Origin of the sequence: Leptolyngbya sp. Cla-17 (genome assembly GCF_016807185.1) — a bacterium.
Taxonomy (GTDB): domain Bacteria; phylum Cyanobacteriota; class Cyanobacteriia; order Leptolyngbyales; family Leptolyngbyaceae; genus ULC077BIN1.
The window spans coordinates 52029-109509 of record NZ_JAEVYN010000007.1; the positions used below are offsets into that span (position 1 = coordinate 52029).

Genomic DNA, 57481 nt, shown 5'->3' on the forward strand with positions numbered 1-57481 from the left:
GCTGGCGCATTGGAGCACTGTGATTGTTATGTTCTGTTGTGGTCTCCCCAAGCGGCGTTGAGCGAAATCATAACCGAAGAAGTACGCCAAGTGAGAGAACGAGCCAATGCGACCAATCGCCCAGGAATTATACCGATTCAGATTGGGCAAGTGGCATCAGTTAACTCTGATTTGAGTGACTATCTAGCAGGGTTGCAGTCGTGGGAATGGCGATCGTCTACTGATGCACCAGCAATTGTTGAAGCCGTTCAAAATCAACTGATCGCTCCTCAGCAAGACAATCGATTGGCTGAGAAAGATTCATCGGTGCTTCCAGCCTTGATACCGCCTGACAGTCCCTCTACAGAACCAGAGCTTCCAGTCGGTCAAGTGCCGCTTGAGTCTACTTTTTATATTGAGCGTCCACCGATCGAAGCTCAGTGTTATCAGGAAATCGCGCATCCAGGTGCACTGATTCGGATCAAAGCACCCAGGCAGATGGGAAAAACATCGTTGATGGCACGTATTCTTGATCAGGCACGCAAGCAGGGCTATCGCACGGTGCATCTAAGCTTTCAACTCGCTCCCAGTGATGTGTTAGGCAATGTCGATAAATTAATGCGCTGGTTTTGTCTTTGCGTGAGCCGAAGTTTGCGCTTACCCAATCAGTTAGCTGAGTATTGGGACGATATTTTTGATGGCAACTACAACAGCACCAGTTATTTTGAGCAGTATTTGCTGGCAGCAAGCAACAGTCCGTTAGTGATTGGTTTAGATGAGGTTGATCGCGTGTTTGCCTATCCAGAAATTGCCAATGATTTTTTGGGATTATTGCGAGCCTGGTATGAGAAGGCAAGATACGGCGATAGCGATAGCGATACCTGGAAAAAGCTTCGACTCATCGTGATTCATTCCACCGAGGTCTACATCCCGATGAATTTGAATCAATCGCCCTTTAATGTGGGACTCTCGATCGAGTTACCTGAACTCACCCTGGAGCAGGTGCAGGACTTAACTCAGCGCTATCGGCTAGATTGGACACTCAATCAAATAGAGAAACTGATGCGTTTAGTCGGCGGTCATCCTTACTTGTTGCGAGTGGCGATGTATCACGTTGCTCATCAAACAATCGCCTTTGAACAGGTACTTGAACAAGCCGCAACCGAAGCAGGCGTTTACAGCGATCATCTTCGTCGTCATTTGTGGAACCTGGAACAACATCCAGAATTAGCTAACGCCTTTAGCGATGTGGTGACCGCAAAGACTCCGGTTTCATTAAGGACAATCTTGGCATTTAAACTACATAGTTTGGGACTGGTAACGCTCGCAAGCAATCATGTCACCCCACGGTGTGAGCTGTACAGACAGTATTTTTGTGAACATCCGGCAATGGATGAGATTGAATTAACGTGATCGACAACCCATGAATCAACGTTTAACTTACAACTATCAAGTTGGGGGCAGCCTACCTCCGAACGCTTTATCGTATGTCGAGCGACAGGCAGATCAAGCTTTATACGAAAAGCTAAAAGCGGGTGATACCAAATTAAATTGGAGCCATTACAGATCAGATAAACTGAGCGATGTAGAGGTGAGAGTCTAACAATGGCTGGAGTAAGCGCAATCGCAATTAAAGAAAGTCTCGAGGAGCTAGGCACCCGTTTGCGAGCGGTTGAACAGCCGATACTCAAAGAGCGATTGCAAGTGTTGTACTGGCTCAAACAAGCGCACGCACCGAGTGTCAGTCAGATTGCGATTGCAATTGGCAGGCATCGGGGCACGGTGCAAAAATGGTTAGCCCTGTACCGAGCGCAAGGATTAGAAGCATTGCTGGTGGTTAAACCCACTCCAGGAGGAGGCAACCGGGTGATTCCAATGTGGGCGGAGGTTGCCTTAGCCAAGCGATTGCAGGAACCGAGCAATGGGTTTAGCAGCTATGGGAAGGTGCAGCAGTGGCTGTTAGAGAGTTTAGGGGTAGAAGCCGAGTATCATGCGGTCTACCAGATGACGCGCTATCGACTCAAAGCGAAACTCAAGGTCGCCCGTCCTCAAAACATCAAGCAGAACCGAGTCCAGCGAGAGGCATTTAAGCAAACCTCGCAGACGACCTCGACTTATTGAGTCAGTACTATCGGCAGGTGCGCCAGGATGAGCGACCGATTCGTTACTTCGCACAAGATGAGAGTCGCTTTGGACTTCACACGCTCATCGGACGATTAATTACGGCAGTTGGGGTTAAACCCATCGGGGCGTGGCAATGGATATTCAAAGCATTCTGGCTATACGGTGCTGTGGAACCTACCACAGGAGAGTCCTTTTTCTTGCAATTCTCCCATGTCGATACCGCATGCTACCAATGGTTCTTAGATGAGTTCTCCAAGGCTTACCCCGATAGTCTCAACATCCTGCAAGTGGATAACGGACGGTTCCACAAAGGCAAAGACCTTATTGTGCCAGAGAACATTATCTTGGTGTTTCAACCGCCTTACTGCCCAGAGTTAAATCCTATCGAGCGTTTATGGGAACATCTCAAGGCGGATCTCAAGTGGGCTGCGTTCAAAACGCTTGACCAACTGCAATCCAGGGTTGATCAACTCTTAGCCCAGCTAACCCCTCAAGTGATTGCTTCCCTTACAGGCTACCCCTTTATCCTCAATGCACTATCTGTCATTGACACCATTTAAATTGGTATGAGTTTTGTTATGTGTTGAACTCTCGGCAGATGGGCAAATCCAGTCTGCGCGTCCGCACCATGCGTCGGTTGCAAGGTGATCACATTGTCTGTGTTGTGATTGATGTGACTGCGATTGGCACTCAGCAGGTCACGCCCGACCGCTGGTATGCCGGGTTGGTAGGCACGATCGTCAACAGTTTGAAGCTGCAAATCAACCTACGATCGTGGTGGCGTGAGCATGAGCATCTTTCGGCTGTAAATCGCTTGAACGTTTTCATTGAGTCAGTGCTGCTGGTCGAAATTCATCAACCGATCGTGATTTTTATTGATGAAATTGATAGCATTCTCAGTCTCATGTTCAAAGATGATTTCTTTGCGTTTATTCGCGCCTGCTACAACAAACGTGCGGATGCCCCAGACTACAATCGCCTGACTTTTGCACTCCTAGGTGTAGCCGCCGCTTCCGATCTAGTGCAAGACAAGAACCGCACACCGTTTAACATTGGGCAGATCATTGACTTAAATGGTTTCCAATTGCATGAAACCCAACCGCTCATTCAGGGATTAGCGACAAAGGTCAGCAATCCTGAAGCCGTGTTGCGTACAGTCTTAGATTGGACGGGGGGGCAGCCCTTTTTGACCCAAAAGCTGTGTGATTTAGTCCTCAACACTGCCACGCCTATACCCGCTAACGCTGTTGACTGGATCGAACAACAAGTTTCTCAAAACGTCATTCAGAATTGGGAAGCACAGGATGAACCAGAGCATCTCAAGACAATCCGCGATCGCCTGTTACGAAATGAACGACGGGTAGCCCAACTTTTGGGACTGTATCAGCAAGTTTTGCAGCTGGACGGAATTGCAGCTGATGGCAGTTTTGGGCAAGTGGAATTGCAGCTATCGGGCTTAGTGGTTAAACAGCAGGGCAAATTAAAAGTTTACAACCGCATTTATGCCTCTGTGTTCGATCTCCGTTGGGTGGAAAAAGCGTTGTCAGATTTACGTCCCTACGCTGAAGCACTGAATGCCTGGATCGCTTCCAATCAAGAAGACGCATCACCGCTGCTGCAAGGGCAGGCACTCCAAAACGCGCAAGCGTGGGCAGCCGGTAAGAGCCTGAGTACTGAAGATTATCAATTTTTGAATGCCAGCCAAGAGCGCCAACAACGCGAGGCACAACGAACCGCGAAGCGGCAGATCAGAGTTGGGTCTGCGTTTTTAAGTCTGTCTTTGGTTGGCACGATGACAGCGGTTATTCTGGCAAGTATGGTGTACAAAGTTGAGCAGATTCAAGCGTTGAATGCAGTCTCTGAGAAGCTACTTGGGTCCAATCAACAATTGGAAACGCAGCAACTAGAGGCACTGATTGCCAGCGTGAAGGCAAGTCAGCAGCTAAAAGACGTTGTTGGTAACCAAAGCGAATTAAAAACCAAAACGGCAAATGTTCTGCAACAGGTAATCTATGCGATTCAGGAATCCAATCGCTTAGAGCGACATCACGACTCCGTTAACAGCGTTAGCTTTAGTCCGGATGGACAGACCATTGCCTCTGCTAGTGACGACAAAACTATCAAACTTTGGAGTCGTGATGGGACTGAGCTAAAAACTTTGAATGGACATCACGACTCCGTTAACAGCGTCAGCTTTAGTCCCGATGGACAGACCATTGCCTCCGCCAGTGACGACAAAACCATCAAACTTTGGAGTCGTGATGGGACTGAGCTAAAAACTTTGAATGGACATCGTGGGACTGTTACCAGTGTGAGCTTTAGTCCGGATGGACAGACTATTGCCTCTGCTAGTGACGACAAAACCATTAAACTCTGGAAGCGCGATGGCATTGAATTGAAAACCTTAACCGGGCATAACGGTGCCGTCACCAGTGTCAGCTTTAGTCCGGATGGGCAGACCATCGCCTCTGCTAGTGAAGATAGCACTGTAAAACTCTGGAACCGAGAGGGTAAAGCACTCAAAACCCTCAAAGGTCATGGAGACAAAGTTTATAGTGTGAGTTTTAGTCCCGATAGTCAGATACTGGCGACGGCAAGTTGGGATTATACAGTCAAACTTTGGAGGCGCGATGGCACGCCACTAAAGACATTGTTGGGACACAATGATCGCGTCATGAGCGTCAGTTTCAGCCCGGATGGACAGACGATCGTCACCGCGAGTAGCGACAAAACGATCAAGCTTTGGCGGCAGGACGGCACCTTACTCAAAACTCTGAAAGGACACAACGACCGCATTACCAGCGTCAGTTTCAGCCCGGATGGACAGACGATCGCGTCAGCTAGCTTTGATCAAACGATCCGCTTTTGGAAAATCGATGGCAGCTTGCCGTTAATTCTGCAAGGGCACACTGGCGATGTTTATAAAGTCAGTTTCAGCCCGAATGGGCAGACAATCGCAACGGCAAGTTACGATCGCACCGTCAAACTGTGGAACCGAGATGGTAGAGCGCTCACAACTTTGAAGGGACATCGCGAGCGCGTGTGGGACATCAGTTTCAGCCCGGATGGTCAAACCATTGCCACTGCCAGTTGGGATAAAACCATCAAACTTTGGCGACGCGACGGTAGGCTGCTTGGCACTTTGACCGGACACAGCGGGTGGGTTATGAGCGTTAGCTTCAGTCCCGATGGTCAAACGATCTCGTCAACAGGCAGCGACCGAAGCATCATCCTCTGGAATGCCAGCAGCAAAAAGATTAAACAAAAGTGGCACACCAACCATCAGGGGAACGTTGCAGATATTCGCTTTAGCCCCGTTAACGTTAGTCTGCCGTTGGGTACTAACCAGACCATCAGCGGAGCCATGCTCGAAGGTGCGATCGCAACTGCCAGCGATGACAAAACTGTCAAACTCTGGAGCCACGATGGTAAAGCAATTGGAGAGCTAAAAGGACATCGTGATGAAGTCAATGGCATTAATTTTAGCCCAGACGGAAAAACCATTGCGACTGCTAGCGATGACAAAACTGTCAAACTTTGGGCGCTGGATGGCACGCTCCTGAGAACCTTAACCGGACACACTGAGCGCATCATATCTGTTAGTTTCAGCCCTGACGGCAACGTGATGGCCACAGCAGGTTTCGATAAAACCATTAAACTTTGGCGGACATCAGATGGTAGCCCACTTCAAACGTTTTCTGGTCATACCGATTGGGTCTGGCATGTCAGCTTTAGCCCCGACGGTAAACTACTTGCATCTGCCAGCCGCGATCAAACAACCAGGCTTTGGCAACTCGATAGCACTAAGCAACAGCTTTCAGAGTTGAAAGCGCTATTACCTTTTAGCTGTCAGTGGCTACACGATTATTTGAAGACAAATCCAAAATTGGAAGAGTACGATCGCCACATCTGCAACAGTTACGGTGATGCTCCATAACTCTCATCGTATTTATACAGAAGGTAATGGGTAAAGGTAATGCCGCAAAAGCAGGCAATTTCAGGAAACACTGGTAGTCTAAAGTTTAGGGAAAACCGAGTACTCAACTTCCTAGCTAAGATTGCTCTGGTTTCCACTGGGTGGAGGACGGAAGCAATATTTATTGAAAACTGTTGACCAGACAACGAAAACTAACCAATATGCGGAGGTTCCAGCTCTGATCTCTGTCCGTGCAGCCATTGATTGGGTGAACGAGCAGGCTAGTGAGGAGTAGGTTCGGTTTTCTCACTCCAGACATCCCTGTGGTGAGTCGGCTTCACTGGAGAAAGGTTTATTATCCCAGCCGAGCTAGCCCAGAGAGGAACACGAAGCGTGAGATCCATTTCCGCCCTACTGAGAGCGTTACAGCACCCAGACGATGAGATGCGGAGGTTCGCCGTGTCTGACCTCTGCGAGCATCACCAGCGAACTGATCCGCGAGTGCTTCAAGCCCTATCTGAGCAGTTATTGCAGGACGAATGTGAGCACGTGCGGGAGGTGGTGGCGGAGTCACTCGGTAAGCTGGGCACGATCGCAGTTCCCCTACTCATCACTACACTCAATGACGCTGACTCCTATGTGCGAGGAAAGGCGGCACAACAACTCGGTGAATTAGGCGATGAACGGGCGATCGCACCGCTAATCCAAACCCTGCAAGATGACCACCAGGACGTACGGTATAAAGCCGTAGATGCCTTGTTGGAATTGCATTCGACGCAGGCGATTGCAGCGGTCATTCAATTTTTGCAGCAACACTATTTGACCAGCGATAGCTTGTATGAGGGTCTCATCCGTAAGCTGCTCCTGCTCCAGCCAGAACCAGTGGTCGATCTTTTGCTGCAAGCGCTAACCACCAACCCCAGTGACCAAGTGCGTCAAGAAGCCGCAAAAATCCTGGCAGAGGTGGGAGATGCGCGAGCCATTCAACCGTTAGTCACGCTGTTTGAACACCGGATGCTCAACGTTAACGAAACAGCCGCTCGAGCCTTGGTGCAATTAGGCCCAATGGCAATTCCGGCTTTGCAAGACGCGCTCGCTGCTGAATCGCCTTGGCGAGTATTGTGGGCCAGTTATACCCTCGTGCAACTGGGTGAATCCGAGGCTTTGGCAACCCTACTAAATTTACTGCATCACTCATTCTGGGGGATTCGCCAGTATGCCATTGCTAATTTGACGAAGCTCGGTGATCGCCGAAGCGTAGAACCCATCATTGCGTGTCTTCAAGACTCCCATGACAAAGTGCAATTGCAGGCAGTCCAGGCATTAGGCGCATTAAAAGACGATCGCGCGATTGAACCCTTGCTGGAATTGGCTCAGTCGTCTCCAGAACCTCTGTGGCGATCAATCATTGGAGTCTTGAGTCAGTTTAATCATCCACGGATCGCCGCACTGATGCTCACAGTGGTGCCACATTCTGAGCCAGTAATTCGGTCTTACGCCATCCTTGCTCTCAAAGCAGGCAAGTCAGAGCAAAGCCTTCCCCTCCTGATCAATGCTCTTGAAGACCCAGATTGGCACGTTCGGGAAGCGGCGACTCAAGGGTTGGGCGATCTCGGTGACTCGGCAGCGGTGCGGCCTCTGATACAGCGATTCAAGCAAATTGCGGAATACGGTCGATTCCAGCAAACTCAGGAGACCAGTGAAAACACGACCGCCGCCTTGCTCAAACTCGGAAAACCTGTGGTTGCGCCCTTGATTGCGGTCTTGAAAGCTTCAACGCATGACCGAATTCGTGCTCGGGCGATCCTGCTATTGGGGCAATTGCAAGATCGAAGAGCCGTACCCGTGTTAGCAAAGCTTTTGCATCCATCCGAAATAGAAACGCATTATTTGCACAAAGCACAGCAAATCGCAGAGCGGGCAACAGCCGCAACAGCACTGGGCATGATCGGCGATGTCAGCGCGATCGATCCCTTAATTGCGGCTTCAAAAGACAGCGAAGAGGAGGTGGTTTTAAGAGTTGCCGAGGCCTTGAGCCAATTTCAGCTTCCCATCGTGGTGGAAACCCTGATTCAAATCTTGCGGAAGTGGAATGGTTGGCACTTCGCCTATTCGGGACAACCAGAAGCGGTCCAAGCGATCGCCCAAACGCTGGCACAAATTGGCGATCAACGGGCGATTGAACCACTGATTAAAGTCCTAGCCTGGGGTTATGAGTATCCCTGTGGTCTGGGCATGCAGGAGGAGGCAGACCGCACCGGCGGAGGCTCACCCAACCTAACAACAGGAGATGTATTGGCAGCCGATCAAGCCATTGCAGCCACCTTAACCCAACTGACAGGCATGACCATTTCAGACTTGTTACTGGGCATGGTGCGAGACGAAGCCCATCCTTTGCGAGAAACAGCCGCGATCGCCTTGGGCAGAGTGGGAGACTTAACCCTGGTTCCAGTGATGGATGCTCTGCAGGACGAAGATGCTTTTGTCCGACGCAGCGCCGCTTGCGCTCTGGGTATGATGTACGACGAGCGGGCGGTTCTCCCTCTTACAGACGCGTTGCAAGAGGCAGAAGATGAGGTGGTTTTACAGGCGAGCGAATCCTTGCGCTGGCTAGCGGTGCACCATCGGCATGTTCTTGAGGCAGTCCCAATCCTGTGTCAACTGTTAACTCATTCAAATTGGCAAATTCGGGCGGCGGCGGCCAGAGCCTTGAGCCAGTCACCTGATGAACAAAGCTTGATACCGCTCGTGACAAGCCTCAGCGATCCTCATCCTACGGTGCGTAAGTCGGTGGTCTTTGCCTTGCGCTACCTAGGCGATGAGCGGGCGATCGCGCCCGTGCAAGCCCAACTGAACGATGAAGACCTGGGAGTACGACTGGAAGCGATCCGTTGTTTAGGTGAAATCGGGGTTTCAGAAAGTGTTGAACCGCTGACCGAACTGTTGACCAATCCAGAGATGAAAGTGCGACTGGGTGCAGTAATAGCACTGCATCAGATCGGTATGGCATCTGCTGTCACCGCTCTCATGACAGCCCTTCAGGATGAAAGCCCCCCTGTGCAGGACATGGCCAGTTGGGCGTTAAAGGAACTTGGCGGACGTGCTGAACTCGATTGATGGCACGGTTCTGGGTCTTTGAGTCCTTGAGGCAAAGACAGCGAAGACACTGTTGGCGAAACATTGCTTAACGCACTGAGAGACCTGAACTGCTGTCGTTCCTTAGCTGAAAGTCATTGGTTTTGTAAGTCGAGTAACGACGGAATAGGTAGTTCAGCTATGAAGAAATAATTCGCCAACAGTGTCTACGCTACCTTTGCCCCTACATGCCAAGGCTTTCGGTAATACTCGAATTCAAAACCGTAACTTTCTGTTCAAATGCGCCCGCTGGTCCATCTGCCGAAACTCTCTCATACCCGATTAGCATAGTCAGAAGTTCTAATGTACTGCAACTGTATCAGAACTCGTCAAACCTGCCCTATTTTGGCACATAGATTAATTGACAAGTTGTTTTACAAAGGTTAAGGGCTGAAACGCTACTTTGCCCTGACAGACCCCAACCGTAAAACAAACGGTGGTTTATTTTACAATTAACGGCTCAAATCAGCGGCAACGAGCAACCTTGGTGATACAACCAACCGCCTTTTTCCGTCCGCTGCATTTGAGTTGTTAGACCATGCCTCACAGATCGCTTTTACATGGGATCACAATGCTTCAATCTTAACGATGCCGCCCTCAATGGTATCAACCTGCAATCGATATCCGTAGAGTAGCGCCATCCCCAGCAGGGGTTCCGTTTCTGATTCTGCGATATAAATTTCGCGGTACTGCCCATCCCAAATCACTGTAGCAGTGTACAAGTCAAAAAGAGTTTCACTGCCATCGCCTAATGTGACAATATCAGAGGCACTCCAAGGTAAATCAAGAGTGGCGATGATTGCAGATGGTAAAGATAGAAATCCACTGAACCCGGTATCAATCACAGTATCAATCACTTGGCGTTGCCCATTTGCGTTACCGACCACAAGGGGAAGCGATCTCTTCTATCACTTGAATGCTCTCTAAATCACTCACCAACAGTCCTCATAAATTCACCTAAACTTTGAACAAAACTTAGCTTGTTGAACCCGAAATCAAGTCAGCGTGTTTGAATGGATTATCCTTGCTTTTCAACCAAGTGTTCTAAGGATGATTTGTCCAATAAATTTCACCACTACTAAAGATACCTGTCCGAATCTTACAACTAGTTTGACAATGTTTACCCCGACTGTTCGTATATTTCACATTATAAGTACGAGTGGTTTTATCCATGTCAAACCACACCATTGAAATAACAATATTGGTTGAGCTGCTACGACGAAGGTAATCACTTATTCTCTGCTTCTCTCTTTTAACTTGAAAATCTCCAATTACTAAAGCACCAATAGCGATAGTAGCAGCAAGAGTAAAACAAAGAAAACAAAAGATGAGATGCCAGTTTTCCTTAATGAATAAGATTAAAGCGTCAATGATTAAGGTTAAGTCTCTCATTCTTGTAACTCGACTTGCATACTTTAGAGAGTTGTAAAATTAGTAAGTAGCCTCTATCTGGATGAGCGAATCGCTTCCTAGCAAAACGCCCGGTTGAACCCTGAACTTACAGCAGAAAAGCTGAAAAAACGTCTCAACGGATAACCAAGCCAGCTAACGACTAAGTTAAGCGGACGCTAACCGCCTTTGAGTCTCTCACAGTATATTCTGCCGTTCTGCTCCAACGACTTGTTAGCCTAAATGCCAATTGCATCCTAAAACTAAACGTTTAACGATTTAGTGTTGAAATACAAGCAGGCTCTTGAAAAATTTCGATGAAATGCACAAAATCTCTGACACTGATCCATTCATAAGAGATTGCAATTCCCTCACTAATGCAGTGTGTCGTGATATGCAATGTTCCGCCCTCACCAGAGTCGTCATAGACTGACCGCCGATAAACTGGAGAATTGGTAGAAGGTGGGTAACCGAAAATATACTTAAACAAATTATTGAAGCAGGTTGGATAATAATTTGGTTCGTCGAGTTGCTCTGAACGAATGTTGAATCCCATCCCATTCTGGTGGATTTTAATACGCTCTGCTCGATTATTAACAAAGTCAATGGACAGTCTCAAATTGTTTGCGTTAAGAAAAAGTGAGCGTATTGCTCCAGGATTATAGGTATATTTCACAAGGCGATCGCCTGCTGCATTTGTAGTTGTTAAACGGGTCCAATACTGACCAAAGTAATCTTCAATGATAGTAGGACTTTCATTGAAGATTACTTGTCTGCTTGCATTTGCTGAAGACTGAATACCCACTCCTATCGAAATGTTTAATCCTAAAACTACTAGACCTTTAATGAATTGGTATTGCCGCATTGTCAAAATTATAAATCAATCAGTTTTTATTTTCTATCCTAGTCTTCAGTCTAGTTTAAGTTAGAGAGTAAAGATGAGAAATTCTCCCTTCAGAACGCATTTTTGCTAAGTTGCTGACGTGGCAAGCCACGGGGAATTTCCCCCAGAGATTAAAGATTGAAACCCTCACTACACATGCCTAAAATAATGTATCTTTCAAGGCTTTGATGGCTAGGCTAACGGCACAAGTCAGCGGTTGCCGATCACCTCGAATGCCCCAACGATCTCCCGTCAATCCGCTGCACTGCCGTGTTAGCTGGAGCACGCACCGATCGCCCCCCAACTACGCCTCACCCAAAATCTCCTGGGCGTTTGCGGACTGACCGATCGCCCTTTGCTACCGTCTCACCGATCGCCTCCTGGATGCTTTCAGAATGACCGATCGCCCTTTGCTACCGTCTCACCGATCGCCTCCTGAGCGTTTGCGGACTCACCGATCGCCCCTTGCTACCGCCCCGCCCCCAGTCTCCTGAGTGCTTTTGGATACTGAGAAAATTTTGAGTGACGATCGCAACCCCAGACTCCTGGCGTTTTCGGACTTGTCAATTGCCGCGCGGGACAAGTGCAAGGACTTTGAGCGGAGCCAGCTACCGTCCCCGTTCACCCGCCATAGATAACCTCAAACGCTCACAGATAACCTCTCTGCGGTCGGCGTGCAGGGGCGTTGTTATGCACTCAACGTAGTCAGATATGATAATGCTGGAGTGGAATTGCTTCAGTTTGAATATAATTCAATATCGTCTGAGAATCAAAATTTGGCGGGATGTGTACTAACCAGAAAGAAGCCATTGAAACCACTGAAGCACAGCCATTTTTTTCTAAATAATCACTAAATTTAATTGCATCTTCGCCGCGACAACCTGCCCTTGCCATCAGACGTAGCGTTGTATAACCAGATTTTTCAATGATTTGTGTGACCGAGAGATGTCCGTACTCATTGGGCTGAGCTTCAATGATGTCGTTTAAGCCGAGGTCTAAAGGATTGCTATGGAAGAACAAATCCCAATAGATATCTTTAATGATGTAACGATTTTGCCCGATTGATTCACCGGCGAAATAGGGCGCGTCTTCTTCGCCATCGTTACAGAATAACTCGGTTAATCGATTCTCGTTATCCATGTGGGGATCTATTGAGGGGACAAGTGCAACGACTTTGAGCAGAGCCAGCTAACGTTCCGGCTGAGCGGCTGCAAGTAACTTTTGCATCACAACCAAGATCTCTCGACAGTCCGCTCCAGCCGGGTTGTTAGGGCGCAAGACCCTTCCACATCGGATACGAGATGACGGTGCCGAATGCGAGCGACGACTCACCGACGGGAGAGAAGCCACGACCCTCGTAGAACTGTCGAGCGGTCGCTGAACGCTCTAGCCTGATCTCACGAATGCCCAAGCGACTCGCCTCGCTTTCGAGGAACGCCATCAATCCCTTGCTGACCCCATGGAAGCGTGCCAGGGGCGACACGTACAAGAGGGCGAGCGTGCCTGACTGACTTAGCAGCCCGAAGCCAACAATGCCAATGGATGCCTGGGCAACGGCTGCGATGTTTCTTGGCGATGCGATCCAAGACGCCACATTCTCAATTGTCTTGTTCGATAGCCAGGCAGCGATCGTTGCCTGATCGCCGTGATGATCCTCGATGCACAACTCCGCGATCGATTGCCGCACCGCCTCACAAGCGCCTGGTGCATCTGCTACTTCCGCCCGTCGAATCAAGTATTCCATCGTCGTCGAATGTGACACCCTAACGACCAAGCTCACCCGCCGCTGGAGTGGAGCGAGGAACGAGCGTAGGCTGTAGGCGGTCGGGTGCAGCGCCTTGTTCGGCGGCTTTTTAGGACGTTTGGCGACGTGTTTATGACACTGATTCTGAATGTGTTTTCAGAAACTGTAGCATTTCATCTACCAGCTTTTCTTCATCGCCGTAAATTCCATCTACTGCAAGGTCAATGGCATCCCAAAAACACCACATTTCCGGCTCGGCTTCATCGTTTGGCACGTCGTTATCAGTAGCCATATGATAAAGCCAGCCTGCAACTTTTGGAGCTTGTTTCCGATCTTGACTTACCAAATCAAACATTGAACGAAAAATGCGCCTTGTTAGTGCACGTTTATCAAACTCTCCTTTCACCTGTGAGAGTGCGTCGGCAACGGCATTTATGCCTTTGCTGCCCGATACTGACGCTTCAATGATGTTGATGTCTGGCGATGCTTCCGCCATTATTACTGAATCACACCAAGCGATTACATCAGCTAATTTGACTGATCCCAACAACAATCCAACTCTATAAAATTCGGCCTGTTCTTTCATATTCTGGTAGTGCTCAAGATGTAATGATGGAGCAGTAGAGTTTATGCTTCTCTCCTGCCATGCCAGCCTGCACCCTTTGTGCGTCGTCCCAAACGGTCAAGAATGGTCATATCCACAACGGTAAACAACGGTTCAAATGCCAGGACTGTGGACGACAGTTTGTCGAACAACCGACTAAAAAAGTAATCGACCAAGCCACACGGGAATTGATTGACCGCTTGCTGTTGGAGCGCATTTCTCTAGCTGGAATCGCTCGGGCAGCGCAAGTTTCTGAGCAATGGCTGCAAACCTACGTCAATGAGAAGTATGCGAAGGCGCCTCGCCAAGTGCAGGTGCCACCCAAAAAAAGGGGCGGTTGACGATTGAGTGTGATACCAATTTAAATGGTGTCAATGACAGATAGTGCATTGAGGATAAAGGGGTAGCCTGTAAGGGAAGCAATCACTTGAGGGGTTAGCTGGGCTAAGAGTTGATCAACCCTGGATTGCAGTTGGTCAAGCGTTTTGAACGCAGCCCACTTGAGATCCGCCTTGAGATGTTCCCATAAACGCTCGATAGGATTTAACTCTGGGCAGTAAGGCGGTTGAAACACCAAGATAATGTTCTCTGGCACAATAAGGTCTTTGCCTTTGTGGAACCGTCCGTTATCCACTTGCAGGATGTTGAGACTATCGGGGTAAGCCTTGGAGAACTCATCTAAGAACCATTGGTAGCATGCGGTATCGACATGGGAGAATTGCAAGAAAAAGGACTCTCCTGTGGTAGGTTCCACAGCACCGTATAGCCAGAATGCTTTGAATATCCATTGCCACGCCCCGATGGGTTTAACCCCAACTGCCGTAATTAATCGTCCGATGAGCGTGTGAAGTCCAAAGCGACTCTCATCTTGTGCGAAGTAACGAATCGGTCGCTCATCCTGGCGCACCTGCCGATAGTACTGACTCAATAAGTCGAGGTCGTCTGCGAGGTTTGCTTAAATGCCTCTCGCTGGACTCGGTTCTGCTTGATGTTTTGAGGACGGGCGACCTTGAGTTTCGCTTTGAGTCGATAGCGCGTCATCTGGTAGACCGCATGATACTCGGCTTCTACCCCTAAACTCTCTAACAGCCACTGCTGCACCTTCCCATAGCTGCTAAACCCATTGCTCGGTTCCTGCAATCGCTTGGCTAAGGCAACCTCCGCCCACATTGGAATCACCCGGTTGCCTCCTCCTGGAGTGGGTTTAACCACCAGCAATGCTTCTAATCCTTGCGCTCGGTACAGGGCTAACCATTTTTGCACCGTGCCCCGATGCCTGCCAATTGCAATCGCAATCTGACTGACACTCGGTGCGTGCGCTTGTTTGAGCCAGTACAACACTTGCAATCGCTCTTTGAGTATCGGCTGTTCAACCGCTCGCAAACGGGTGCCTAGCTCCTCGAGACTTTCTTTAATTGCGATTGCGCTTACTCCAGCCATTGTTAGACTCTCACCTCTACATCGCTCAGTTTATCTGATCTGTAATGGCTCCAATTTAATTTGGTATCAGTTACACCACAGGCTCTGAAGCGATGGGCATGACCAAAATCTTATCGACCCGCGTCCCGTCCATGTCCATGACTGGTGGCTTACTGAACTGTTCAACTGGCTAACTCCCTTTCCTCTAAAACACCACACCCGGTTTGGAAGTTTTTATGGCATCGCGGCTTCGCCCGTCAAGGGTAAGAGAAGGGTAAAGATCGTGCCTTGACCGAGATCGCTGTGCACCTGAATGCTACCTTTGTGAACCTGCGCGATCGCCTGTGCAATTGCCAAGCCTAAACCAGTGCCTCCTGTTTCGCGGGAGCGATCGCTGTCAACGCGGTAAAAGCGATCAAAAATGTAGGGTTGTGCTGCGGTGGCAATGCCAATGCCTGTATCTTTCACAGTAATGAACGCGGTGTGATCATGGGCTGTTAAGCTAACGACCACCGCCCCCCCGCTGGGCGTGTATTGAATCGCATTCGCCATTAAGTTTGATACCAGACGGTACAGTTGGGATTCGTTCCCCAAAACATAAATTTCATGCTTGGGCAGGTGATGGGTGAGGTGAATTTCAGCAATAGTTGCCAGCTCTAAGAATTCCTCGGTCAGATCGCTCATCAAATCATTGAGGCAACAAGACTGAAACGGCTTGGGCGACGAGCTATGCTCAAGACTGGTTAAAAAGAGTAAATCCGTAATCAAATGGCTGAGTCGTCGTCCCTGCCGCTCAACTGTATGGAGCATCATGGGGATATCATGCTGCTGGGCTGGCGGTAGGCGGAGCATCGCTTCCACTGTCGCCAGGAGGCTGGCAAGGGGCGATCGCAGTTCGTGGGCAGCATTAGCGGTGAACTGTTGCTGTTGCTGGTAGGACTGATAAATCGGCTGCATTGCTAAGCCTGAAAGCCACCAGCTCGACGCGGCAACCACGCCCAAAGCGATGGGAAACCCGATGACCAAAATCCATTGCATCCGGTTGACTTCAGCATCAAAGGGTTCTAAAGTGCGTCCAATTTGTAAGTAGCCCCAAGACGCTTGACGGCTCTGAGGCGCTGTGTGATGAGCTTCAGAGCTATGCAGGATGATGGTGAATTGATGGTAGCGAACGCCGTTTGCACTCTGGAAGGTTTGCCAGGGAGCAGCGTTGAACGTTTGAGGTAGGTCTACAGGTTGATTGGGGGAGAAGGCAAGCAGATGACTCTGATGATTAAACAGACGAATATAGTAAGTGCTGCGATCGCTAATGCCAGTCGTGTGACGTTGAATCAACGTGGGGCTGACGTTACAGGACTGCCCAGCTAAACAAAGTTCAGGCAAAATGCGTCGCAAAACAGCCGTTGGGTTTTCTGAAGCAGGCAACATTGGTTCCAGGCTGTCATGCAGTGTGCCCGAGATCGACTCCATTTCTCGTTCCATTGCCGCCCAATTAGACTGCACCAGAGATCGATACATCCCAAACCCCGACAGGCTTAGAATCACACCCATGACCAGCGCATACCAAAGGGCTAAACGGGTACGACTACGGCGAAAAAGCTGGTGGCTGTTCATAGTAGCTATGAGGCTGTGTTAAAGCGATAGCCCTGCCCTGAAATGGTTTGAGGGGGTGTACCATTGCCTATTATTGTGGCAGTCATCATAGGCTTGCTGGCATGTAGATAAAGCGACGCATGAATCAGCGCAGGAAATCTTAGGAGCATCGATCAGTATAGCGAACCATGATTTTTGGGTGATGAGCACACAAGAGGTAATTCAGATCACATCTTTCTGTCTCCTAGGAATCACACTTGATTTTGAGGTTTCTATCAAAATCCTGGTCGCATTATGCGTTCTGCAAGGGTTGGCATGAGACGCTCAAGCACAAACAGCAATTTGGTTTTACCAATCCGCATTTCCAGTCGATCTTGAGTAAAATTATGCCAAAATTCTTCGACTAATGCCTCTGGTTTAAGCTTGCCGCGTCCCCGCCCTTGTGTCATCGCCGTATCTACAATCGGTGGAATGATTTCAAAGACTCGGACAGAGGTGGCTTCAAGCTGCCATCGCAAGGTTTTGGTGAAACTATGCAGCGCCGCTTTACTTGCACAATAGATGGGGGCACTTTGCTTTGGTACAATACCAAGCCCTGACGAAACGTTAACAATGGCAGCCGTGGGATGACTCAGTAGTTGCGGGAGAAAAAGTTTTGTTAGGTACAGAGGGCTAAGCAAGTTAATGTCTAGTTCAGTTTCAATTTGCTCTATTGAGATCGCACCATCAGCGAAGTCATAGTTGTATTGAACGCCTGCATTGTTGATCAGAATATTTACATCAGGGTAACTGTAGGCTAACTTCCTGAGCGCTTGGCGATCGCGCATATCCGCAAGCTCAATAGTAATTTTTGGAAGTTGACTTTTCACGACTTCAGCTTTTTGAGAATTGGTGCCTGTCACAATTACAGCATTACCTTCCCGAAGAAACCGTTGGGCAAGAGCGAAACCAATGCCTGATGTGCCGCCTGTAATCAAAATAGTATGATGAGTCGCCTTCATAAAGATTCCAGCCGTTAGGGTATTGCAGTTATCCTAGACCGGAGTTCGTAGTCGTTCATTAACATGAGTTAAGGCGATTTCAGTTGAGAACGAATTCGACTTAAGGTTACAGGAGTGATGCCGAGGTAGGAAGCAATATGATGTTGCTTGAGTCGAGTTTCTAAATCAGGGTATTCTGCTTGAAAACTCAAGTAGCGAGTTTTGGCATCATCCAACAATAAAGCACTTTCCCGCTTCTCTTTTTTGATGAATAAGATTTCAGCAATCTTACAATTGAGTGCTTGCCAGCAGGCATCATTCTCACACAGCGATCGATACGCTGAATAATCGGCAACGAGTAGCTTTGCATCTTCCAATGCCTGAATAAAAAGTCGTGAAGGTTGTTTTAGTAACAGGGCACTGTAGGCCGCAACAAAGCTATTCTCAGCACAAAATGACTTCGTGTATTCAGTCCCCTCGCAATCGACATAATACAAACGCAGGATGCCTGACAGCACAAACCCGATTGTTTTGGGTACATCACCCGCACGAGCAAAAAACTCACCTCGTTTCAAGTGATAAGTTTGAAACAGGTTCGTCGCTTTGATGGCTTCGTCTTCTGGTAGATTGGTCAGCGATCTCAGGATCGCAATCAATTGGTCTAACTCCTGGGTCTGCATAGCTTAGATGCGATTTACCTGTTATTCATGCTGCTCAATACGCCAACCGCAATGCCACAATAGCGGTGACAGTTCACAGGGAGGTGTTAAAGCGATAGCCCTGCCCCGGAATGGTTTCAATTGGGCAATCGCAATCATAGCTGGCTAATTTGCGCCGCAGTAATCGCATTTGTGCGGCAACCACATTGCTGATCGGTTCTTCTTCCAGATCCCAGAGTTGCTGTCGAATTTTACTGCCCGCAAGGATGCGATCGGGGTTTTGCATGAGATAGGCGAGAATTTGAAATTCTTTGACCGTTAACGGAATCCTTTGAGGCGGCTGCACTCGCTCACTGCACAGAGCATTGTTGGCGTAATCCAGGGTAAAGCTGCCCACGGTCAGCGATGGCGGTTGGAGGTTCGGCGATCGCCGCTGAAGTGCCCGCAGCCGTGCCAGTAGTTCTGCCATCACAAACGGCTTGACCAGATAATCATCGGCTCCCGCATCCAACCCTGCTACGCGGTTTTCGGGTTGACCCAGAGCCGTGAGCATCAGCACGGGTAAGGGGTTTTGGTGTATTCTGAGCCGCTGGCATAACTCCAGACCCGATAGCTCTGGCAGCATCCAATCGACGATCGCCACTGTGTAGTCCGTCCACTGGTTTTCGAGACAGTGCCATGCTTGAGCGCCACCTGTTACCCAGTCCACCACATATTTTTCACTGACTAAGACTTGCTTAATCGCCAGTCCCAGATCGGCTTCATCTTCCACCAGCAAAACTCGCATCGCCTCAGGAAAATCAACCACGAGCTTGATTCTACCGAACCCGCTACCATTTCACCTGATTTTCATCTGCCCTTTGGCAGACTATGGAGGCTTTTGTTCAGCCCATGTCCTTGTGAGGAAATATGATGAAGCCCACTCCATTGATGAGTTGCATTCTTGCCCTCGGTTTAGCGGTCAGTGCGCCCACGGTTGTCTTTGCCCACGTCGGGCATGGGGATGAATTTCAGGCAGAAGGGGGCATTAATCGGGTTCAAGTGAATGCTGAAACTGATTCATTGGTGGGCATTAAAGTCACGCCGATTGAACCCGCCACCAATGGAAGTGCGGCGGTTTTCGTTCCGGCGACAGCACTGGTGGATGACAATGGACGGCAACTTGTTTTTGTGCAGTACGAGAATTTTTATGAGCCAGTTCCCATCACGACTGGCGCAACGAAGGGTGAACTGGTTGAGGTGACTCAAGGTTTATCGGTTGGGGAAGAGCTCGTGACCCAGGGCAGTTTGTCGCTCTATGCCGAATCGCGCAAAACTCAAACGGCTACGACATCGCCCAGTCCAGCCGCCGCTTCTCCTCAACCGGATGCACCCAAGGCTCAGGCAGATGCTCAGGAACTCCCGAATAGCAATGATGCGGCTGGTAATCTCGTTCAAGCGGGTGAACCGACTCCGCCGTCGGGTAGAGTGCCGGTGGGGCTTTTAGCCGCTGTGGGCGGAGGTGCCGTGCTATTGGTGGGAGCGATCGCCGTGCTGGGCGGTCGCAAGAAAAAGAGTCCCTTTTCCAACAAGAAAGGGGACTTCTAATTTAAATGTTCAATTCTCTTCTCGATCAGACGCTCAAAACCTCGATAGTGCAGCGTTGGTTCATTGTCATTTGTGCAATTTTAATTACGGTGTGGGGAGTCTTTAGCGTCACCCAAATGCCGCTGGATGTGTTTCCTGAATTCGCACCGCCCCAAGTGGATATTCATACTGAGGCAACTGGGTTAGCCCCTGAAGAAGTTGAATCGCAAATTACGGTGCCGATCGAACGTGCGGTGAATGGCTTACCCGGAGTGACGACGGTGCGATCGTCCTCGAAGGTGGGTTTATCGATGGTGCAGGTGGTGTTTGACCAGGATGCCGACATTTACAAAGCACGGCAATCCGTAACAGAACGGCTGCAACAGGTGACGAATCAATTGCCGGAAGGGGTGCATCCCCCTGAAATTTCACCGCTAGCATCGCCGTTGGGCACCATTTTGATGTATACCTTTACGGTGAATGGGCGGGGGCAAACCGACCTGATGGATCTGCGTCGCTTGGTGGATAGCACCCTTAGCAGCCAGATTTTGTCGGTGCCCGGAGTTACGGATGTCACTGTTTACGGCGGCGATGAACGGCAGGAGCAGGTGTTAGTTGATCCAGCCAAACTGCGATCGCGCAATGTTTCCCTCACGGAAGTCACCGATGCCGCCAGAGGCGCAAACTCGAATGCTCCGGGTGGCTTCTTGATTGGGGGTGGTCAAGAACTCTTGGTGCGCGGCATGGGACAGGTGAAATCCATTGAGGATTTGCAAGCGTCTGTTGTCAAAGTCCAGGACGGTAGACCCGTCTTGCTCAAAGATGTGGCAGAAGTCACAACTGGAGCCGCCTTGAAACGAGGGGATGGCAGCTTTAACGGGCAGCCTGCGATCGTGATGATGGTGAACAAGCAGCCCGATGTGGATACGCCGACCGTCACCAAAGCCGTAGAAGCGGTGATGCGATCGTTGCAGCCAACGTTTCCAGTGGATGTGCAGGTGGCACAAACCTTCCGGCAAGCGAACTTTATTGATGCTGCCATTCAGAATGTTGGCAGTTCGCTACTGGAGGGCATTGTTATTGTTTCCGTGGTGATGCTGTTGTTTCTGATGAACTGGCGGACTGCTCTGATTACCCTCAGTGCCATTCCCCTGTCATTGTTGATTGGGGTCATGCTGATGAAAGCCTTTGGGCTTGGCATCAATACCATGACTTTGGGGGGTTTGGTCGTGGCACTGGGCGGTTTCGTCGATGACTCGATCGTCTACATGGAAAACTGCTACCGCAAACTGAGAGAAAATCAGGCGCAAGGGCATCCAATCCCAGCATTCAAGGTCGTGCTTGACTCATTTGTCGAAGTGCGATTGGCAGTGGTTTTTTCCACCGTGATCATCATCGTCGTGTTTGCGCCGATCTTTAGCTTGCAGGGAGTGGAAGGCAATATCTTTGCTCCCATGGGCTGGGCATATTTGCTGTCGATCGCGGCTTCCTTATTCGTGGCAATGACGCTCACTCCAGCCCTGTGCGCCATTTTGCTGGCAAAGCAAACCCTTCCTCAAGAAAATACAGTGGTGTCTCGCTGGGCGCAGCGGCTCTACCGTCCACTGCTCAACCTATCCTTGCGATCGCCCCAAATTATTTTGGGTGTGGCGTTGGCAGCACTGGTGGCTGCGTTTGCGATCGTGCCCTCACTGGGACGGGTGTTTCTGCCGGAATTTCAGGAAAAATCGATGGTCAACTCGATGGTTCTATTTCCGGGTGTTTCCCTAGATATGACCAATCGGGCAGGTATTGCTCTTGCCAATTCGCTCAAGGATAATCCGCTGTATGAGTGGGTGCAGGTACGCGCTGGACGTACTCCCGGTGACGCAGATGGAGCCGGGGTCAACATGGCGCATGTGGATGTGGAACTGAGCGATGAAGCACTCAAAGACCGGGAAGCCAGCATCAAACAACTGCGCGAGGCATTCCTGAAGTTGCCTGGTATTGCGCCGAATATCGGTGGATTTATCTCCCACCGGATGGACGAGGTGTTGTCGGGTGTCAGAAGTGCGATCGCCGTGAAAATCTTTGGACCCGATTTAGTAGAACTCCGCAAGGTTGGGGAACAGGTGCGCGATGTGATTCAACCGATCGCCGGAGTTGTAGACCTCCAACTGGAACCGCAATTGCCCATTCGCCAGGTGCAAATTCAATACAATCGCACGGCGGCAGCAACCTACGGATTACAAATGGAGCAGGTATCCGATGCAGTCGAAACAGCCCTGAATGGTCGCGTGGTGTCGCAGGTCGCAGAAAATCAGCAGTTGATTGATATTGCAGTTTCACTGCCAGCATCGGCACGTAACAGTTTAGATGCCATTCGCGCGGTTCCTATCTCTACACCCACAGGACAAATTATTCCCCTCGGCACGGTCGCCACAGTTGAGTATGGCATGGGAGCCAATGTGGTCAATCGTGAAGATGTTTCCCGCTTGATTGTGGTTTCAACCAACGTCGCAGGGCGTGATCTCGGTAGCGTGGTAGGTGATATTCAGGCTCAAATTCAGCAAAAAGTGCAGTTGCCCAAGGGGTACTTTATCCAGTACGGCGGACAATTTGAAGCAGAGCAAAATGCCTCGAATAACCTGCTGATTTATAGCATCCTGGCAGCGATCGCTATTGCCGTTTTAATGTTCTTCTCCGTGAAGTCGCTACCTGCCACGATCGCCATCATGATCAACTTACCGCTGGCACTCGTTGGGGGCATTGTCTCCATTCTGTTGAGTGGGGGTGTCATGTCCATTGCATCCCTGGTTGGCTTCATCACTCTGTTTGGAGTGGCTGTTCGCAATGGTTTGTTGCTGGTCGATAACTACAACAACAAGTTTGCTCAAGGAATGCACCTAAAAGATGTGATTGTCAAAGGATCTTTGGAACGCATTGATGCCATTCTGATGACTGCTCTCACTTCAGCCTTGGGAACATTACCCCTTGTGCTTGCGAGTGGAGCCGGAAATGAAATCTTGCAACCATTGGCGATCGTGGTGTTAGGGGGGTTATTCACCTCAACCGCGTTGACTCTGTTGGTGATTCCTGCCATCTACGCCAAGTTTGGCAAGTGGTTGATTCCTCAGCGCAAAGCAGCCGAGTCCATTACGGTCGATTCTGACTTTGCTCCTGCAAATACGATGGCGAAATCTTAGTCATCACTGGCTTTCAAGTATCATGTTATACGGAATTGCGGAAGGCAGTACTTTTTGACCAGATTAAATTGCTTGAATCCAATCAAAGCCCACTTTGCCTTGAACTATCACAGGATGCTGCATCAACCATTGGCACCGCTTGACTAAGACATCCTCTAAAGCATCAAGATTGTCAAACACTTGATTAGCGATTGCTTCGCGCAGCAAAGACCAGACACATTCAGTGGGTTGCAGTTGGAGGGTATAGGGCAATAGCGGGTAGAAGAAAATGCCGGGGGGCACCTGAAGTTTTTGGCTCATATGCCACGCGGCCTGATCAACCAATAGAATGATCAACTGCTGACGATGGGGATTGACCTGAGCCGCAAATAGCTCTAACGCCATCTGCATCATGGAGACATTGGCACGGGGCAATAAAAGGAAGTAGCTCGCTCCAGTGGCAGGATGGACAAAACCATAGGTGTAGACCCATTGATAGCGGCGAGAATGATGCGCTGATGGGCGTTCTCCTATGGGTGCCCAAACCCGCCTGACAATGGGTTGCAAGCCTAATCGAGCTTCGTCTTCCGCCCAAATTACAATCTCCCGATTGGGAAACAACGAGCGCAACCACGCCACATGACCTGCTAATCCTGCTTTGAACTCTGCTTGCTGCTCAAGGGTTGCGCTTTGATGATGCACCGGACGCGGCACCTGCAAGCTCAACCCCAAACGTCGTAGATACTTCCAGGCTGTTGAGGGGTGTAAGCAAATGCCAAAGTAGGTTTCGATATACTCCCCAACTTTCGGTCCACTCCAGAGTCCGCCATCATCCGGGGCACTCTGTAAGCGTTGCCGCAATAGCCGTTGCTGTTCATCACTTAAAGCCAACCGATTGCCCCCAGGGTTCAAGCGTTGCCGATTGACTAGTCCGACCGCACCCTCGGCGTTGTAGCGACGGGCAATTTTCCGCACTCCACTACAACTGAGTCCACAAATCTCAGCGGTTTGTTCGATGCTCATCGGAGTCTTTGGATGACTGAGCAATCGAATCACCAACCAACGGTTTTTCTCGCCAGCATCTTGGCACTGAACATACCGCTGAGTTAGATCTGCGTAGTCTAGATGAGGGCTAATTTGAGTGCGGGGTCGAGGCATGGACAGAGTACCTTTTTCATCTTGCTAAATGATACTCCCCTACTCAATTCCGTATAATTTGAGTGCGGGGTCGAGGCATGGACAGAGTACCTTTTTCATCTTGCTAAATGATACTCCCCTACTCAATTCCGTATTAGGCGCGATCGCTTGGGGATTACCGACTTGCAGATACTGCATAATCCCACGGGCGATCGCTGCCGCTGTTTGACTGCGATAAGCCGGCTCTGCCAGCTTTGGTGCACCATTCTGCCCGGTTAAAAACCCTACTTCCACCAAAATTGAGAGCATTTCCGTATAGCGCAGCACATAGAATCTCGCTTTACGCACCTTGAGATCGCCAATGCCTGTCTCTTGTAACACCCGTTCATGCACGGTACGCGCCAGGTTCTCGCCACTGGAAAAGTAATACGTTTCTAGGCCATTCACTTCAGGGCGGCTCATACTAATCGCGTTGGCATGGATACTGACGAACAGCGTTGCATTCATCCGCTTGGCAATTTGCACTCTCGTTGCCAGCCCTAAATGGGGCATGGCAACGAGAGTGTAAAAATGAGCCATTTGCCTCGGAGGAGTATAAATCACTATCAGCATTGCTAATGAAAGGTTTGACTCATAGGCTTTGCTAATCGCCTTATAGTGCTTGAATAGTTGCGAAACGAGCAATGAGTCAACGAGTTTATTGGCTTTCAGCTACCTGCAACCCGTAAGATTACGTTTGTAATCTGCCTCTTGGCTGTACTACTTAGGCCAAAACAAGTCCAAGCTCTGTGTAATACGTTTTTTTAACTGATTGGCTCCACTTATCAATGCCGTCATGCCATCGACAATGTCTTGAGCTTTGCTTTTAAGCCGGTCGCTACGGAAACAGCAGATAGAGGACCAGCAGGCGCATTTGAACAGGAAGTTACGGTTCGGCTAGAATTCTTATCCCGCAATACTTTCATCTCCCATAAAGGCAACAGCTAGAAAAACAACCGTTTTCTTTGTGCCGAGCTTTTTGACGCTATGAGGTCTTGATCAGCACAAGAAAACTCATCAAGAAATCAAAATCAGGTTACATGGTCAGCTCTAAGTTTCCTGACACATCGAAACCGTAACTTTCTGCAAGGATGCGCCCGCTGGTCCTAATAAGTCGGTTAGTCTGGAAAGCTTCACATTTAATATGTTAGCCTCTGCAAAGTCCTCAATTAAACATGAATCCTTCCCGACAATATCGGCGCTAGCAACAATGTCATATCCATCTAAACCCTCTGCTGAGCCTTGTGTAACAACCTTCGATGAGTTTGTACAATTGGCAGATTATTCTCTGATGGATACCTTAAATGCCGATCCTAATGCCACGGTCGATGGTGATGATCACCGGGCCCGCCAGGTTTTTTCTGGTCATTTCGTACCTGTGACACCCACGCCGCTTGCAGACCCAGAATATGTAGCTCATAGCCGCACTTTTTTTAAGGAACTTGGGTTGAGCGATGGACTGGCGCTTAATGAAAAATTTCGCCGTGTATTTTCTGGTGATCTCTCTGCTGCCCAGGAGCCGATGCGTCAGGTGGGCTGGGCGACGGGTTATGCCCTGTCGATTTATGGCACCGAATATACCCAACAATGTCCATTTGGTACGGGTAATGGTTATGGCGATGGTCGAGCGATATCTGTATTTGAAGGAATCATCAATGGACAGCGCTGGGAAATGCAATTGAAAGGGGGTGGCCCAACGCCTTATTGCCGGGGTGCCGACGGGCGCGCTGTCCTCCGATCAAGTGTGCGTGAGTTTCTAGCGCAAGACTATATGCAAGCGTTAGGTGTGCCAACATCGCGCTCTTTGACACTGTATGTTTCTAAATCTGAGACTGTTACCCGGCCTTGGTATTCTCAAGACTCCTACTCTATTGACCCTGATGTTTTGGTGGACAATCCTGTGGCCATTTCAACTCGCGTTGCACCCTCCTTTTTGCGCGTTGGTCAACTAGAGTTATTTGCCCGCCGCACTCGCAGCAATGCTTATCCAAAAGCATTAGAAGAGTTGAGCATGATAGTGTCGCACTTAATTGAGCGAGAGTACAAAAGCGACATTAATCAAAACCTTGGTTTTGCCGATCAATTAGTTGAGTTGGCTAAGCTATTTCGCCAGCGTCTCACTTCACTGGTGGCTAATTGGCTACGTGTTGGTTATTGCCAGGGTAATTTTAACAGTGACAACTGCGCTGCTGGAGGCTTTACCCTAGACTATGGACCCTTTGGATTTTGTGAAAAATTTGACCCTTGGTTTCAACCTTGGACTGGTGGCGGCGAGCACTTTTCATTCTTCAATCAGCCCATTGCAGCAGAAGCAAATTATTACATGTTTTGGAAAGCAGTGAGACTGCTACTTACAGAAGATGCTGAAGCGTTAGAACAGTTCGACCAAGTAGGCCGCGGCTTTTCAGAAGCCATGCAAAAACAAATCCAAAAAATGTGGGCGGACAAACTTGGCTTGACTGAATATCACCCAAAGCTATTTGAAAAATTAATGCAGTTAATGACTGACTCAGAGGTAGATTACACCATTTTCTTCCGCGAGTTATCCCATATACCAGATGATATCTCAGCATTGAAAAAAAGCTTCTACGTTAAAGCTTCACCACAACTCGATGAACAATGGCAATCTTGGCTAAAAAGCTGGCGCGACCTTGTCATTAACGACGGCAATTTGGCTGAGATATCGACAAAGATGAAACAGACGAACCCAAAATATACATGGCGAGAGTGGTTGATTGCCCCTGCCTACCAACAAGCCATGCAGGGTGACTATACTTTAGTTAAAGAGTTGCAAGAAGTCCTTAGCTGTCCATATGATGAGCAATCACAAGACGTAGAAGATAAATACTATCGTCTAAGGCCTAAGGCGTTTTTTAACACGGGTGGCGTGTCGCACTATAGCTGTTCATCTTGAATAGCTGCGTGACAAGCAACTTGTATTTTGGAAGCGAGCAGCTTTGTTCTTGAGCAACTGTTGAAAGCCAGGTTTGCAATGAGTTCCGATACGATAAAAAATTGCACGTATCTCGGCTCAACCCCTAATAGCAATGCATTATTTGAATTAGAAGTCGAAGCCGTCTATTGCTATTCCAGTGGGTTATAGCCTGGCTTTTTGTAGAGCTTCTCTGGGTTGTTCAAGATTTCTGGTTTATAGACTGTCTCTACCCAATCCTCTGGGTTGATTTCTTCGATCGCGACCGAAATCGAGTCTTCGCTGCTTTCGAGAATTGACATAGCATCTTTCACAATTTGCTCGACAAACCGAACCTTCTGCTGTTCCGACCTGCCGGGATAAAGCTTGATGCTGATATGAGGCATTGTTTTTCTCCTTCAGTGCTTTGCTGAACAAAGTTTAAAGCCATTGGGCGCGGAGGTCATTCTCATGACCAGGAACGAGCCGACAATTACTGGGTAAGAATTCGATCCACTGCCTGGATTTAGTTAACGTTTATTGGTAGGTATCGTTTCAGCGATTAATATGTTGCATGAAGGATAGCAGGTGATTTGCAACGACTTGGGGTTGATCGAAGTGGGGCACATGTCCCGCTGCCTCAATCCAAATGAGTTGACTGCCTGAGATCGCTTGCTGCCACCGAGTCGCATCAGCAGTTCCTAACACATCATCCGCTTTGCCCCACAGAATCAGCGTGGGATGGGTGACTTGAGCAATTCGATCGCTTAAATCCGAATACCCGCCACTTCTGGTAAAGGAGGCGATCGCCTCCTTCCACCCAGGCATCTCCTGATGGAGGAATGAGCAATGCAAAGCATCAATCAGCATCGGATTGACCATCGGTAAAACTGAAGCCGCCGCCAGGGCAGCCCACTTACGGAAATAGAGCCAGTCCGCACCCAGGTCAATGAGTCCCTGTGGCAGAAATTGTCCGATTGGAAAGCTGCCAGAAAAGCCAACGCTATCAATCAAAGCAAGGGATCGCACCCAGTTAGGATGGTGCAAAGCGAAATCGATCGCCACTGCCCCTCCTAAAGAAGCACCCACAAGAATAATCGGTTCACCAATCCAAGTTTCTACAATGCTCAGAAGATGTTGCCGGATTGACCCTGGATTAACTGAGATCGAGGTAGGGTGCTCGGTGAACCCTGACCCGAAGAGGTCGATCGCCCACACGTCTCCGCTCCCTGCCAACAACGGGAGCAACCGCCGAAATTCTAGCAGGGAACTGTCGAACCCATGCAACAGCAGAATTGGAGGAGTATCCGGGAAACAAGAAGATGACTGGGGAGCGAAATGAACATAAGCCGTCGAGAGCGCCGTTAGCCCCTGCTGAAATGGCACCTCGACGGTACGACGCTGAATGGTTTGCAGAAGGGTAATCGCCCCTGTATCTTGAATCTCGGCAACAGAGGATGGCAGAAAATGGGCAAACATTAGTCTCAACTAGATTGAGTAAGTTGGTATGCCAAGTTCCAATTTGGAACCGGACTGCTATCTTATGCAATCTACAAGTTTTCATCCTCCCCGATTGCCTTCAAGTACGCCTCGGCTGCTGCTTGCTTGAAGACACCCTTGGTGTACCGCTGAAACACTCGATCGCTCTTGATCCCCATCAATTCCTTACCAAACAAGGGATCAACGCCTCGTCGGATCACTTCCGTTCCAAAGGTATGCCGGAACCGATGCGGGTTGAGATCTTCCACTCCAGCGATCGCCCCCAATTTCTTCACCATCCGGTGCAACCCTTTGTACCCTAACCTCTGTCCTGCACTCTTTGGGTCCTGCGCCAAAAACATCGGACTCTCTGGCAACGGTTCAAACATTCCACCCTGCTGCCGCCGCCACTCCAGGTAAGCCTCCAGATGAGATCGTGCCTCTCGACTCAGCGGCACCTCCGACACATTCTGCCCCTTCGAGCGATGCACCTTCAAAATCTTGCCGTTCCAATGCTCCACATTCAGAGCAGACGCTTCCGAAGCCCGCAGCCCATGACTGATCACTGCGGTTATCGGAAAGATGTGGGTGTATCTCTCTTAACCTGGTCTGAGGCTCTGGCTCGTGATGCTCAAACCTGGGCAAACCATCTGGCAGCAATGGGTGGCAACACACTAATGCATGACGATCTCGATGATGAAGGCGAGAATCTCTGGCTGGGCACCGCTGGAGCTTTCAGCAGCAATGACATGGTGAACTCTTGGGGAGCGGAGAAAAAGCAGTTTCGTCAGGGTATTTTTCCGAACGTCAGCAAAACTGGCGATTGGAATGATGTTGGACACTACACTCAGATGATTTGGGGTGCGACGACTCAAGTCGGTTGTGCTAAAACCACCACAGGCGGTAATGATATTTTGGTTTGCCGCTACAGCCCTGATTCACTACCTAGTTTTTCTACTGTCAACAAAACAGTCCTGCCTACTAAGGCGGTGCTTCTCTTATCGGCGATAGCCTTTGATAGTAATGCAGCATCATTCCTGCGCTCGTTCCCATTAAGCCTGCAATATCTGCTGAATCCATCCCTTGCGCCATCAGCCTAGTCACACAAGTAACTCTCAACATCCGAGGATTAAGATTTTTTAGACCAACTTGCAGACCATATCTTTTAAGGACATCCCGCACCCCTGTGGACGTCATACCTCCTCTCTGCCCGACAAACACAGGTGCTTGGCTGCCTGCTTGTGTTTGATAACCCAGATCCAGTAGAGCAGCACAAACCTCTGGAGGCAGCACAATCCTCTTATCTAAATAGCTTTTTAGCTGCCTTACAAGCAACACACCTTTTCCAGACCCAATCTTTATATCTGCCCAGCGTAACTTACACAGTTCCCCCACACGTATCCCTGTATATAGCAGCAACTTGACGATTGCAAGATCGCGCGGGTTCTGGTCTCGCTGCACTGCTTCGAGCAGACTCTGTTGTTCCACCTGCGTTAGGGACTTCGGTCGTTCAACTGAGACGGCTTTAACCGGAACAGGCATTATGGGAAATCGAAACTTGGTTGACCTCTCATTTTGATGCAACCAGGTATAAAAGCTCTTCAATGTTCCCATTCGCCGATTCACGCTGCGAGGGTTCAATTTTTGCTGGATTAACAAAAACTCCTGATACTGTATCAGCTCTTCCCAGCTTACTTGTGTGAGACCAGGGAGCGCAGGCTCAGACGTGTTTAACCATTGCTGAAAGGCCTTTAAATCCGAATGGTAATTCTTGACAGTGAGTGGACTGCGCTCTAATTGCTTCAGGTGGGCAGCAAAGCGCTCCCAGTACTCCTTAAACTCTCCCTCAACTGCACCAGACTCAATCATTTTGCCTACAAAAGAGGAATCAAGGTCTATCGTTTAACGATACTTCTATCACACCTAATACGACCAAAGTATCACTAAGTGATAGCTCTTATCAGAGGATAACCTTCCATTCATATCAAGCGCTTGCTGCTTAAGCAGAGGATGAGGCGAAGCATAGAAGCCACCCCAGGACTGTCAGGCTCGACCTCAATTCAGTTTAGGAGAGCTAGTAAAACTTACAGACTCAGTGTATATTTAACTATACTCTTTTCCCATTCTTCTCTCTTGGTGTAGAAGCGGTATTTACCAGCCGTATGCGAGACACATCGCTTCGACAATTCCATGCGGCTGTTCTCAGAAATTGTTGAAGCGATTCGATAATACGATGACAAATTCACAAACAATTCAAGGCTCTAGGGGAACACCTGCTGAAAGTAAAGTGAAAAAGACAAATGTTCATCTACGTGAAGAGTTGGGTATTCAGATAAAAATTGATTTAGCAGGCAATAGTCTACGGATTAGAAAAACGCTCCCGCCTCGCCCCAGATCAGGGCGTACTGATTGGTATCAGCAGACGATTACGCTGGGGCTTAAGGCTAATCCGAAAGGAATAGCTCAAGCACTCAAAGATGTGATCGAGCTAAACAACCTCCTCTCTCAGAGAAAGTTCGATTGGAAAATCTGGGACGACTATCTCTGTCGTCCTTGCAAAGCTCGTGTTAATCAAACTGAATTGATCGGGGCACAGGTTGAAAAGTTTAAAAAGTACTTCTTGGCCTTACGAAAAGAGAAGGTCAGCAGAGCGGAAGCTTGGAAGAGGCAGTGGGCTCACTACTTGAATAAACTTCCTCTGGATCAATACTTGACAGACCAAGTTATTTCAGATGTGATTATAGCGTTTTCGGCTCCTGTGAGGTACAAACTAAAGGCTCAAACCCTTGCTTTCTATTATTCTTCCTGTACTTCATCCAACAGAGAACCGCTATAACCCTCTTAAATCACTCTGACTAGAGACTATCTATTATAGAGGTACGTTTGTCCAGATTCAATTGCCATGCCAGCATCTAGAGCCGCCCGCCCGACGATACATTTTGTGGATGAATACTGCCAATTGTATGAGGACTTATTCCCAGAAGTGCGCAGCTATGAAGCCTTTAAGCTTCTGCATCTGGGGATGATTAGCGAGATTAAACGCAAATCCTTACCTGCCATTGCCAAAGCAGTAGGCTTAAACAATCAGCAAAACTTACATCACTTCCTTACCGAGTCTCCTTGGCAGGTGCAACAGTTACGCCAGAAGCGATTGGAGTTGACCCTCAAGGTACTCAACGGTCGGTCATTGATATTACTGATTGATGAAACTGGAGATTGTAAGAAGGGAAAAAGCACTGATTACGTCAAACGGCAATACATCGGCAACGTCGGTAAGAAGGAAAATGGCATTGTCGCTGTCACTGCCTACGGCTTAGTCGATGGCATGATTGTGCCATTGAGTTTTGAGGTGTATAAACCCAGAGAACGACTCAAAGAGGGAGAAGAGTATCAAAGTAAACCGCAAATTGCGGCAACCATGATTCGACAATTACAAGCACTAGGATTTGAGTTTGAACTGGTGCTCGCCGATAGCTTGTATGGCGAAAGTAAAGTCAACTTTGTCGATGTGCTAGATGAATTAAACCTACCTTACATCCTGGCGATTCGCAGCAACCATGCTTTGTGGCTACCGCAAGACCAGGAGGTGTACCAGGAGCCTTGGCAGACCTTCAAGCGCACCTTTAGTAATGGCACGACAGAAACCCGTCACATGGCTGAGGTGATTTACGGCAAAAGCCACCGCAAGCAGTACTGGCTGTTGACCACTGACCCTGACACGTTACCGGACAACTCAACGTCCTATGTCATGGTCTGTGCCCCGGCAATCAAACTCAAAGATATTGGTGACAGTTATGGCTTTAGAACCTGGATTGAGTATGGTCTCAAACAAGCCAAAGATGCACTCGGGTGGGCAGACTTTCGTATGACCCGCTATGAGCAGATTGAGAAGTGGTGGGAGTTGGTCATGAGTACGTTTTTGATGGTCAGTTTGTTTGCCGACCCATTCAACGACTCCTGTCCACTGGCCCATCAGCGGTTTTCGCAGCACCCGTGGTGGAATAACCAGAGCGGTTGGAAGAACTTACTCAACAACTTGCGTTTAGTTATTCAACCTTTAGTTTGCTTCAATTGGCTTAAACACTGGTTGACGGTTTTTCCCATTGCTTCCCTTCAGTTAGGGTTTGAGCAACTGACGCAGAAGATGAATCAGTTTATCTGTCCACGGGTGCATCAGCTAAACCTCCAACTTATCTTTTCATCTGCTTAGAGTGATTAATGAGGGATAATCAGAAAACTGAGGAGGGAACTGCTAGCCGCGAAAAACTTTGCAACAAACTTAAGAAATTCGTTGAGTTTTTAGATTTTGAGACAAAGCTTGACTTTAAAAAGTTAAGTAGGGGGTATGAGCTTTCACCTGTCGATGAAGACGCGTTGCCGACCGATGAAGAAATTTTGGCGGCTCTCGATTTAATTGATGATCCTGAGTGGCGGACAGCTTATCTCCTACAAGCTGTCTTTGGACTGCGCAATCATGAAATATTTTTCTTAATTCGCAGCAATGTTGAGATACACAAGGGCATCGCCGTCCTTAAAGTTTCCGAGGAAACAAAAACGGGGTTTCATCCCGTGGCCGCTTTATATCCTGAGTGGTTTGATGATCCGGAGTGGAGTTTAAGGACTGCCAAACTCCCCGATGTGGAGCTTGACTTAGAGAAAACGACCCTGTCTATAATTGGTGGGGAGGTCACAAGTGCCTTTAAAAAAAGATTTAAGATTCCTTTCACCCCTTATAAACTGCGCCACGCTTGGGCTCGAAGAGCACTGATGTTTGGTTTCCCCGATGAGGCAGCCGCAGAATTTATGGGACACAGCGTGGAAGTTCACAGAAAGCATTACCACAGGCTGATTGCCATGAAGGAGAGCCTCAGGATTGCCCAAGCTTCAATGGTCAACCCTAATCGTCCTAAACCCCCTCAGAGATAAATCATAAACCTATCTTAAGCAGCATCTGTTAGATGTAGCTAACACCAAGGCTATCATCCGTGAACGATTGAGCCTATTTTCTAGAAAGTAGTAACTTGAATGAATTTTAGCGCTTGAGTAGTGTCTATAAAGCATACACGCAAGCAAAGGGGCGATGCATTGATCAAGACCCATTTAGCTGCTGATAGTTCAAACTTCCGCTTACAAGTTAATGCTGGAATTTCGTGAGATATGGAAATGTAATTCAGATAATCATTACTAAAGCTTTACTAATTCAATGTCACATTTAGTGTTTTCTTGAATCAATTAATTATACTAACCTAGCCCACAAAGTCAGCAAACCGTTGCTACACACTAAATGGAAGCATTCAGACATCATCAATTATGTTCAAACGATCCATTAGAATGTCCATATAGCAGGACATTCTAGTTTTCGGAATCACTTACCCAGTAAGGGTTAGAGAGATTCAAAAAGTTAATGTTACTAAAATTGTGCTTTACAGCTCTATCTAATCTGTAACGAATAACAGCGCCAGCAGTCATTACTTGGCTTGACTCATTAAAAACTCAGAAATCGATGATGGTCTGAGTTTTAGAAGACTACTGGATGTCTCTATCAGGACTATCCTCGCTCATCCAGCGAGGATTCGTTCAAACACGAGCCCTCGCTGGATGAAGACTTAACGCTATAGAATGATTCATTGCATCAAAAACTTGGACTCGATGGACTGACTTTGGCAGTCGCATGATTCCGCTCTGAAACCTCAGATGTGCTTTCAACAGTCTGCCTCTAGTTTTAACCTGTCAAGAGCTGTAGAGTGAATGGACGAAAGCATCTACATTCAGGTTTTCCCACTGTTGAAAATCTGAGCCAAAGGTACTCCGACCCCACAGTACTCCCCACGCTGGAATGACTGGCAGAGCTAGAAGCTAAACTAGGGTGTGGTTTCACCGGAAACACCTCTCCGAGGAGGCGCAATCTAATCCGGCTTGACCCAAGCCTACTGCAAAAATTGAACCACGACTATAGATCATGCCATCTTTTTGGACATACTCCAAAATGACCAGAGCACTCAAACCTGAGGGATCAGCGTAGGGGTGCCCAGAGAAGAACATTCGCTCATCCCTTCAGCGCTCATTACCTCTTTGGATAACAGAGGTGCAATTTGAGCGGATGAGCGGCGCTGTTTTGGCACAGGTCTTTTCTCGGACGGAACTTCTAGGGCTTTCCCACAGCGAATCGCATGCCACTGCCATCGAGATTTCCCGGAGCCGGGAACGCTAATATCTCGGTAGTGATAGCCTGACTTGAAGAGTCCTCTGCGTCTCAGCTTACGGAGTTGCTCAGCAGAGACCCCTAGTGTCTGAGCGGCAACCTGCGTCAAGCGCCAGTCTGGTTCAGGCCGAAGCTGGGGGCGGATGGATTGAGAGTCGGGAACGAGCTTGAGAGCTGTCTCGGGGATCGTCACGTCGCCATCTTCTTGAACGGGAAGCGATGACTCCAGATCCAAGTGAATTTCGTACTGCCACTGCTGGGCTGAGGTGAACGTCATGCCGAAGATGCGCCCGGTTCGATAGATCCTGTGACCATCCTCTTTATAGGGCCACTTGACGCGCTCGCCGAAGTAGAACTGAGGTTGAGTAAATTCTTGGCATTTTGGTACTCCAATGAACCAAACTAGGTCGGAGTCATGAGTCAATGGTTTTAGTTGAGGCATAAAGCAAATTCCTTGTAAAACTTGAGGGGTGACTGCATTCGCTAAACCACCTTCCTGACGTGGCGAGAGAAGGAACACAATGGAGAGCAATGCAATCGGTTAGAGCTAAAGATCGTCGGTTTCTTAACTGACTTGAATCGGAGTTTGTAAGGCAATCTAATTTCTACAGCGGTGCGGTGATGGCTGAGGTCTTGTCTGCGGTCAATGTTGCGGTAATGGCTAAGGTGCTTTACCTGGCGCACACCGCACCTGCTTTCTTGGCAGATTGACTTGTTCCAAGCATCACGATTAAAAATTAAATCGCTTAAACTACCATCCTTCAACCGCTTTGACAGAATTTTCAAGTCCTATAAAATGGCTCCTACAGCTATAGGACAGGGTCTGAGGTCAGTTTATAAGTGATAGATCCCTATAAACTGAGCTTTTCCCAGGCAAGGGTTCTGTCTGCTGCCTCCGCTTGTAGATTGTTCTCCTATAAAATACGCAAGACCCTATGACTCGATCTGGCAGATTGAGTCAACTGAGCTAGAGCCAGGCATCAAATGCGAAGTTGATCCAATCGGTTTTCTGCGTCAAATCCGTTTCAGTTTATCGGTGCAAAACTGTGTCCTGGCTGGGTGTGACGGGTGTGGCGATCGCTGAGACCATCAACGATACTCCTAATAAAAACTTCCTAGGTTTGTAGCTGAGGAAGTTGCATTTTCGTGAGTGTGGTCAGTCGAAAGCAACAGAGGTAGCAGCAGGTATCCAGTGGGAAGCGCTACCCAGGTAGCGGCAGGTAGCAGCCAGGTAGCAGCCAGGTAGCAGGCGTTACCTCCCCAAAATCGATATATTTTTTGATTGCTACCTGCTACCTGTTTCCCACTTGATCCACTCCCCTTTTCCTTCGCTTGGGGTGAAGGTTGATATTAGTTGAAGCTGCATCAATTCAATCAAAGAATCGTCGATCGCTTCGGAATCAAGTGGATTTTTCCGTCTAGCTCTTCCCCAATCTTTTAGGGTGGATACTGCCAATTCTCCCCCCTTTGAATGGATATATCTGGCAACATCGTTCAGCGGCTCAGGCAAGTCCTCAAAGGAACTTTTTGTGGGTACAACCTCACGAATTGCTGTAGGTTCCACCGCGTCCATCTGATAGGTTTTCTCCAGTTGCTCTACGGGCGAAGGCAACTGGTAGGCATCCGCTATCTGCTCAATCTTCTTGGGAGTGAGCGCAGGTGAGGATAGCAAATCCTCTAAATCATTTGGCTCACTGTCCACTTCCACAGCTTCAACGCCTGGGCGCAAATCGATTACATTGGGCACCGCGTCCCAAGTGGGATATTGGGGAATGTTACTCGGCGCGGTTAGGGCAGAGTAAACCGCGTTGCTAGTGAGCCAACAGCGACCAGGTGGTAAGGTCGCCTCATCGAAAGGAATCGCTAAAAGGTCACAAACAGTTTTGCTGCCAGTACGATCGCTCCCAACAGCGGCGATCGCTGTAAACATTGCTCTGTTTGATCTGCCACTAAATCCCAAATCTTCAAGCGTGACCGATTGCCCCGATAGCCAGATTGCCATATTAGATCCCCTAAGCAGGGAGGCAACGGCGGTCAGTTTGCTTTTGAAAATTTGCTTTTGCTTAGGCGTGAACAGCCCGATCAGGGCAGTAATCTCTTCAAGCAGCAGAATGAATGGCTCGTAGTTCCCTGGCTGGTTATTGCGGCGGCTCCCCTCCAACGCAAATTCCTCCAGCGTTGCCATCAAATCAGCGAATAAATTCTCATCGGTTTGCAATCTATCCTTTAAATAGTGTTTTTCGGCTCGTACCCAGTAGCCTGATTCAGCGAGTTTGTTTTTGGGATTGAAGATCCAATACCGTAAGCCTCGTTCTTTCACACCCAAACTGAGGGCGATCGCAGCCAATACTCCTTTCCCACTGCCAGGAAGACCCGCGATGATGACGGGTTGCAAGGGTGCGGAGGTGAGAGATCGCAAAAACTCCATTGCATTAGGCAGTTGAACGGGCGGTGCTTCACCGAAGGCGGTCGCTAACTCATCTAAAGTTTCAGGTGGATTGGCTGTGTTGCCATTAATCGGCACTAACTCAGGCTCAAACCAGCGATGCCCTTTCGCCTCGGTTTCACCCTGCTCTAGCAACTCATCTAGCTTTTCCCCATAGTGATCCTCTAGCAGGTTCCAGCCATCGCGGTTGAGCGGAATCCCTTTTTGAGCCGCATGAAACAGTTGCTCAGCAGCGGCAGTCTTGCCAAACGATTCGGTGTACTCCTTCAACTCATTGCCCCTGGCAGCAACCGCAGAGCCATTGTGTTTGATGGCAAACTCAGCCCGGGCAATCGCGTTGTTCTGTTTTTTTTGCGAGAGTGCCACTCCGCCCAAGGTCAGGGCACCTGCGACAAAATAGTTGGTGAATGCTAGAGCGACGGCACCCAAGCCCAAGCTGCCAATCATCAGATAGGGCACGTTATCGCATTCGTCCATCGCTTGCCTGACGGCGGTTTCATTCCAATCGAGAGCGTTGTTATGCATGGGTGGCTTCCTCTTTTTTGGGGAAGATTTCGGGGTAGAGGGACAGGACGATTCGCACGATGCGATCGACCAGGAACAGTACTGAAAACATGAGGGCAACGTTAATCCAATCGATTTTGCCTACTTGAAAGGTGATCAAATACCACAGGAAGGTGAACAGGTTGCCGTCAGTCACGGGCGGATGAGTGATAAAACAAATCCCCAATTCCAGGACATAGACGATGTTCCGAGTGCTGCAAAGGGTTTGGTAGGTGCGGATCGGGTGATTGTTATAGGAGCGCTTAAGGCTACTCACCGCCCGTCCATCGTTTTTGCTTTGGCGGTATCTTGCCCAGGCTGACCACTGTTCAATAATTTTCCGCATCCGCTTAGGATTGCGTTTGTAGAGGTAGGGTGCCAGTTCTAAGCCTTGAAAAATGGCATAGAGCAGGATTCCCAGCACGATCGCAAAGAACCGGGCGATCGCCTGGAACAACGCACCGATACCCGGCAAGGCAAACAGGAATTCAGCAAGATTGGTGAAGTCAATGCGATTGGCTAGCAAAACGATGAAGTCTTGAAACGGCTGCACGTTCCAGGCGATCGCCATTAATAGCAATAACCCCAACAACAGAGAAACGACTAGCAGAAGAGGACTCCAGCCTTCTTTCTGTTCTTCTCTTGGCTCCGGCTTGCTCGCATCAGCCTGTTGATTCTTGCCAAGGCGAATTCGGAACTTACGTTTAGATTTGTCTGCGGTTTGGGTCATATTTTCAGAAATTTTGGTTTGCGCTTTTTCGGGTTGATAGGGATAGCTCGTTTTTGCAGAGTCGGTCAGATACCACTTGAAAAGGGTGTCGCCTTCCGATATCGCCTGGATATCCGACAGGCTGAGGTAAGAGGGCTTTTGATCCTGAAAAGGTGCTTGCAGCCATCCGTACTCTCCTTCGGCTTTGTAAGCCCAAAAAGTACCCCGCTCTGGGTGAGATGCTGATACCAAATATTGTTTAGTAGGGTCAATCTGCTGGGGAGGCTTGGCGGCGGTTTGAGTCATGAGAGTTGCTCCACATAGTTAGGCTGAATAATTAGTGTTGAAGTCGGGCATTCGCCCCCCCAATGCGCCCATCACCTGCTTGCGGGTTAATGCCGTGCAGGTCCATCGCTTTTCGCACGAGTCTAAAATCTTGAGTAATGGCAATGTCGGTCATGGCGATACCGCTGCCGCCTATATCTGCCATCACGGCGGTGCCACCTTGGTTGTCGCAGACGATGGAACCCGGTGCGAGGCTTAAGTCTGTGGTAGGATTAACCACTTTTCCACCGGGATAAACGTTGCCAAATTTGGTGGCATTGCTGGCAGATACCAGGAAAGTGCTACAGCCTTTCATCAGGCGCATATCAGCGGTTTTAGCTTCAGCAGCGACTTTCTCAGCGTCTAGTTTCTTGAGTTCCTGTTCGGTAGAGATGGCGGCGGCTCGGTCTCGAACCTGGCTGAGTCGTTCTAAATTGCGCTGGGTATCGGGAATGGAGGCGATCGCGCAGCCAATTAAACCTACACCCAGAAATGCTTTAACAATGGTGGACTGATGGCGGCGACGGTAGCGAAATGGTAGTTTCATAGGGTAAATCCTTGTGTGGGTTTGCTTTTTTGTAGGGGGCGATCACGTTGCCGTCCAAAGTTCCGCGATCGCTCTCTCTTAGTTTTTTGCCCAGTAGGTAACGGCTTTGTTGAGATAACTTTCATCGCGCTCCATAGCGACGTTGGAGCATCCAGCATCAGATTGGTTGCCGCCTGAGTTGGCAGAGTTGATAACGGGCACTCCATCAAAATCAACAAATTGAATGATGGCAACATGCCCGGTATTGCCTGTCAGCCCTGATGTACCGGGTGGGATTCGAGCGATCGCCCCTGGCGTTGGCTGGGAAATTTGCTGGTAGCCCGCGGCGATCAGGTGGTCTGCAAAGTCCCCGGTGTACTTGCTGAGATCGGGAACTTGGGGGATTTTGCGATGCACATAGTCGGCACAGTTGCAGAATTTAGGCGATGGTTCTGGTTGGATGGGAGGGGCGATCGCGATGCACCCGGCAATCATTAGAGCGACTGCGAAATCAAGATCCATAGTTTTCCTCCAGTAACTCAGCAAAGATTTGTTTGGCTCGTTCGTAGTCGGGGTCTGCGTCGGTTTCAATAATCAAAGTGGTCAGGCGATCAAAAAGTGGCAATTGCCCACGGCAAGGCGGCGGCACGGGTTTGGGTGGTCTGATCTGGGGTCGCTTCATTTGGATTCCTTTGAGTAGCAAGGATGAGGAGCAGCAGTGCTAAGCAGAGAAAAGCGGTTACTTCCCCAAGGCTTGCAACAATTCCAGTGCTTCTTTGAGGGAGTCGGTCTGGTCAGACTGCTCAGAGTCAATCCGATAGGCTTTCTCCTGATAGCGCTGTTGTTGCAGCTTCAATGCCATCGCTTTGGCGGCGATCGCGTCCTTCGCTTGCCTGGTCTGGTTCAGCTTTACCTTGCGATTATCTAAATCGGTTTCCATGGCATCAGAGATTTGGTCTGCCACTTCAATGAACTGGGTGGCGACTGCCAGGGGATCTTCAAAGGTGATGGATTTCCCCGTACGCAATGATTCCAGGCTGAATGCAGCAGGGAGCTGTGGAGCGGAGAGCACGATCTGATGGTTGCCCACTTCGACGGTGGTTTGAATCGGGACGGGTTCAGGGTCTGATGGTGCGATATCGAATTCATGTAAAAGGCGATCGCAATCAGTAGGGCTGACCCCTTCTGAAGTGTCAATGCCCAATTCTTTACAGCGATTAAAAACAGTGGTTTTGGCAAGGGAGTAGTCTTTGCAAAACTTGGTCAGTGAAGTCTTCATGGTTGCCTCTGAACGGTGTGGGCACTGGGGTGGAACGGTTTGAACACGCACGGAACAGCCGAAACAAGTAGCTCTCGTTTCAGGTGCGTTCTAGTGCTGTTTCTAAGGTGTTCCGATTTCTAAAATGAATGCTAACATAACGGAATCAAACTTAGTCAAAAAGATTCCAAAAGGCTAAAAAAGGTTATTATTGACCCAATCGCGATCATTTTTAACGAAAGGGATAGGATTATGAATGAAATGATTTGATTGATTCTTAGATGAACCAACAGCGGGAACGCCTTTCAATCGAAATAGGCGATATTCGTGAACAGGTAGAATCCTGCCGCGATGACGCTGCGTGGCAAGAATTGCCGTTATCAGCAAAGCTAAGAGTATTGATTAAAGAGCGTTTAGAACAGCTTCAGACTGCGAAAGATTCAAAGTAAGGAGAGCAATGGCAGAAATTGATGAAAGCATTGACAGGCTAGGCAACAAGATTGATGGTTTAGCTGTGCAAGTTAGCACTTTAGGCAACAAAGTTGATGATCTTGCTGTGCAAGTTGGCAGCTTAACTGAGAGCATCACCCGCTTAGAACGCAATGTAGAAAAGCAAGCATCAACCGCAGATAAAAATGCTGAACATATTGCTCAATTGATTGGTGTGGTCGATAAGTTGGTTTCTAGGAATTGAGGTCTATAGTAAGGGGCGATCGCGATGACACAATTGCTTCAACAATCCACTGACCAGCGCATCGTCATCCAAGGAACATGGGCTCACTTCAAACTCATCCAGCAGGGTTTTGAAGCAACCCCCGGTGCCAAATTGTCTTACTACCAAGGGACGATAGAAATTCTCATGCCTGGAGAAGACCACGAGTTTTTTTCCCGTGTCATCCATTATTTGGTGACTACATTTCTACTCAAACAGGGAATCAAATTCAAGATGACCGGGGCAAAGACTCAGGAGAAACCAGGGGAGGTTTCTGCTCAGGCCGATGAGTCTTACTGTCTGGGTGGCTCTAAGCCAATCCCTGATTTGTCGATTGAAGTCATTTTCAGCAGTGGAGCGAATAAGCTACCGCGATACAGAGCCTTGGGCGTGATTGAAGTGTGGTTCTGGGAGGATGGAGTCCTCACCCTGCATCATCTGCGTGGCAATGAGTATGAGCAGATTGAACGGAGTGAGCTACCTGGCTTAGAGCAACTAGATACGAACTTATTAAGGCGCTGCATCTTGATCGCTGAGAGCGACTTTGCCGAAGCGGTGCAAGTTTTCCAACAGTCAATTTAGAGCAGTTTTTGAAAAACTGCTACATTTTCCCCGATCTGCGCTTAGATCATTCAAGCAACTCACTACAGCCCACTCGCTGAGTGTAGATAAGCGCCTGATCCCGAACCCGTTGCCCCGTTTGAAATCCCCAGGAGGTCAGCCCGTGACATAAAAAACTCTTTACAAAGTCAGAACCCCCACTGCTCGTAACAGAAGGGGCGAAAGACTTGATTTAGTTCTGGATAGGATTTGGAGACTCTAACTACCGCCGTCAGAAAGCAAACGTTAAGTCATCCAGCTTTGCTATGCCAATTTTAGTAGCAATTTGTCAAAAGGTGCAACATCTTTGACGAATTGTTCAACTTCTTGCATAGCTTCCTATCCCTTGTTGTTCCAACATAGGGAGTTCATCATGCATCGAAGATTTTGTGACGATTGGGAGGACAGACCATGACTCTGCCTCTCATCTCCTCATTCAAGGGGTTTGGAGCTAAACTCAAACCCAAACGTTCCCATCCCAGTCCTCAGTTTCAATCCATTCAGGAAGGAGAAGATGCCTTCCTCACGCTGTTTCCTCATCGCCATGATTACATCTGGGCAGCGCATCCCCAGCCCATGGCCAAGCCAGCGTGGCAGACTGAAAGTCGTCACCCGCTCTCAGATCGCTTGATCCTGCAAGGTGGCTATCTCTACGGGGTCCGCTTTGGACCTAAAACCCACTACTTGCTGTTCGATATTGACAGCCGCAGTCTGTATCATCCTCGGCATGACCCGTTTGCGATCGCGCGTCTGGTGGCGGCTCTTGAAGTGCTGGGACTGGTCAGCTACATTGCGGTGACCAGTTCTTACAGTGACGGTCTCCATCTCTACTTTCCGTTTGAGCAGGCGCAGAAGTCTTATGAGTTGGCGGGAGCGGTGCAAGCCCTATTGGAGAACGCAGGTTTCGTTTTCTCTCCCGGTCAGCTGGAACTGTTTCCCAATGATCGCGGATTTGTCGATGGCAAGCCTACGCTGTATGCAGCGCATCGGCTGCCGCTCCAGTTGGGTTCTTATTTGCTTGACTCCGATTGGGAACCGATCTTTAGCACTCCAGCAGAGTTTGTGCATCAGTGGCGGTTTTGTCTACGGCGCAATCGGATCACGTCTAGAGCGTTGAAGCAAGTGCTGAAGACGGCAAAGCGGCGGCGCTTTAGTCTATCGGGCAAGGTGGACAAGTTCTTGAATGACCTGAATGCGGAGATTGAACCGGGCTGGAGTGGGACGGGGCAAACCAATCGCATTCTGGGACGGATTGCTTTAAGAACGTATATCTTTGCCAAGATTCTCTATGGCCATTGCCTGGAGGGTAAGGCGCTGGTGGAGAAGATGGTGGAGATTGCAACAGCACTGCCCGGCTATCGGGACCATTGCCAGCATCAGCATGAGATCCGGCATCGTGTCGAAGAGTGGGCACAGTCGGTTGAAACCACGACTCGCTATTTCCCTTACAAGGGGAGGAGGGCTAAACCGAATCGGTCTTCTAAGCCAGCAGAGACTCCAAGTTGGCACGAGCAGCAGTTAGAGGATGCACGGGGGCGGATTAGCAGGGCGATCGCGCTCATGCTGGAGTCGAATGCTCTACCGATTGGGGCGACAGCGAGGTTTAGCGCTTTGACCGAAAGTGGCATCGGTGGGGCAACGCTCTACAGGCATAAGGATTTATGGCATCCCGAATACTTGATGCCTGCTAATCCGCCCCCGTACCCCCCAGGTTTAGACATTGAGCGCGAAGGGAACGCGCCAAAGTATCCAAGCTTATTAGCGCTTAAGTCCAGTAATGTGCCATCTGGTAAGGAGTTGAGCGGTGCGAGAGACTCAAATGCTCAAGCAATAAGTAGTAATACTCAAGAAAACCGGGAGGGGGTTGAGTTTGTCAGGCAGAAGCTGGCTGAGGTGGAAGAGGTGCAGGCGTATAAACGTGCGGCTCAGTTGGAGCTTTGGCATACTCATTTTTGTCCGGCTCATGTGGACAAGATGCGGCGGTGGTTGGAGTCGGGGGATGTAATTCTGGTGGCGGAAGCGGAGGTGTTTTTTGGTCTGATGCAGAGGGCTAGTGATTACAATTTACGTTGATAGCCAAATTGCAGAGGTCAGGTTCGCCCCTTGCAAATCTGCTCCACCCAAATTGGCAGAAAATAAATTGGTGCCACTTAGATCTGCTTTCTGCAGTTTAGTTCTAATCAAGCTTGCACACGCTAAGTTGGTGCCGCTCAAGTTACTTTGACGATCATTTTGGCTGTCTGCAAGTTGGCATTTGTAAAATCTACGCCAATTAGATTTGCCCCTTGCAAATCTGCACCCATTAAATTAGTACAATGCAGATCAGCTCCCCGCAAATCGCATCCCTGGTAGCGTTTCGTTTCTAAAAGTTGCTTGAGGTGCTGGGAATTGCCAGTGCTTTATTTGTTCTTTGCAAGTGTCGTCGCAAGCAATACAGGTAACTCCAATCACAGCAATTTTGAGCAGAAGCTTAAATCTCATCGTGGATCACAGAAATGAATCGCCGCCTTTCACAAATCATTTCGCAGCTCAATTCTAATCCAATGTCGATGCGTTACTTAGATCTTTATATCTCTGCTTCATCGAAAGCACAGGATCAATAGGCGATCGTATTTCTCAAAGAAGGGGTTGAGCCGACATACGACCAAAAAAGTGCAACATGAGGCTGTAACTTTTTCCCTGTAGGGGTTTCAGAAAATAGATGATTTAAGCTGTACTGCTGAAACCCTTGAGTAGTAAAGGTTTGGACTACTTTTGAACATTGTACTAATCAAAAATCAGTCGTATCCCTCTTGAATCACTTTCGGAAAAGCAAATTTAATCAAAAATGCTGAAGCTTCTATACGGCTTGAGTCTTAGCATACGCAGCTTATTTCCGATATTTCAAAACATTTGACAATGAAGCGTATATACCAGACAGCAGTCGGTGAAAGACTTTCAGCGTTTTGCCTGGATTTTACTTTAACTAGAGTGACATATGAGGGGTATAGCTACAGACAACAGTGTTAGGACACAGCATCTTTCAGGACCGACTCCATTGCTTGCCGTAAAGAACTAAAGCTAGACAAGCTGTTGCGAATACGACTTTTCAGCCAGGCCCAACACTTTTCAATCCGATTGAAATCTGGAGAATAAGCGGGTAAATATAACAACCGACACCCTACCGACTCCACCAATTGAGCAACCCGTCCCCCATGATGAAACGTGGCATTGTCGAGAATCAAAACCTTCCCAGGCTTAAGCGTTGGCAGCAAACACGTTTCTAGCCAGATTTCAAACACGACTCGATTACAAGAGCCGTTCACGGTAAAAGCAGCACTCAGTTGGTGCTCACAGTAAGCCGCAATCATATTGATTCGTTGAACCCGTCGCCCTGACTTGAGTGCTTCAAATCGCACACCGGGTTCACACCAACCATATCCATAATCCTCTCGCTCATCCATTCCCGATTCATCGATGTACACCCGGTCGGATAAAGACACTTTGGCTAGCTGCTCTAGGAACTCTGCTCGTTTGTGCTCATCGCGTTCAAGGTAGCCATAGGTCTTTTTTTTCGACTCAAGCCCAGTTTGTGTAACGCCCTGGAAATTGTGCGAACACTGAGTTGGTCTTGCCACAACTCGACCATTTGCGCTTGGGTTGTGCCCCCATGCTGCTTGGCAAATTTGGCAAACTTGTCCCAATCGGTGATTTTGCTGGTGGTTCGATGGGGACGAGTTGTTTTGGCTTGGTAGTCTCCAGTTTCCTTCTGTCGCTTCAGCCATAGATTGATCGTGTTGCGACTGAGTTGAAACACTTGGGCGGCTTCACTCTGCTTCATGCCGTCTAATTGGATGGCATTGATCACCTTTTGTCGCAAGTCGTAACTGTATGCTTTTGCCATAGATGCACTCACCCTCGTAGGATTGGGGATACCTCTCAGTCTATGTCCTATTGGTCCTGGCAATAGCTATACATAGCCTCTTTTGATGTGGTTTCAATGGCTGAAAGCCCCATTCTCTCGTAGTACTTCTGCCACTCCCACAGAAGTGCTGTTGCTGAGCCTCGCTTCAATAGATTCTCTAAAACTCAATCCAAATAAGGCTTTCCAGCCTATCTTGCACTTTTTTAGTCGTATATCGGCTCAACCCCTTACTGTCCCTTTTAACACTGCAATCCGCCGTATCTGTATGGGAACCTCAAACTGCTTGACTAGCCTTTATAAACAGTTTCTAAAAAGAGAAAGAGGTTCGTAGTACGGTTAGAAAAATGTCCTTGTTGCCATCGTTGTGGTTGGGTGCGGTGAGCCAAACAATGCCAGGTGTAATGGAAAGATTATCATTAATGGCATGGCGGTAGAAGGCTTCGATATGCAGACCTGTATTGAGATCTCTGCGGGGTAGTCCGGGGATAAGAGTGCTGGTGCCCGTTAGTTTGGGTTGCATTCCAACGACGATGCCGCCCAAGTTTCCTTTCTTGAGCAAATCTGGAAAGGCTAGAGTGATTGCCCAGGTCCAGATATCGGCATCGGCTTTGACATCGGTTTTGGTTTCGGCATCAAAGTATGCCGCAAAGCCGCCAACTTGAAATTTTGGGCTGACCTTAAAGTTAGCTTCAATGCCAAAGGAGTTAGAGGAGACGGCTCTGCCGCCCAGGTTGGAGGCGATACCGCCAGTTCCGTGGATTAAGCCGTTATCGTTGTAAGCATTGACGTAGGTGAAGGCAAAGGTACCAAAATTAGGGGCGTAGACCAGTTGAGCGAGGGCAGCATAATCCCCATTAAACAAGCCATTTCCAGCAGATGGGATGTTTGCCTCGCTGGCAAGATAACCCATTTCCAGCTTGAAATTATTACCTAAGTTGATATTGGCAGCCACTCCCGTATCAAAACTCAGTCGGTAAATTGGGCTATAGCGTCCAAAGCGGCTGATAGAACCTGTTGCATCATTCAGTAGAGGATTGACAAGATTGTCTAGCACATCGATGAAGCCGGAGATTGGACCTGCGCTAACCACGAGTTTGACCCGATCTCCCACAGGAAAGTTGTACAGAATTCTTAGAAAACCGGCATTTGTGGCATCAGGACCAGACTGGAAACCCAAGCGCGCTTCATTGCTGGGAGCGGTATCGGTGATCGGTCGCGGTTCGATCGCATTGGTACCCTGGATACGGATGGACAATAGATCTCGACCGGTAAAGCTGGTGATAAGGTTCAACCGAGCGCGATCGCTCAGAGTTGTATTGTAGTTATCCTCTTGTCCATTCCCACTGGCACCGCCAAAGGCATCAGTAACCTGGACAATTGCCTGTCCATATAGCTTCGTTGTCACAGAAAACTGCTGGCTTTCTAGCGTCGCTGTCCGAACTTCCAGACCATCGACTCGATCTCGCAGGGTTGCCAGTTCAGCAGCAAACTCTTCTTGCAACTTCTGTAGTGTCAGCAAATCTTCTCGTCTAACAAGATCCGCGATCGCTGCGGTGGTTAGCTGATTAATTCGATCCATGCAGGCGTTTAACCCGGCGGCAAACTCGGAACGGGTCAGTGCCCGGTTGCCCGTGCGGTTTGGATAGCCAATCATGCAACCATACCGTTCTGCCAAAGACTGCAATGCCTGAAATGCCCAATCTGTCGGCTTGACATCAGCAAGTTGGGAGACTGAAGTTATCTGATCCAGTTCAGATATTTCTTCTGATGCCAACGATTCAGCGACTGCCGCTGTCATCCCGATGGAGAGCAGCAGTGAGGCGATTAGGCAACTTTTCCACAGATTGCGTCTCATTGCTTCCCTTTCCTCATAACAGCCTCACTATGGTAGAGGGCAAAATCTATAGAACTTGAAAATTGTTAGCTCTTCACGCCTGATGGGAATGCTTGGTGTGTCAGCTGCAATCTAACGATAGATTTTATGGATGCTCCAAAGACTCAGCGTTCCAGCGGTCTTCCTTTACGATTGGTGCTGATCGTACCGTTTATTGTGCAGATTTCGGTTGCCGTGGGGTTAACGGGTTGGCTGTCAATCCGCAACGGACAACGAGCAGTCAACGACGTCGCAAGCCAACTCCGGCGCGAAGTCACCAACCGAATTGATAGTGAAGTGCGCCACAGTTTGGCAACAGCCGATACTGTGAACCAGTTGGCAGTGAATGCTCTGCGGCGAGAAGGGGCAGATTTACGGAATGTGCGCTCGCCGCAAGCAGTGTATTGGGACCATCTGAGAAGTACGAGCGTCATCAGTGGGTTAGGCATTGGGAACACGAGCGGCGATCTTTTTGCGGTTCAGCGGCGCACTAAGGCGGGGGAAGACATCTATTTCATTGAGTATACCGATATTCCCCTGGGACGACGGTGGCGGAGTAATCAGGTTAATTTAGAGCAGCAAGTCGTTGATACGTCCCTAGGAGATAAACCGATTGATGGGCGGCAACGAGCCTGGTATAAGGCAGCCGTAGCCGCGCGTGGCGCTGCCTGGAGCAATATTTACACCTCGGTCAGCCGATCAGCCGATAAAACCCTTGCTGTCAATGTGGCTCGTCCCATTTATGACAAAAACCAGGAGTTGCTGGCAGTATCAGGAGTCATTTTTAACCTGCGGCAGGTGAGCCAATTTCTCAATGGGTTGAAGTTGAGCGAATCTGGACAGATGTTTATTATTGAGCGCAGTGGAGAGCTGGTTGGCACATCGGATGCCAAAGATCCCTTCACCCTCAACAATGACAAGGTTGAGCGACTCAAGGCAGTCAACAGTACCAGTCCATTGATTCGCGCTGCTGCCAGTCATCTCAATCAACAATTTGCTGACCTAAGCAAAATTGAGCAAGCCCAACAACTTGAGTTTTTCATTGATGGCAAGCGGCAATTTTTACAGGTGACCCCGCTATCTTTTGGCAATGGGATTGATTGGTTGATTGTGGCAGCAGTGCCAGAATCAGACTTTATGGCGCAAATTAATCAAAATACGCAAAATACAATCCTTCTGTGCTTACTGGCGCTCGGAGTTGCCAGTGGAGTCAGCGTCCTCACCTCCCGCTGGATCAGTGCCCCGATGTCTCGCCTGGGTGCAGCTTCACGAGCGATCGCCGCTGGCAAACTCGATCAGTCTGTCGATGCAAAAGGAATCCGGGAACTCGAAGTGCTGGGACAATCCTTCAACCAGATGGCAAAGCAACTCAAAGGTTCCTTTGAAGAACTGGAAACACGGGTTGAGCAACGCACCGCCGAATTGAACGTTGCCAAAGAAGTCGCAGACACCGCCAACCGGGCAAAGAGTGAATTTTTGGCAAACATGAGCCACGAACTCCGCACGCCCCTGAATGGCATCCTGGGCTATGCCCAAATTCTGCTGCGCGACAAAACAGCCAACCCCAAACAAAAGGATGGCTTAAGCATCATTCAGCAATGTGGGGATCATCTGCTCAACTTGATCAATGATATCCTCGACCTATCAAAAATTGAAGCTCGCAAACTAGAGCTAAATTCCCACGATTTTGACTTCGCGACCTTTCTCCATAGCATTGTCGATATCTGTCGCGTGAAAGCAGAACAAAAGGAAATCACCTTTACCTATGAGCCACTGAATAAGCTGCCGGCAGCCGTTCACGCAGACGAAAAGCGGCTACGTCAGATTTTGCTCAACCTGATGGGCAATGCGATTAAGTTCACCGATCGCGGGGGTGTCACCTTCAAAGTCGGTGTGCTGTTAGACAGCAGCAGCATAGCAAAGCCAGATGCAAAGCCAGATGCAGAGCCAGGGAATCATGGGTTGCGTCCATCTGCCCAACCTGCCACTACCCGAATTCGGTTTCAAGTTGAAGACACGGGTGTAGGGATGACTGCTGAGCAAATTGAGAAAATTTTTACCCCCTTTGAGCAGGTCGGTGAAAAGCATCGGATGGCAGAAGGGACGGGCTTAGGACTGGCGATTACGCAACAAATTGTGCAACTTATGGACAGCCAGATTCAGGTAGAAAGCATCACTGGGCAGGGAAGCACGTTCTGGTTTGAGGTAGACCTGGCAGAAGCGGAAAACTGGATTGAGTCCCAAGCCAGCCATTCTGCACTGCATATCACAGGCTACGAAGGGGAACGGCGATCGCTCCTAGTTGTCGATGACCGTTGGGAAAATCGCTCAGTCTTGGTCAACCTCCTACAACCCCTCGGCTTTGAAATAATTGAAGCCAGTCATGGGCAAGAAGGGATAGAGCAAGCAATGACGCAGCACCTCGATCTGATCATTACCGACATTGCCATGCCGGTGATGGACGGCTTTAAGATGGTGCGGAAGCTGCGATCGCTGCCCCAATTCCAGCATGTGCCGATCATCGCCTCCTCTGCCAGTGTCTTCAAAATGGATCGTCAGGAAAGCCAGGAAGCAGGCTGCACCGATTTTCTACCCAAGCCTATCCAGGTTGAGGAACTGCTAGAACAATTGGGATGTTATCTGACGCTTTCCTGGATCTACGATTCTGATAGCCCAACACCCGCTGCATCCAGAGCAACCGTTCCTGAACTGGAGTCGCAGTGGCTTGTGCCTAAGCCCGCAGAACTAGCAGCCCTGTATGCCAGTGCTCGTATTGGTGACATCTGGGCAGTGGAAGAGGAAGCCCAACGCATTCAGGCATTGCACCCTGACTACCAGGCATTTGCTACGAAAATTGTGCAGTTGGCACAAGACATGAACGAGCAAGCCATTCTCAAATTAGTTAAACCCTACGCGGAGCTCGAACAATGACAATCCCACCCCAGAGCTTAATTCTGGTTGTGGATGATACCCCAACCAATGCCAAAGTTTTGTTTGATGTCTTAAAAGACGCGGGTTTCCGTGTCCTGTTGGCGCAGACGGGAGAGAGTGCCCTGGAAAAGCTCCAGGTCATCAGTCCAGACATAATTTTGTTAGACGTAATGATGCCCGGTATTGATGGTTTTGAGACTTGCCGTCGTCTGAAAGCTTCTGACTCCACAAAAGATATCCCGGTCATTTTCATGACCGCTTTATCCGACACCACAAATAAAGTTCAGGGATTTAAGCTGGGCGCGGTAGATTACCTTACCAAACCCTTACAGCAGGAAGAAGTGCTGGCTCGTGTCAACGCTCATCTCCGCGTCAGGAATCTCAACCAAGAACTCCAACAGTTAAACGAGACGCTGGAACACCAGGTGACTCAACGTACGGAGGAATTGTCATCGGCTCTTGCCCAAATTCAACAATCTCAACTACACCTAGTACAGCGTGAAAAGATGTCTGCTTTGGGAGAAATGGTTGCTGGAGTTGCCCATGAAATTAACAATCCGGTCGGATTCATTGCGGGTAACTTAGCCCCTGCTCTGGAATATGTCAGGGACTTATTTGGTCTGATAGATCTGTATCAACAGAAGTTGCCTGATGCTGATGCTGAAATGGAAGCAGCCATTGCAGCCGTTGACCTGGAGTACGTACGGGAAGATTTACCTAAGTTGCTTTCCTCAATGAAGGAGGGTGTAAACCGCATTCGCACCATTAGCACCAGTCTGCGATCGTTTTCGCGAGGCGATACAGGGCAAACCAGCGACTTTAACATCCATGAGGGTATTGACAGTACGCTGATGATCCTGGGACATCGGCTGAAAGCCACGCCGGATCGCCTGGAGATCAAGATTTACAAAGACTATAGCGACTTACCTGCCGTGAAGTGCTATCCAGGGCAATTAAACCAAGTATTCATGAACATTTTGAGCAATGCGATCGATGCTCTGGATGAGCGGGATCAATGCCGCACCGTTGAAACAATCAAAACCGATCCCAGTACAATTCGCATCTGGACTGAAGTGATTAATCAACAGTGGGTGGGCATTCACATTGTCGATAATGGGTCAGGCATGGCTGAGGACACGCGATCGCGCCTGTTTCAGCCTTTCTTCACAACAAAACCAGTGGGCAAAGGCACAGGCTTGGGCTTATCGATCAGCCACCAAATTGTGGCAGAGAACCATCTCGGCAAACTGCATTGTCACTCTACCCTGGGAGAAGGAACAGAATTTGTGATTGAGATTCCGCTTTAACTCAACGAAGGCGAGGCAGCGATAGAATTCTTCGGGATTGTAAATTAGATTGTGTCAAAGGTCAGAAGTTGAGATCTAATGAAATGCAGGTCGCTTCAAAGTTTTGCCAGATTCCTTATCTTCAAACCACTGCACGGATGCTAGATCGTGCCCGTGGCGAATTAGCCATTGCTCAATTTCGGCTTTCTGGCTATCCGTTTTCTGGGTGCGAGAAGAGACCCGAAGATAACACGCGATCAAGGGGGCCATGGTGAGGCGGGAAGAGGATGACAAATAGAGTACAGTTCAAGCGTCTGCATGACTAGCATTGGGGCATTGAACAGTTTTATAGTGCCGTGAAACAGGTATGCAATATCGAGCGGTTTCACGTCAAAGATCGCGATGCCATCCAGACGCACATCTTTAGTGCCTTGAGAGCGTTTGTTCAACTGGAGTGCAAACGAGTCGCAGGAGCTATTCTTAAATGGTATGAGGTGAAACGTAACTTATTCAATCCCCTCTTCGCCTCATGCATTCAAGACCAACTGGCACAGTTAGCTGACATTTAATCCACATCTCAGCAATTCTGCCAATGCGTAAGTTCTAATCTATTGTGCTCCTTTAAGGAAAGTAAAGTAGCTTTGCTTTTTATACTAGTGACCTTCATTCTTTAGATAGATATAGTGTTTATCATTCAATTGAGTTACGGATAAACGGAATTTTGAGATAATACCCCTACTTCGAGGCTTTCCCCCTTATTAGGCGGGAACCGCCATAAGAGGAACTTTAGAGGAGGAAATTTAAGGCTGTCTTAGAACACCTTAGCCACGGGAGACAAAGGTCATGGAATTCAATCACCAACTATGGCAGGGAACCCAGTGGAATACGCGCAGCAGAGCTGCTTTAGGGCTAATTCTGCTCATCATCGTTGGGTGGTTGGGGAATTATTTCCGCTGGTCATTCTTCTTCCATCTCGACTTTCTATTTGGGACGATCGCCGTCTGGCTGGTACTGGGTCTCTATGGGCAGCGCTGGTGTATTTCCGCCGTGATTCTGGCTAGCAGTTACACCTACTTCCTCTGGAAGCATCCCTATGCCATTATCATCTTCACCTGCGAAGCCTTATTTGTTAGTTGGTTATTCCGTCGCTCCCGCCAAAACCTCGTTCTGCTAGACGGCATCTATTGGATATGTATTGGGATGCCCCTAGTCTGGCTGTTCTATCATCATGTCCTGGATCACGATTCCACCCAGACCACCATCATCATGCTGAAGCAGGCTGTCAATGGCATCTTTAATGCCCTAGTTGCCAGCCTGCTTCTGATCTATCTCCCCATTCATCGCTGGTTTAATCGCCCTCAGGGAATCAGTTCCCTCTCTCTGCAACAAACCTTATTTAACCTGCTGGTTGCCTTCGTTTTCTTTCCCACCTTGATGCTCATGGCACTGGACAGCCATCGTGTGGTTGGCAACATTGAAATCACGGCTCAGGAAGAACTCAGGTCAGCATCAATCGAATTGGGGGCACAGATTGATGCATGGCACGAACAACTGTTACACGCCACAGGAGCGTTAGCCCAAGTTGCGGCTCAGTCCAACCTGACCCAGACGGTTCAATTGGAGCAAAGCACAGAACTTACCCAACGAGCATTTCTAGATTTTCACACCCTCTACGTTGTTACCCCTACCGGTCAAGTCAGTGCTGTTTCTTCTGCATTCGATCGGCCAGCAAAAGCCGCTACAGGCGTCAGACTGGCGGGTATTCCCTACTTTGAAGCGATTCGTAATACCCGTCAACCAACCCTGTCGGGTTTATGGACACAATCGAGCAACATATCAACGGCTGGGGTAATTTTGAGTACTCCTGTGGTCAAAGAAGACCGCCTGTTGGGGTTCGTCATCAGTGAGATTAACTTAAATCGAATTGAGCATCTCTTCAAAACTTACACCAAGAAAGGGCTGCAAATTACGTTGCTCGATCGCAATAACACCATCATCACTAGCACTCAGAGCGGTCGCGCAGTCGCCCAAACGTTTGACCCACAGCAGGGAGTCGAAATTCGGGTGATCACCCCAGATACCTATCAATGGTTCTCCACAACGGGCAGCTCATTGCTCATGGTGCGGTGGAGTAATTCCTTCTTTGTCCAGGAAACTGCCTTAGAGAATCAGATCCCCTGGAAATTGCTGATCGAGGTTCCTGTTGCCCCCTCTGTTTCCCAAGTGCTGCGGTTTCACGTCCGAAGTCTGAGCATTTTGATGTTCATTTCGGGATTAGCATTGCTACTGGCAACCCTACTCACTCGCAGATTGGTCAGTCCCCTCTCTCAGTTAGCACGGGTAACCACAAACCTACCCAATCAATTAGTCGAGCAAAAATCGATCGACTGGCCCAGTAGCTCGGTCATGGAAATTGGCTCCCTCGTCCGCAATTTTAAGGTCATGTCCTCCACCCTGACGCAAAAATTCCAGGAGCTGCAAAACGCTAAAGAAACGGCTGATGCTGCGAATCGGGCTAAAAGCCAATTTCTAGCCAACATGAGCCACGAATTACGAACTCCCTTGAATGCCATTCTCGGCTTTACTCAACTCCTGACCCGTAACGCTCCTCCAAGCTCAGAAACCTCAGAGCTAACGATCATTCAGCGCAACGGAGAGCATTTGCTAGAGTTGGTCAGCGATGTGTTAGAAATGTCCAAGATCGAGGCCGGTCGAGTCATTCTGAACGAGACCAATTTTGATCTTTATCTCTTGCTTGACTCCTTAGAAGAAATGCTGCAACTCCGGGCTGAATCTAAAGGGTTGCAACTTGTGTTTAGGTGCTCACCAGATGTGCCCCAATATGTCCAAACCGATGAGCGGAAACTCCGTCAAGTTTTACTCAATCTGCTAGGAAACGCGATTAAGTTTACGCAAGCCGGATGTGTAACGTTGCGGATTAGAAGTGAGGAGGCAAAAAATTTACCTCCTCCCTCCTCCTCCCTCCTCCTCCCTCCTCCTCCCTCCTCCTCCCTCCTCCTCCCTCCTCCTCCCTCCTCCCCATTCCCCTGTCTTTCCATCCCCTCACCCTCTACCTTGAAGTTGAAGACACTGGACCTGGGATTGCTGCTCATGAAATGAATCAGTTGTTTGAGGCTTTTTCCCAAACGGAAATAGGACGGAAATCTCAACAGGGAACGGGATTGGGACTAGCCATTAGCCGACAATTTGTGCGCTTAATGGGTGGGGATATCACAGCTAACAGTGTGCTAGGTCGGGGTGCCACCTTTGCCTTTGAGATTAATGTCGGACTGGGGAATCCCGCGGAGATTGCGGGACAACAGCCCCTTCGACGGGTAATTGGGCTTGCTCCCGGCCAACCGAAATACCGCATTCTGGTGGTCGATGATCGTTGGGTGAATCGCCAATTGTTGCTTAGATTTCTGGAACCGATCGGGTTTGAAGTCCGCGATGCTGAAAATGGACAGCAGGCAGTCGCCCTCTGGGAAGCGTGGCAACCTCATCTGATTTGGATGGATATGCGAATGCCCGTGATGGATGGCTATGAAGCGACCCGGTACATTAAAGCCCAGTTGCAAGGTCAGGCAACGGTAATTATTGCCATCACAGCCAGTGTCCTTGATGAAGAGCGGGCAATTGTCTTGGCCGCAGGCTGCGACGATTTTGTGAGGAAGCCTGTCTGGGAAGACATCGTCTTTGAGAAGATAGCTCAATAGACATTATTGGAAATAGCGAAGCACTAGAAAGCACGACAAGAGAGTACTTCTAGCAATTTTAAGCTTAGGCGGTTTTGAGTTGAGGATGGGTGAGTTGACGATGAGTGAGCCGAAAGTTGTGCAGTCCGCAGGCAGTTTCCATCACATCATCCGCATAATAGCCAGTTCGGTTGCGAAACTTGTGTGCCACAATGTTGCAGCGTTTGATGCCACTGATTTGATGTTCTATTTCGACTCGTTCGCTGGAAATCTCCCGGTTGTGGTGTTTATCTTGGTCGCTTAACTGCTGGTTTCGAGGCTTTTTCTTCGGTTGTCTAATCGTCACTCCAGGGGGTGCAAACCCTTGAAACCCTCTGTCTTGCCACAAGGTACTGCCGGGTGGAAACTGGTATTCCTCGCCGTCACAAATGGCTTTGTCATGCACACTGCCACAGTAGGTGTCGCTTAAAAACACAACCTTTCCCCCCCGCTCACTGATGATATTGTTGGTCATCGTATGACGCTTCTTTTTGCCACTGTAATAATCCTGCTGGCGCTCTGGGTCTTTTGGCCGATTCATCGGGCGCTCAGTGCCGTCGATGATGAACTCCAAACTGGGACACTCCCTTAACACCGCTTCTAGCCGTGCGGGTTCTCGCTCCGGTAATTGTTTCTCATAGCCCAATGCTTGATTCAATATTCGGCTCAACTTGTGAATCCATTCCCAGGCTTGGGTTTGTCCAATCCCAAACAAAAACCCTTGCACCGTTTGGGTGGGATACACTCGGAAGTACACCAAAATAAATAACAGTTTGTCTGCACTGCTGGACACCTCAGCGTGTCGTCCTCCCCCATAGCGACGGGCACGAGGTCGCTTAATGTATTCCCGTTCGATATATTCTTGCCATGCCACCTCAAAGCTTTCCAGCAATTGCTCAAATTCCGCAGGCTTTAATCCCGTGAGACTTTGCAACACGTAGGGCTTACCTTGAACTTTGCTATAGCTCAACATCGCTGGTTCCGTTCGACTTGCGTTATCTTTTTCGCATCCTATTCTATTTCCGATTAAGTCTAATATTTAGGAGTCAGTTATCTTTATGAAGAGAAAGATCAAGAAGACACCCAAAACGAAGGCATGAGGACCGTGAACAGTGGGAAGAATGAGGTTAGACTTCGTCCATCCGTCCTCCTGTCACCGGCTTCGCTTCATGTCATGCCTTCTAGCTGGATTGCTCAACTCCATCAGTCGGCTATGCAACTCGACGATAAGCAAGTTTTCTCGCTGATTGCGGCGATTCCTCCGGAGCATGCTGCCATTGCCATTGCCCTGACGGATTTGGTCAATCGAGTGCGCTTCGATAAGATCGTCAACCTCTCTCAACCCGTTGTTCAGACATGAATAGTGAACAGTCCACAGCAACTAAAGGCAATATTTTGATTGTTGATGATGCTTTGGACAGTCTGAATCTGTTGTACGCAACGCTGTCCCAGCGGGGGTACGAGGTGCGTAAGGCGATTAACGGCTCAATGGCACTGATGGGGGTGCAGTCGGCTCCCCCCGACTTGATTCTGCTGGATATCCGGATGCCAGATATGGATGGCTATGAGGTCTGTCAACTGCTGAAAGCGTCCCCAGAAAGCTGCAATATTCCGATTATTTTTCTCAGCGCTCTAGATGAACCGCTGGACAAAGTGCGGGCGTTTTCCTTAGGGGCGGCGGATTACATCACTAAGCCCTTCCAAACTGAAGA

The 57481-nt window shown here is 48.9% G+C and carries 56 protein-coding genes and 1 pseudogene (1 of these 57 running past the window's edge); 26 read left to right on the forward strand and 31 right to left on the reverse strand.

Annotation, left to right across the window (positions count from 1 at the left end):
• From JOY44_RS29410 to JOY44_RS29435, 6 genes are all read left to right on the forward strand, one after another.
• Positions 1–1392, forward strand: a 1392-nt coding sequence (locus JOY44_RS29410; RefSeq protein ID WP_171576938.1) for an AAA-like domain-containing protein, incomplete at its 5' end; no start/stop codon positions are given.
• Positions 1393–1402: 10 nt separating this feature from the next.
• Positions 1403–1582 (forward strand): hypothetical protein, encoded by a 180-nt coding sequence (locus JOY44_RS29415; RefSeq protein WP_171576918.1) that lies wholly within the window; start codon positions 1403–1405, stop codon positions 1580–1582.
• Positions 1583–1584: 2 nt separating this feature from the next.
• Entirely contained in the window at positions 1585–2100 is a 516-nt protein-coding gene (locus JOY44_RS29420; RefSeq protein ID WP_171572405.1) for a helix-turn-helix domain-containing protein, read from the forward strand.
• Entirely contained in the window at positions 2097–2663 is a 567-nt protein-coding gene (locus JOY44_RS29425) for an IS630 family transposase (RefSeq protein ID WP_171572406.1), read from the forward strand. Before JOY44_RS29420 ends, JOY44_RS29425 begins: the two co-directional genes overlap by 4 nt.
• Before the next feature lie 20 nt (positions 2664–2683).
• Complete coding sequence (locus JOY44_RS29430) at positions 2684–6040, forward strand: AAA-like domain-containing protein (RefSeq protein ID WP_203032226.1); 3357 nt, start codon at positions 2684–2686, stop codon at positions 6038–6040.
• A 372-nt stretch (positions 6041–6412) separates the two neighbouring features.
• Positions 6413–9136 carry a HEAT repeat domain-containing protein gene (locus JOY44_RS29435; RefSeq protein WP_171576940.1) on the forward strand — a complete coding sequence of 908 codons (2724 nt, stop codon included), beginning with the start codon at positions 6413–6415 and terminating at the stop codon, positions 9134–9136.
• Between the two features lie 584 nt (positions 9137–9720).
• Here JOY44_RS29435 and JOY44_RS29440 read toward each other — a convergent pair.
• The 3 genes from JOY44_RS29440 to JOY44_RS29450 form a co-directional block, all read right to left on the reverse strand.
• Positions 9721–10041: a clan AA aspartic protease gene (locus tag JOY44_RS29440; RefSeq protein ID WP_171576941.1), complete on the reverse strand. Its 321-nt coding sequence runs from the start codon at positions 10039–10041 to the stop codon at positions 9721–9723.
• 157 nt (positions 10042–10198) lie between these two features.
• Positions 10199–10546: a hypothetical protein gene (locus tag JOY44_RS29445; RefSeq protein ID WP_171576942.1), complete on the reverse strand. Its 348-nt coding sequence runs from the start codon at positions 10544–10546 to the stop codon at positions 10199–10201.
• Between the two features lie 268 nt (positions 10547–10814).
• On the reverse strand, positions 10815–11408 hold the full coding sequence (locus tag JOY44_RS29450; protein WP_171576943.1) for a hypothetical protein: 594 nt from the start codon (positions 11406–11408) through the stop codon (positions 10815–10817).
• Positions 11409–11696: 288 nt separating this feature from the next.
• Between JOY44_RS29450 and JOY44_RS32565 the strand changes: the two genes are divergently transcribed.
• On the forward strand, positions 11697–11825 hold the full coding sequence (locus JOY44_RS32565) for a hypothetical protein (RefSeq protein WP_281063349.1): 129 nt from the start codon (positions 11697–11699) through the stop codon (positions 11823–11825).
• A gap of 306 nt (positions 11826–12131) precedes the next feature.
• On the opposite strand, the gene JOY44_RS29455 is transcribed toward JOY44_RS32565, so the two are convergent.
• The 3 genes from JOY44_RS29455 to JOY44_RS29465 form a co-directional block, all read right to left on the reverse strand.
• Positions 12132–12566 carry a DUF4265 domain-containing protein gene (locus JOY44_RS29455; RefSeq protein ID WP_171575776.1) on the reverse strand — a complete coding sequence of 145 codons (435 nt, stop codon included), beginning with the start codon at positions 12564–12566 and terminating at the stop codon, positions 12132–12134.
• A gap of 127 nt (positions 12567–12693) precedes the next feature.
• Positions 12694–13170: a GNAT family N-acetyltransferase gene (locus tag JOY44_RS29460; RefSeq protein ID WP_171576944.1), complete on the reverse strand. Its 477-nt coding sequence runs from the start codon at positions 13168–13170 to the stop codon at positions 12694–12696.
• A 130-nt stretch (positions 13171–13300) separates the two neighbouring features.
• Positions 13301–13756: a hypothetical protein gene (locus JOY44_RS29465; protein ID WP_171576945.1), complete on the reverse strand. Its 456-nt coding sequence runs from the start codon at positions 13754–13756 to the stop codon at positions 13301–13303.
• Between the two features lie 59 nt (positions 13757–13815).
• Here JOY44_RS29465 and JOY44_RS29470 point away from each other — a divergent pair.
• A pseudogene (locus tag JOY44_RS29470) lies at positions 13816–14129 on the forward strand (transposase-like zinc-binding domain-containing protein); the annotation flags it as partial.
• Positions 14130–14135: 6 nt separating this feature from the next.
• Here JOY44_RS29470 and JOY44_RS29475 read toward each other — a convergent pair.
• From JOY44_RS29475 to rppA, 6 genes are all read right to left on the reverse strand, one after another.
• Positions 14136–14702: an IS630 family transposase gene (locus tag JOY44_RS29475; RefSeq protein WP_171572406.1), complete on the reverse strand. Its 567-nt coding sequence runs from the start codon at positions 14700–14702 to the stop codon at positions 14136–14138.
• Entirely contained in the window at positions 14699–15214 is a 516-nt protein-coding gene (locus JOY44_RS29480) for a helix-turn-helix domain-containing protein (RefSeq protein ID WP_171572405.1), read from the reverse strand. Before JOY44_RS29480 ends, JOY44_RS29475 begins: the two co-directional genes overlap by 4 nt.
• 213 nt (positions 15215–15427) lie before the next feature.
• Positions 15428–16807, reverse strand: coding sequence for a two-component system sensor histidine kinase RppB (gene rppB / locus JOY44_RS29485; protein WP_171576947.1), 1380 nt, complete (start codon positions 16805–16807; stop codon positions 15428–15430).
• A gap of 254 nt (positions 16808–17061) precedes the next feature.
• Entirely contained in the window at positions 17062–17787 is a 726-nt protein-coding gene (locus tag JOY44_RS29490) for an SDR family oxidoreductase (RefSeq protein ID WP_171576948.1), read from the reverse strand.
• A gap of 68 nt (positions 17788–17855) precedes the next feature.
• A complete protein-coding gene (locus JOY44_RS29495; protein WP_171576949.1) occupies positions 17856–18446 on the reverse strand; it encodes a Crp/Fnr family transcriptional regulator in 591 nt (196 codons plus the stop codon).
• Between the two features lie 73 nt (positions 18447–18519).
• A complete protein-coding gene (gene rppA, locus JOY44_RS29500) occupies positions 18520–19212 on the reverse strand; it encodes a two-component system response regulator RppA (protein WP_171577004.1) in 693 nt (230 codons plus the stop codon).
• A 125-nt stretch (positions 19213–19337) separates the two neighbouring features.
• On the opposite strand from rppA, the gene JOY44_RS29505 reads away from it, so the two are divergent.
• Both JOY44_RS29505 and JOY44_RS29510 read left to right on the forward strand, forming a co-directional pair.
• The gene (locus tag JOY44_RS29505) at positions 19338–20012 is read left to right on the forward strand and encodes a cobalt transporter (RefSeq protein ID WP_171577005.1); all 675 of its coding nucleotides are present in this window, start codon (positions 19338–19340) and stop codon (positions 20010–20012) included.
• Positions 20013–20017: 5 nt separating this feature from the next.
• Entirely contained in the window at positions 20018–23176 is a 3159-nt protein-coding gene (locus tag JOY44_RS29510) for an efflux RND transporter permease subunit (RefSeq protein WP_171576950.1), read from the forward strand.
• 63 nt (positions 23177–23239) lie between these two features.
• Here JOY44_RS29510 and JOY44_RS29515 read toward each other — a convergent pair whose 3' ends face one another.
• Entirely contained in the window at positions 23240–24313 is a 1074-nt protein-coding gene (locus tag JOY44_RS29515) for an IS630 family transposase (protein WP_171571797.1), read from the reverse strand.
• A 39-nt stretch (positions 24314–24352) separates the two neighbouring features.
• On the reverse strand, positions 24353–24871 hold the full coding sequence (locus tag JOY44_RS31950; RefSeq protein ID WP_307822143.1) for an N-acetylmuramoyl-L-alanine amidase: 519 nt from the start codon (positions 24869–24871) through the stop codon (positions 24353–24355).
• A 670-nt stretch (positions 24872–25541) separates the two neighbouring features.
• On the opposite strand from JOY44_RS31950, the gene JOY44_RS29525 reads away from it, so the two are divergent.
• Complete coding sequence (locus JOY44_RS29525) at positions 25542–27245, forward strand: protein adenylyltransferase SelO (protein ID WP_171577006.1); 1704 nt, start codon at positions 25542–25544, stop codon at positions 27243–27245.
• Between the two features lie 170 nt (positions 27246–27415).
• Here the strand turns inward: JOY44_RS29525 and JOY44_RS29530 are convergent, their stop codons facing one another.
• The 3 genes from JOY44_RS29530 to JOY44_RS29540 all read right to left on the reverse strand — a co-directional run bounded on the left by JOY44_RS29530 (position 27416) and on the right by JOY44_RS29540 (position 29287).
• Positions 27416–27649 (reverse strand): tautomerase family protein, encoded by a 234-nt coding sequence (locus JOY44_RS29530; RefSeq protein ID WP_171576952.1) that lies wholly within the window; start codon positions 27647–27649, stop codon positions 27416–27418.
• Positions 27650–27797: 148 nt separating this feature from the next.
• The gene (locus tag JOY44_RS29535; protein ID WP_171576953.1) at positions 27798–28721 is read right to left on the reverse strand and encodes an alpha/beta fold hydrolase; all 924 of its coding nucleotides are present in this window, start codon (positions 28719–28721) and stop codon (positions 27798–27800) included.
• A gap of 71 nt (positions 28722–28792) precedes the next feature.
• Positions 28793–29287, reverse strand: coding sequence for a tyrosine-type recombinase/integrase (locus JOY44_RS29540; RefSeq protein ID WP_242541951.1), 495 nt, complete (start codon positions 29285–29287; stop codon positions 28793–28795).
• Here JOY44_RS29540 and JOY44_RS29545 point away from each other — a divergent pair.
• Positions 29276–29821 carry a CAP domain-containing protein gene (locus tag JOY44_RS29545; protein WP_171576954.1) on the forward strand — a complete coding sequence of 182 codons (546 nt, stop codon included), beginning with the start codon at positions 29276–29278 and terminating at the stop codon, positions 29819–29821. The two genes, JOY44_RS29540 and JOY44_RS29545, sit on opposite strands and share 12 nt — an antisense overlap.
• Here JOY44_RS29545 and JOY44_RS33170 read toward each other — a convergent pair.
• The gene (locus JOY44_RS33170) at positions 29703–30590 is read right to left on the reverse strand and encodes a tyrosine-type recombinase/integrase (RefSeq protein ID WP_171576955.1); all 888 of its coding nucleotides are present in this window, start codon (positions 30588–30590) and stop codon (positions 29703–29705) included. The two genes, JOY44_RS29545 and JOY44_RS33170, sit on opposite strands and share 119 nt — an antisense overlap.
• A 364-nt stretch (positions 30591–30954) precedes the next feature.
• Here JOY44_RS33170 and JOY44_RS29555 point away from each other — a divergent pair, with 364 nt between their 5' ends.
• The 3 genes from JOY44_RS29555 (at position 30955) to JOY44_RS29565 (ending at position 33647) form a co-directional block, all read left to right on the forward strand.
• Positions 30955–31557 carry a hypothetical protein gene (locus JOY44_RS29555; RefSeq protein WP_171576956.1) on the forward strand — a complete coding sequence of 201 codons (603 nt, stop codon included), beginning with the start codon at positions 30955–30957 and terminating at the stop codon, positions 31555–31557.
• 66 nt (positions 31558–31623) lie between these two features.
• A complete protein-coding gene (locus tag JOY44_RS29560) occupies positions 31624–32931 on the forward strand; it encodes an IS701 family transposase (RefSeq protein ID WP_171573592.1) in 1308 nt (435 codons plus the stop codon).
• 8 nt (positions 32932–32939) lie between these two features.
• Positions 32940–33647: a hypothetical protein gene (locus JOY44_RS29565; protein WP_171576957.1), complete on the forward strand. Its 708-nt coding sequence runs from the start codon at positions 32940–32942 to the stop codon at positions 33645–33647.
• Positions 33648–34720: 1073 nt separating this feature from the next.
• Here the strand turns inward: JOY44_RS29565 and JOY44_RS29570 are convergent.
• The 7 genes from JOY44_RS29570 to JOY44_RS29600 all read right to left on the reverse strand — a co-directional run bounded on the left by JOY44_RS29570 (position 34721) and on the right by JOY44_RS29600 (position 40750).
• Positions 34721–35365: a hypothetical protein gene (locus JOY44_RS29570; protein ID WP_203032228.1), complete on the reverse strand. Its 645-nt coding sequence runs from the start codon at positions 35363–35365 to the stop codon at positions 34721–34723.
• An 843-nt stretch (positions 35366–36208) separates the two neighbouring features.
• A complete protein-coding gene (locus JOY44_RS29575; RefSeq protein WP_171576958.1) occupies positions 36209–37894 on the reverse strand; it encodes a hypothetical protein in 1686 nt (561 codons plus the stop codon).
• Positions 37887–38927 (reverse strand): hypothetical protein, encoded by a 1041-nt coding sequence (locus JOY44_RS29580; RefSeq protein WP_171576959.1) that lies wholly within the window; start codon positions 38925–38927, stop codon positions 37887–37889. Before JOY44_RS29580 ends, JOY44_RS29575 begins: the two co-directional genes overlap by 8 nt.
• 31 nt (positions 38928–38958) lie before the next feature.
• Positions 38959–39492: a hypothetical protein gene (locus tag JOY44_RS29585; RefSeq protein ID WP_171576960.1), complete on the reverse strand. Its 534-nt coding sequence runs from the start codon at positions 39490–39492 to the stop codon at positions 38959–38961.
• Positions 39493–39570: 78 nt separating this feature from the next.
• The gene (locus JOY44_RS29590; RefSeq protein ID WP_171576961.1) at positions 39571–39993 is read right to left on the reverse strand and encodes a CHAP domain-containing protein; all 423 of its coding nucleotides are present in this window, start codon (positions 39991–39993) and stop codon (positions 39571–39573) included.
• Positions 39983–40153 (reverse strand): hypothetical protein, encoded by a 171-nt coding sequence (locus JOY44_RS29595; RefSeq protein ID WP_171576962.1) that lies wholly within the window; start codon positions 40151–40153, stop codon positions 39983–39985. The genes JOY44_RS29590 and JOY44_RS29595 overlap by 11 nt, the downstream gene beginning before the upstream one ends.
• A 57-nt stretch (positions 40154–40210) precedes the next feature.
• A complete protein-coding gene (locus tag JOY44_RS29600) occupies positions 40211–40750 on the reverse strand; it encodes a hypothetical protein (RefSeq protein ID WP_171576963.1) in 540 nt (179 codons plus the stop codon).
• Between the two features lie 260 nt (positions 40751–41010).
• Between JOY44_RS29600 and JOY44_RS29605 the strand changes: the two genes are divergently transcribed.
• From JOY44_RS29605 to JOY44_RS29620, 4 genes are all read left to right on the forward strand, one after another.
• Complete coding sequence (locus JOY44_RS29605) at positions 41011–41178, forward strand: hypothetical protein (RefSeq protein ID WP_171576964.1); 168 nt, start codon at positions 41011–41013, stop codon at positions 41176–41178.
• A gap of 8 nt (positions 41179–41186) precedes the next feature.
• Positions 41187–41423, forward strand: coding sequence for a hypothetical protein (locus JOY44_RS29610; protein WP_171576965.1), 237 nt, complete (start codon positions 41187–41189; stop codon positions 41421–41423).
• A gap of 24 nt (positions 41424–41447) precedes the next feature.
• Positions 41448–42023, forward strand: coding sequence for a Uma2 family endonuclease (locus JOY44_RS29615; RefSeq protein ID WP_171576966.1), 576 nt, complete (start codon positions 41448–41450; stop codon positions 42021–42023).
• 429 nt (positions 42024–42452) lie between these two features.
• Entirely contained in the window at positions 42453–44114 is a 1662-nt protein-coding gene (locus tag JOY44_RS29620; protein WP_171576967.1) for a hypothetical protein, read from the forward strand.
• On the opposite strand, the gene JOY44_RS29625 is transcribed toward JOY44_RS29620, so the two are convergent.
• The 4 genes from JOY44_RS29625 to JOY44_RS29640 form a co-directional block, all read right to left on the reverse strand.
• On the reverse strand, positions 44106–44255 hold the full coding sequence (locus JOY44_RS29625) for a pentapeptide repeat-containing protein (protein ID WP_171576968.1): 150 nt from the start codon (positions 44253–44255) through the stop codon (positions 44106–44108). The two genes, JOY44_RS29620 and JOY44_RS29625, sit on opposite strands and share 9 nt — an antisense overlap.
• Positions 44252–44344, reverse strand: a complete 93-nt coding sequence (locus JOY44_RS33175) for a pentapeptide repeat-containing protein (protein ID WP_415881151.1) — start codon at positions 44342–44344, stop codon at positions 44252–44254. Before JOY44_RS33175 ends, JOY44_RS29625 begins: the two co-directional genes overlap by 4 nt.
• Positions 44345–45046: 702 nt before the next feature.
• Positions 45047–45924, reverse strand: a protein-coding gene (locus tag JOY44_RS29635) for an IS630 family transposase (protein WP_242541715.1) whose coding sequence is annotated in 2 segments (ribosomal slippage) — positions 45047–45592 and positions 45595–45924 — 876 coding nt in all. Because the reading frame shifts where the segments join, the coding sequence is not laid out codon by codon here.
• 328 nt (positions 45925–46252) lie between these two features.
• A complete protein-coding gene (locus tag JOY44_RS29640; RefSeq protein WP_171576970.1) occupies positions 46253–47800 on the reverse strand; it encodes an iron uptake porin in 1548 nt (515 codons plus the stop codon).
• 126 nt (positions 47801–47926) lie between these two features.
• Here JOY44_RS29640 and JOY44_RS29645 point away from each other — a divergent pair, with 126 nt between their 5' ends.
• Entirely contained in the window at positions 47927–50749 is a 2823-nt protein-coding gene (locus JOY44_RS29645) for a hybrid sensor histidine kinase/response regulator (RefSeq protein ID WP_171576971.1), read from the forward strand.
• Positions 50746–52056, forward strand: coding sequence for a sensor histidine kinase (locus tag JOY44_RS29650; protein ID WP_171576972.1), 1311 nt, complete (start codon positions 50746–50748; stop codon positions 52054–52056). Before JOY44_RS29645 ends, JOY44_RS29650 begins: the two co-directional genes overlap by 4 nt.
• A gap of 75 nt (positions 52057–52131) precedes the next feature.
• Here JOY44_RS29650 and JOY44_RS29655 read toward each other — a convergent pair whose 3' ends face one another.
• Positions 52132–52329: a recombinase family protein gene (locus tag JOY44_RS29655; protein WP_171576973.1), complete on the reverse strand. Its 198-nt coding sequence runs from the start codon at positions 52327–52329 to the stop codon at positions 52132–52134.
• A 62-nt stretch (positions 52330–52391) separates the two neighbouring features.
• Between JOY44_RS29655 and JOY44_RS29660 the strand changes: the two genes are divergently transcribed.
• From JOY44_RS29660 to JOY44_RS32690, 3 genes are all read left to right on the forward strand, one after another.
• Complete coding sequence (locus JOY44_RS29660; protein WP_171576974.1) at positions 52392–52604, forward strand: hypothetical protein; 213 nt, start codon at positions 52392–52394, stop codon at positions 52602–52604.
• 274 nt (positions 52605–52878) lie between these two features.
• Positions 52879–55155 carry a cache domain-containing protein gene (locus JOY44_RS32685; protein WP_171576975.1) on the forward strand — a complete coding sequence of 759 codons (2277 nt, stop codon included), beginning with the start codon at positions 52879–52881 and terminating at the stop codon, positions 55153–55155.
• Positions 55152–55751: a response regulator gene (locus JOY44_RS32690; RefSeq protein ID WP_171576976.1), complete on the forward strand. Its 600-nt coding sequence runs from the start codon at positions 55152–55154 to the stop codon at positions 55749–55751. Before JOY44_RS32685 ends, JOY44_RS32690 begins: the two co-directional genes overlap by 4 nt.
• Positions 55752–55815: 64 nt before the next feature.
• On the opposite strand, the gene JOY44_RS29675 is transcribed toward JOY44_RS32690, so the two are convergent.
• The gene (locus JOY44_RS29675; RefSeq protein WP_197985628.1) at positions 55816–56742 is read right to left on the reverse strand and encodes a transposase family protein; all 927 of its coding nucleotides are present in this window, start codon (positions 56740–56742) and stop codon (positions 55816–55818) included.
• A gap of 132 nt (positions 56743–56874) precedes the next feature.
• Here JOY44_RS29675 and JOY44_RS29680 point away from each other — a divergent pair, with 132 nt between their 5' ends.
• Both JOY44_RS29680 and JOY44_RS29685 read left to right on the forward strand, forming a co-directional pair.
• Positions 56875–57129, forward strand: coding sequence for a hypothetical protein (locus JOY44_RS29680; protein WP_171576977.1), 255 nt, complete (start codon positions 56875–56877; stop codon positions 57127–57129).
• On the forward strand, positions 57126–57481 hold the 5' portion of the coding sequence (locus tag JOY44_RS29685; RefSeq protein ID WP_171576978.1) for a GAF domain-containing protein. It continues 2044 nt past the right edge of the window; the window shows 356 of its 2400 coding nt (coding positions 1–356); it begins with the start codon at positions 57126–57128; its stop codon lies off the right edge, out of view. The genes JOY44_RS29680 and JOY44_RS29685 overlap by 4 nt, the downstream gene beginning before the upstream one ends.

Bases quoted from the DNA above. Each gene is read 5' to 3' on its own strand.
- JOY44_RS29415 (WP_171576918.1), top strand. From the start codon at position 1,403: ATGAATCAACGTTTAACTTACAACTATCAAGTTGGGGGCAGCCTACCT.
- JOY44_RS29420 (WP_171572405.1), top strand. From the start codon at position 1,585: ATGGCTGGAGTAAGCGCAATCGCAATTAAAGAAAGTCTCGAGGAGCTA.
- JOY44_RS29445 (WP_171576942.1), bottom strand. From the start codon at position 10,546: ATGAGAGACTTAACCTTAATCATTGACGCTTTAATCTTATTCATTAAG.
- JOY44_RS29450 (WP_171576943.1), bottom strand. From the start codon at position 11,408: ATGCGGCAATACCAATTCATTAAAGGTCTAGTAGTTTTAGGATTAAAC.
- JOY44_RS29455 (WP_171575776.1), bottom strand. From the start codon at position 12,566: ATGGATAACGAGAATCGATTAACCGAGTTATTCTGTAACGATGGCGAA.
- JOY44_RS29460 (WP_171576944.1), bottom strand. From the start codon at position 13,170: ATGGAATACTTGATTCGACGGGCGGAAGTAGCAGATGCACCAGGCGCT.
- JOY44_RS29465 (WP_171576945.1), bottom strand. From the start codon at position 13,756: ATGAAAGAACAGGCCGAATTTTATAGAGTTGGATTGTTGTTGGGATCA.
- JOY44_RS29480 (WP_171572405.1), bottom strand. From the start codon at position 15,214: ATGGCTGGAGTAAGCGCAATCGCAATTAAAGAAAGTCTCGAGGAGCTA.
- rppB (WP_171576947.1), bottom strand. From the start codon at position 16,807: ATGAACAGCCACCAGCTTTTTCGCCGTAGTCGTACCCGTTTAGCCCTT.
- JOY44_RS29490 (WP_171576948.1), bottom strand. From the start codon at position 17,787: ATGAAGGCGACTCATCATACTATTTTGATTACAGGCGGCACATCAGGC.
- JOY44_RS29495 (WP_171576949.1), bottom strand. From the start codon at position 18,446: ATGCAGACCCAGGAGTTAGACCAATTGATTGCGATCCTGAGATCGCTG.
- rppA (WP_171577004.1), bottom strand. From the start codon at position 19,212: ATGCGAGTTTTGCTGGTGGAAGATGAAGCCGATCTGGGACTGGCGATT.
- JOY44_RS29505 (WP_171577005.1), top strand. From the start codon at position 19,338: ATGAAGCCCACTCCATTGATGAGTTGCATTCTTGCCCTCGGTTTAGCG.
- JOY44_RS29510 (WP_171576950.1), top strand. From the start codon at position 20,018: ATGTTCAATTCTCTTCTCGATCAGACGCTCAAAACCTCGATAGTGCAG.
- JOY44_RS29515 (WP_171571797.1), bottom strand. From the start codon at position 24,313: ATGCCTCGACCCCGCACTCAAATTAGCCCTCATCTAGACTACGCAGAT.
- JOY44_RS31950 (WP_307822143.1), bottom strand. From the start codon at position 24,871: ATGGCTCATTTTTACACTCTCGTTGCCATGCCCCATTTAGGGCTGGCA.
- JOY44_RS29525 (WP_171577006.1), top strand. From the start codon at position 25,542: ATGTCATATCCATCTAAACCCTCTGCTGAGCCTTGTGTAACAACCTTC.
- JOY44_RS29530 (WP_171576952.1), bottom strand. From the start codon at position 27,649: ATGCCTCATATCAGCATCAAGCTTTATCCCGGCAGGTCGGAACAGCAG.
- JOY44_RS29535 (WP_171576953.1), bottom strand. From the start codon at position 28,721: ATGTTTGCCCATTTTCTGCCATCCTCTGTTGCCGAGATTCAAGATACA.
- JOY44_RS29545 (WP_171576954.1), top strand. From the start codon at position 29,276: ATGACTGATCACTGCGGTTATCGGAAAGATGTGGGTGTATCTCTCTTA.
- JOY44_RS33170 (WP_171576955.1), bottom strand. From the start codon at position 30,590: ATGATTGAGTCTGGTGCAGTTGAGGGAGAGTTTAAGGAGTACTGGGAG.
- JOY44_RS29555 (WP_171576956.1), top strand. From the start codon at position 30,955: ATGACAAATTCACAAACAATTCAAGGCTCTAGGGGAACACCTGCTGAA.
- JOY44_RS29560 (WP_171573592.1), top strand. From the start codon at position 31,624: ATGCCAGCATCTAGAGCCGCCCGCCCGACGATACATTTTGTGGATGAA.
- JOY44_RS29565 (WP_171576957.1), top strand. From the start codon at position 32,940: ATGAGGGATAATCAGAAAACTGAGGAGGGAACTGCTAGCCGCGAAAAA.
- JOY44_RS29570 (WP_203032228.1), bottom strand. From the start codon at position 35,365: ATGCCTCAACTAAAACCATTGACTCATGACTCCGACCTAGTTTGGTTC.
- JOY44_RS29575 (WP_171576958.1), bottom strand. From the start codon at position 37,894: ATGCATAACAACGCTCTCGATTGGAATGAAACCGCCGTCAGGCAAGCG.
- JOY44_RS29580 (WP_171576959.1), bottom strand. From the start codon at position 38,927: ATGACTCAAACCGCCGCCAAGCCTCCCCAGCAGATTGACCCTACTAAA.
- JOY44_RS29585 (WP_171576960.1), bottom strand. From the start codon at position 39,492: ATGAAACTACCATTTCGCTACCGTCGCCGCCATCAGTCCACCATTGTT.
- JOY44_RS29590 (WP_171576961.1), bottom strand. From the start codon at position 39,993: ATGGATCTTGATTTCGCAGTCGCTCTAATGATTGCCGGGTGCATCGCG.
- JOY44_RS29595 (WP_171576962.1), bottom strand. From the start codon at position 40,153: ATGAAGCGACCCCAGATCAGACCACCCAAACCCGTGCCGCCGCCTTGC.
- JOY44_RS29600 (WP_171576963.1), bottom strand. From the start codon at position 40,750: ATGAAGACTTCACTGACCAAGTTTTGCAAAGACTACTCCCTTGCCAAA.
- JOY44_RS29605 (WP_171576964.1), top strand. From the start codon at position 41,011: ATGAACCAACAGCGGGAACGCCTTTCAATCGAAATAGGCGATATTCGT.
- JOY44_RS29610 (WP_171576965.1), top strand. From the start codon at position 41,187: ATGGCAGAAATTGATGAAAGCATTGACAGGCTAGGCAACAAGATTGAT.
- JOY44_RS29615 (WP_171576966.1), top strand. From the start codon at position 41,448: ATGACACAATTGCTTCAACAATCCACTGACCAGCGCATCGTCATCCAA.
- JOY44_RS29620 (WP_171576967.1), top strand. From the start codon at position 42,453: ATGACTCTGCCTCTCATCTCCTCATTCAAGGGGTTTGGAGCTAAACTC.
- JOY44_RS33175 (WP_415881151.1), bottom strand. From the start codon at position 44,344: ATGGGTGCAGATTTGCAAGGGGCAAATCTAATTGGCGTAGATTTTACA.
- JOY44_RS29640 (WP_171576970.1), bottom strand. From the start codon at position 47,800: ATGAGACGCAATCTGTGGAAAAGTTGCCTAATCGCCTCACTGCTGCTC.
- JOY44_RS29645 (WP_171576971.1), top strand. From the start codon at position 47,927: ATGGATGCTCCAAAGACTCAGCGTTCCAGCGGTCTTCCTTTACGATTG.
- JOY44_RS29650 (WP_171576972.1), top strand. From the start codon at position 50,746: ATGACAATCCCACCCCAGAGCTTAATTCTGGTTGTGGATGATACCCCA.
- JOY44_RS32685 (WP_171576975.1), top strand. From the start codon at position 52,879: ATGGAATTCAATCACCAACTATGGCAGGGAACCCAGTGGAATACGCGC.
- JOY44_RS32690 (WP_171576976.1), top strand. From the start codon at position 55,152: ATGAATCAGTTGTTTGAGGCTTTTTCCCAAACGGAAATAGGACGGAAA.
- JOY44_RS29675 (WP_197985628.1), bottom strand. From the start codon at position 56,742: ATGTTGAGCTATAGCAAAGTTCAAGGTAAGCCCTACGTGTTGCAAAGT.